Consider the following 54,843-nt stretch of genomic DNA (forward strand, 5'->3'; position numbering starts at 1 on the left):
TTCGTACTCGGTCTCGGGATGCTCGGGATGGTCGCGGCGGACGTCGTCGCTTACCCAAAGCGTGTCGTAGCCGGCCGCGGCAAACTGCCCCAGGGCGTAGTCGCGCAATGGCTTACTGTCGGTTCGCAGTGTGACGGTGGCGCCGGCTGAAAAGAGCGGGCGGTAGAGCATCAGATGGTCGACATGGACGAGTCGTTTTTTGGCGTACTTGGCCTTGGGCTGCGGCGTGGGAAAGTTGATGGTTATGGCGTCGAGCTCGCCTGCGGCAAACAGCTGCGGCAACGTTGCGGCGCCTCGGGGCAGGACGAGTGCGTTGGATAGCTCCTGCTCGCAGATTTTCTGTGCGGCATAGGCGATGCAGATGGGCTCCTGGTCCATACCGATAAAGAGGGTGTTTGGCTCGTGCGCCGCACGCTCTACAAGGTACGTTCCCTTGCCACAGCCAAGATCCAGGTGAAGGTGTTCGAAGGGCTTGCTGCCAACTGGCGCGCAAGCCTCGCGCCAATCTCCGGCATAGGCCTCGGGGTTCGTCTCGATTGCATCGGCGTAGCGCCCCAGGCGCTCTTCGAGCACAAAGTTCTTAGGCGTGCGAACGTGGACGGCTCCCATGAGGCTCCTTGGTCATACGTATGGAACACATTGCAGGCGCGTTCCGTCAATGGGTTGAAAAAGGGTGGGCATGGTTTGCCCGAAAGATGCGGTGCGGCTCAGCGACGAGTCGCTGACGCCTATAGACGCTTGAGAATCACGTAACGGTTGAGATCGCCGCTGCGACCGTCGGCATGGAAGCGCTCAAGCTCGCGCACGGGGACCTCGCCGCTCTTGTAGAACGTACGGACGCCGCGCACCAGGTCGGTGATCTGCTGATCGTCAAAGTGATGGCAATAGCGGTAGGCGTGGCGGTCGTTTTGCCAGCCAATGAGGTGGTCACCGGCTTCAAACTGCGCGGAATCGTAACCCTCAAACGGCGGGGTGAGCTCGGCGCGGGCCTCGGCACGAACGGCCTTGCGCGCCATGCGCCCGTCGTTCATAAACTCCCAAAAGCTGATGGCGATGATGCCGCCTGGGCGCGTCTGGCGCACCAGGGCGTCGAGCACGCGTACGCGGTACTCGCACGACGGCACGTGGTGCATAAATCCAAAGCAGACCGAGATGTCGGCGAGCGGGGCGTTGAAAAGCACGTCGGGTGTCTTGGCGGGGTTGAGCTTCATGAGGGCGTCGAGCACATCGAGTTCCTGGAAGTGCAGGTTGGGAATGCGCAGGGCGTGACCGTGCGCATCGATAGCCAAATCCTGACACGAGTCAACACCATAGAACTCAAACGGGCAACTGGCGTCTGCCGAGGGGTTTGTGCCGTCGACGCCCTTGGCGGCAAGTGCGCCGCCGGCGGCAAAGTTCTCGAATCGCATATTGCCGCAGGCGAGATCGAAGACGCGGACGGGATGCTCGATCGTGGCGACGTCGAGCTGCTCGAGCGCTATGTCCATGGTGCGTACCCAGCCGGGCCACGGTGCCTGGCGCGTATCGGAGAAGGAGGCGGAGTGCTCGCGATAGAACGTATTGTTGAGCTGAATGAGCGATGAGGCGAAATCGCGGTTCACGGCGCGGAACTCCCTCCGTTGGCGGTGCGGAATAAACAGTACGACCATACTACCGTTAACGCCGCAACGGGGACAACCGAGCTGCGGGTCATTGCTTTGTTTGGACACATTTCCGCAGCTCATATATGCCCGCAACCGCCGGTTGTCAAAAATCTCACTAGAATAGGTGGCATGCTTTTGACGGTGGCGGATAGATTTTTAACTGTGCAAGGCGCCTTAAGAACAAAAACGGTCCGGCGGCACGGCTGGCATCGCATAGGAGGAACCATGAATGTAGAAACTGCGCAGCGGCTCGCCGACCTTCGTCGCAGCAAGGGTTTTAGCCAAGAAGGGCTGGCGCGAAAGCTGGGGCTGTCGCGCCAGGCGGTCAGTAAATGGGAGCGTGCGGAGAGCTCGCCCGATACCGAGAACCTGATCTCGCTCGCAAAACTCTATGGCGTGAGTTTGGACGAGCTCCTCAATCCGAGCGATGAGATCGAGGACGATATCGAGTTTGAGAACGAGGACCGCGCCCGTCAGCGCGAGGCCGAGGCGGCAGAACGTGCCCGCACCCATGAGGCGGCGGCGCGCGCCACGGAGGCAGCTACGCAGGCGAGTGATGCTGCGGCCAAGGCGGCGCAAGCGGCAAGCTGGAGTGCGCAGGCCGCCAATGCCGCTACGGCGCAGGTGACGAGTGGCGGCGCAGCTGGCTCGACTCCGTTGAAAGGTCCGTTCCAGTCGTTTCCGTATTGGGCCGTGTGCTGGCTGCTGTTCTTTTTGCTGATGTTCCTGTTTGGTGGCTCCTTTGCCGCGCTGATCTTCTTTACAATCCCCATCTATCACTGGGTGGCGCGTGCGCTCGATGGCGATTGGGCACGCGGGGATATTCAGGTTGGTCCGGCGCCGGAGGCGGCTAAGGCTCAGGATGTTTCCGCTGCGGTTGATACTGACGTGGCTTCCTCGACCGCCGCTGAGCCGAGCGCCAAAGAAGGTGATGAATGATGAAGCTCTCGCATGAGTCCAAGGTCCGCCTGGGCGTCGGTATCGGAGCGTTCGTGCTCATCATCGGGCTTATCTTTGGCACTTCGCGGATATTGTTTCATTTTGATGGCCCGTGGGATCTCGGCGATATTGCATCCGGTTTGTTCGGTATGGACGATGTGGTTGACGGGGACGATTCTTTGGATGGCGGTAACTATTCCGCTCAGTCTCGGCAGCTTTCGAGCGAAACGTTTGATGCCGACTCATTCCAGTCCCTTGACCTGGATGTGACATCGGGTGAGGTTGAGATCAAGTGCGTTTCCGGCGGGCAGGTGCGTGTCATCGAGAGCGGTCGTGTTGCAAAGGGGGTAGCTACCTACGATGCTGCCACTCAGAATCTGGCCGAGGTCAAGGGTTCTACACTCACGATTAGCCAGTTCGACTGCGATGACGAGCGCGCTATCGATCGTTCGGTCACCATCGAGCTGCCGCGGGATGTTGCCGATAACATGGTGGGCATTACAGCGAATGTAGGATCGGGCGATCTAACGGTCACGGACATTGCGTGTCATGACCTCAACCTGACGTTGGACTCGGGAGACGTCGCGTTTACGGGCACCGTGACCGACACCCTGAATGCCGAGGTCGGTTCGGGCGATGCAACGTTCGAGCTCTACCAGGCGCCCGCGAAGTCGATGGACGTGAGCGTGGGCTCGGGCGACGTGGAGATGACGGTTCCGAACTCTACGGGCTTTAAGGCGAGCCTCGCCGTGGGCAGCGGTGACTTCGAGAGCGATTTCCTTCCGCTTGGCTACGATGGCGAGACCATATTAAATCTTGAATTCGACAACGGTGATAAGTCTGCCACGTATCGTTTTGAGGTTGGTTCGGGTGACGTGTCGTTTGATTCGGAGTGACGGGTGGTTTTCGGAGACCCGCAAACGTAGCCGCGCTGTTTGATGAAGGCGCCGAAGCCGAGATCGGCTCCGGCGCCTTTGCCTTTACAATGGGGTCATGGAACAGATTATTTTGAACATACTCGATGCCCTGCGTCGCGGTGAGACCGTGGACGACAAGGTACTCGTCAAATTGATACATGCCGAGGCGCGCCGTGAGGGTGCCGACAAGCGCGATTTGGCCAAGCGTCGCCTGCTGCCGTTTTACCAGCGGGTGAAACGCGAGGAGCCGGCTCGTTGGACGGCATGGAATGTCGACGCCGAGCTAGAGCGCCAACTGCTGCAGGTGCTGCGCATGAAGCCCCGCCGCACGGCTTCGGGCGTGGCGACCATTACCGTCATCACCAAGCCGTGGCCGTGCTCGGGAGATTGCCTGTTTTGCCCCAATGACCTGCGCATGCCCAAGAGCTATCTGCACGCCGAGCCGGCATGCGCCCGTGCGGAGCAAAACTGCTTCGACCCGTATCTGCAGGTGAGCGCTCGCCTGACCGCGCTTTCGCAGATGGGACATGCGACCGATAAGATTGAGCTCATCGTGCTCGGCGGTACCTGGAGCGACTATCCGCAAGGCTATCAGACGTGGTTTATGTCGGAGCTTTTCCGTGCGCTCAATGACGATGCCGTTGCCGGCGTGGCTGCTAACCCCATGTTGGCGCGTCCGGGCATCAGCCGTGCCGAGGCAGGGCGCCTGCTCGATGGCGCTCCCGCCGATACGCTGCCGCCGGTGGTGGCGGAGCGACGCGAACGCTATCGCGCTGCCGGTATTGCGACCGATGAGGCTGAGCTTGCGAGCGGTGTTGCCGGCGAACAGGAGCGCGTGGATGCTGCCGTGGGCGGCTATAACCGCGCGGTGCGTCGTCTGTACGGCCCCGGTACGCCGTGGGGCGAGGTCGCCGAGTGGCAGGCGGCAACGATGGAGGAGCTCGAGCTTCAGCAGCGCATCAACGAGACGGCGAAGCATCGCGTGGTGGGGCTCGTTATCGAGACGCGCCCCGATGCCGTAACGCCGCAGGCGCTCACGCTCATCCGCCGTCTGGGCTGCACCAAGATCCAGATGGGCATCCAGAGCCTCGACCAACACCTGCTCGATATCAACGAGCGTCGCATTTCGGTGGCACAGATCGAGCGGGCGTTTTCGCTCGCGCGCCTGTTTGGCTTTAAGATCCACGCGCATTTTATGCTCAACTTGCTGGGCGCTACGCCCGAGGGGGACAAGCGCGACTACGAGCGCTTTGTGACCGAGGGCGCCTTTATGCCCGACGAGGTCAAGGTCTACCCGTGCGCGCTCATCGAGGGCTCGCGCCTGGTGGGCTGCTACGAGCGCGGCGAGTGGCGCCCCTATACCGAGGAAGAACTGCTCGATGTGCTGGCCGATGACATCGTGGTGACGCCGGCATTCTGCCGCATCAGCCGCATGATTCGCGACTTTAGTTCCGATGACATCATGGTGGGCAACAAGAAGCCCAACCTGCGTCAGCTCGTCGAGAACCGCCTGGCTGCTCGGGGTGACGGTGCGACGGTGCGTGAGATTCGCTATCGCGAGATCAGCACGGCGGGTGCCGACTTGGATGAGCTATCTCTTGATGAGGAAGTAGCGTACGAGACGCCGGTGACTTACGAGCGCTTTTTGCAGTGGGTGACGCCGCGGGGCAAGATCGCGGGCTTTTTGCGGTTGTCGCTGCCCGATCGCGCTTTTGTTGCCGCACATGCGGACGAGCTGCCGACGATGCCGGACGAGGCGATGATTCGCGAGGTGCACGTGTATGGCATGGCGGCGCGCGTGGGGGATCAAGGCCAGGCGGCGCAGCATCACGGTTTGGGGCGTTTGCTCGTAGAGCATGCATGCGAGATTGCCCGGGATGCGGGTTATGCGCGCATCAACGTGATTAGCGCGATTGGCACACGCGAGTACTATCGCCATCTTGGATTTTATGACCATGGCCTTTATCTGCAAAAGGAGCTCTAGATGAACAAGCCGAGTGTTTCTGCCGGCGTCGTTGCCGGCGTTGCTCTGGGAGCCGCGGCGCTTGGTGCGGCCGCTGTCGCTGTTCGTGCTGCCTGTCTGCAGGTTGCGCGAACTCGCAATGGGTTGGCGCGCGTGAAGCGCATGCACGATGAGAGCGGTGACGAGGTCCGTGTGCTCGTGCAGGGCGGCGTCTACCAAAGCGCGAGCTACGTTGGCGAGCGTTGGGCAGAGCCCGTCTTTACGTACTATCGCGCGTTTGATGACGTGTTTGAGGCCGAGGGCGCAATGCGTGATGCTTACGGGCATGGTATCGACCGTATGCTCATGCTGGGCGGCGGCGGGTTTGCCTATCCCAAGTTTGCGCTGATGTCGCACGAGGGCTTGCGCATGGACGTTATTGAGTATGACGGAGAGATTACGCGCCTGGCGCGCCGCTGGTTCTACCTAGACGAGCTGGAGCGCGCGGTGGGTGACCGCTTGCGGGTGATTACCGCTGAGGCTCGCTCGTATCTGGGCGTGACGAGCGTGGGTCATCGTCGCTACGACGTGGTCGTGAGCGATTGCTTTGGCGGTGCCGAGCCCGTGCGCGAGCTGGCAACCGTTGAGGCGTTGCGTTTAGTGCGGGGTAGCTTGAACCCGGGCGGCATCTACGTGGCTAATATTGTGAGCGCGAACGAGGGGAGCGACGTGACGTTCCTGCGCGATTGCGCCGCCACGGCGCTCGAGGTGTTCGACCACGTTTGGGTGGTCCCATGTGGCGATACGGAGTTCGGCGGCGAGGAAAACCACCTGCTCATTGTCAGCGACGGCGACTACGCCTTTGCCGAAGCCGTGCCCTTCGACGCCGACTTTCTCGGCGCTACCCTCCATGACTAGCGCGTTTCCCTGCGACCAGTCTTTCTGGGACGGGGCTTTTTTAGCTACGGGCATGATTTTTCTGGGACGGGGATTAAAAAATCATTAGGTACAGAATGATTTTTTAATCCCCGTCCCAGAAAAATCATGCTGCCGGCGCCTGGCCAAGAAGTAGCTCAACAAGCCCCGTCCCAGAAAGACTGGTCTCAGGCGTGGTCGCGCCAGCTGCGGACACGCTGCTTCATGCCCTCTATGTCGAGCACGCCTTCGGCAAAGCCCTTGCGCACGAGCTCTTCGGGAACAAACTCGTCGTAGCGGTCAAAGTAAGGCACCTCGCCAGGATAGACGAGCTCGATGGGATCGAAGTCCTTTTCGGCCTCGGCGGCGAGCACCTCAAAGAACGTCTCCTCGTCGGCCTTCATCTTAAACTGCATAAAGTACGGGCGTGACGGGTCGAGTCCGCGAAGGCCCAGCTCAGCGGCGCATTTGATTTTAAGCATGCGCTCGAGTGCTAGGAAGGCGTAGCTGCCCAACCAGGGGAAGAGCACCCAGGTGTCGCCACCCAGATTGATGAGCGGCTTAGTTCCCGCGCCCGAAATCTCGGCGGTATGACGAGCCTGCGCCAAGCGAGCCCGTGCGTTACCCATAAGGTACGGATATGCTGCGTGCTCAGTGAGCGCTTGGCGCATACGCTCGAGCACATGCGTGTTAATGTCGCCGGGGCAGTCGCCAAAGTAGGCCGGCACCCGGCCCTTGACCTGCGTGGCAAAGACAGTGTGGCGCTTCCAGTCCACTTCCTCGACAATCCAGCAGTGTCCGGCGATGGCGATGCGCTCACCGGGCGGGGGCGGATTAACGATCGTGCCCAGCTCGGCCGATTCGCTCCGGACGGTAAACTCCTCGTTTTCCTGGAACACGGCGTAGAACTTAAAGTTGTTGATGATGCGCTCGCCCGCGAGACCCACGATGAGCCCGCCACCTTCGGTGACCTGGATATGGTCGATCTTAATGAGGTGACGTAGCAGCACACGGTAATCGTCTGCCGAGACACGGTGGAAATAGCTGAGCGTGAGCACGCGCTGGGCAAGTTCGGCCGGCGTGAGCTCGCCGGTGCTGGCGAGGGTCGACATAGTCTGGTGATAGAGCAGGCTGTAGGGGAGACGATCGAGCTCGGGTGGCTCGACCCACTTTTCCTCGCGATAGAGTTGTACGAGCGCGATACCCTGCAGGAGCTTCCAGGGAATGGTTTCGGGCATCATCGTGCGCGGCTCGGGCTCTTCCTCGCGCATGACAAACCACATCTCGGGCGGAAGATCGCGACGGCCTGTGCGCCCCATGCGCTGCAAAAAGGAGCTGACGGTAAACGGCGCGTCAATCTGGAAGGCGCGCTCCAGGCGGCCGATATCGATACCGAGCTCCAGCGTAGAGGTGGTGACGGTCGTCTGTGTCTGTTCCTCGTCGCGCATGAGCTCTTCTGCCGTCTCGCGCAGCGATGCCGAAAGATTGCCGTGGTGGATGAGAAAGCGGTCGGGCTCGTGCCGGCTCTCGCAGTAGCTACGCAGCATGGAGCATACGGCCTCTGCCTCCTCGCGCGAGTTGGCAAAGACCAGGCATTTGCGGCCGCGGGTGTGTTCGAAGATATAGCCCATGCCGGGGTCGGCGTTGTCGGGCGCCGTGTCGGTGGGGTTGAGAAGCGCCTGCTCGGTCGCTCGTGGGATGTCGACTTCGCCCTCGGGGGCCGAGGAAGTTTGGCGGTCCTTGGGAGCGGCCTTGCCCCGTGCCCGCTCACGACGTTGATGGCGCTCCTCTTGTGTGAGCTGTCCGCTGTGACGCATGTCTTGGGCGCCGGCGGGCAGCGCCGCGGATGCCGCTGCCTCGATGCGCTCGCACGCGAGTACTTCGGCCTCTTGAGGACCTGTGCCCATGAATCCCCGCTGCTGAGCCTGGGGGCCCGAGTTGTAGAAGTGCTCCATGGAGATGCGCCACACGCGGCGCGGTTCCTCAAAGCGGGGGATAACGCAGTCGCGCCCCGTTCCCTGCGAGAGAAAGGCGCCCGTGCGCTCGGGGTCGCCGATGGTGGCCGAAAGGCCAATGCGGCGGGGCTGCACGCCTGCCATGCGCGAGAGGCGCTCGATAAGACAGAGCGTCTGCCCGCCGCGGTCGCCGCGCATGAGCGAATGGACTTCGTCGATAACCACATAGCGCAGGTCGCAAAACATGCGCGGGATCGCCATGTGCTTATGGATCAGGAGTGCCTCGAGCGACTCGGGCGTAATCTGTAGGATGCCGCTCGGTTTTTTGATGAGTTTGGCCTTGTGTGATTGCGAGACATCGCCATGCCAGTGCCAGACGGGGATATCGGCTTCTTCGCACAGGTCGTTGAGGCGGAAGAATTGGTCGTTGATGAGCGCCTTGAGGGGGCCAATGTAGAGGGCGCCCACGCTTGCGGGCGGGTTCTCCCAAAACTCGGTCAGGATGGGAAAGAAGGCTGCCTCGGTTTTGCCGGAAGCCGTGGATGCCGTCAGGAGCACATTGTCCTGTGTGTTGAAGATGGCATCTGCCGCCGCAACCTGGATAGAGCGCAAGCTCTCCCAATCGTGGGAGTAGATGAAGTCTTGGATAAACGGGGCGTAGCGGTCAAAGGCGTTCACGGGGCCTCCTTTCAACAACGAATCTCTCAACGCGGCTGGCAACGGCTTGCTGCATTACTGCTTCAACGTTTGCCCAGATAAAACCTGCCAAAATAAACCTGTCCCTTTTTGGTGGGTTAGATGGTGAACTCGGCGAAGTTGCGGTCGCCGCCTGCGGTGCCGGTGTCGCCTGTTGCGGTTGCCGGCGCCAACGCGTCGCCGCCGACGCTTTGCAGCAGCTCGGCCACGTTGGCGTCGGGGTTTTGGCATAGGATGTCGAGCAGCTCGATAAAGTCACGAATGACTTCACGCGGCGTCAGATGCGTGTCGGCTCCCACGCGACCGAACTCGATCTTGAGGAAGTCCACCAAGTCGTTCTCGGTAAGCGTGGGCGTCCAGCCAAAGTAGCCGGCGTGAATTTGCATGAGTTTTTCGATCAGCACCAGCAGCTCCTCGTAGGTGAGTGGCTGCAGGCGGATGATGGGCGCGAGCATGTCCTTAAGGTCTTCGCGCGCAAAGCGGCCCTGAGCGAGTCGGCTGCGCAGGGCCTCGTAGGAGAACACGCCGCGGCGGCGGTCTTCGATGGAGGTTGGCGTGCCGCCCATGATCATGCCTAGGTACTGCGCCTTGCCCTGGAGCGTGTCGTTGTACATGGTCAGGATCTTCTCGTAGTTGTATTGGCGCGTGATGGCGTTGGGAATCTTATACAGATTCACGAGCTCGTCGATGAGCACCAGCATGCCCTTGTAGCCACTGCAGACCAAAAAACGCGCGATGAGTTTGACGTAGTCGTACCAGTCGTCATCGCTGATGATGGTTGAGGACCCCAGTTCGGCGCGAGCCTCGCTCTTGGTGCGGTATTCGCCGCGGATCCATTTGGTCACGCGGCTCATGGCCTCTTCGTCGCCCTCGGATACGGCCGTGCGATAGCGGCGAAGCATGCGGGTGAAGTCGAAGCCGTGGACCATCTCCTCGAGCGGGGTCAGTTGGGCATTGACGACCGACTCGTCGACGTTGGCACACGAGGCGACCCAGCGATCCAGAATAAGGTTGAGCGCACCGCCCTCGGGGCGCGTCTTGGTCGATATATTGCGGATGAGCTCGCGGTAGGTGGCAAGGCCCTGCCCCTGACCGCCCTGCAGGCGTCGCTCGGGCGACAAGTCGGCATCGGCGACGACGAATCCCTCGCCCATGGCGTGCGTGCGGATGGTCTGGAGCAAAAAGCTCTTACCGGCGCCGTAGCGACCGACTAAAAAGCGGAAGCTCGCGCCGCCATCGGCGATGAGACTTAAATCGGTGAGCAGGGCGCGGATCTCGACCTCGCGCCCTACGGTGATGTAAGGAAGGCCGATGCGCGGGACCACGCCGCCCTTGAGCGAGTTGAGAATGACGGCAGCGACGCGCTTGGGCACGCGGGGTGCTGCGGATGCGGTATCACTCATGGTCTAGGTATCCTCTCACGTCTGCTTCGTAGTCCTCGATAATCTGCGGCCCTGCCGCGCCGAATTCGATAACGGTGTCTCCCACCAGGTCAAAGAGCGCCTCGTTGATGGTATCGACAAGCATGTCCTCACTCTTGCCCGACTGCGCCACCGCCGATGCCGTCTGCGCTGCGTTTTGCTCGAGTAGTGCTCGAAGATAGGCGTCTGCGGCGGGATCGAGTGCGGACGCGGTGTCAGCGGACGTGGGTGCTGGTGCGAGGAGCGGGGCCACGACGCCAAACTGCTCGGTGGAGATGGTCGGCTCGCTAGCCTCGTCCTGCTGCATGGTCGTCGCGACTGGTTCGGCGATCGTGCCGGCCACGGGCTTGGCTTCCCGTCGTTCGGCAACTGTCACCTCGGCATCCGCAAGCGTGCCGTCCTCGCGTTCCTCGTCGATCAAAAGCGCTTCGCGCGTTTGTGCGGCAGCGCTCCGAATGTGCCCCAGCTGGCTCAAATCGATATCGATCTTGACGGGCTGGTGTGCGGCGTCCCACGAAAGCCATGCCACAATCTCGTCATCGATAATCTTGGCCAGATATTTGGGGACCTTTTCTTCCTTAAGGGGATGGGCGGGGTCCAGCGCCAGGCGCAGGCGTTGGTCGCAGGCGCGCATCATTTCACCGAGCTTGCTGCTCTTTTGCCTGCTACCGTGAATCCGCATGCATTCCCAAAAACCGTTTTGGCAACGGTAGATATGGATGGGGTCCAGACGGTATTCGCAGTCCTCGTGGCGCTCGGGCGCAAAGAATACGGCCGAGGCAAACATGGTGTAGGGCATGGCCGTCTCCTCCCCAAATAAACTTGCCACGATGCCGGTCTTTCGGTGCGTGTCATAGTAGCGCGCCATGCGGACATACACGGCGCACGCCACGTGGCGCAGATCACGGTGGTGGCTGCGGTCGAGCCGCGAGCTACTTAGGTTGTACGTGGAGAGGGCGTTGATGGCGGCCATGAGTCGCTCCTCGCGCACCTCATCGGGCGGAAGGGGGAGCGTGGGCTCGGAGGTTTTGCGACGCTTAGGGGTCTGGCCGGACGGTGCCGGTACAAGGTCTCGTGCCGCGCGCCGCAGTTCGATAAGGGCGTTATCGAACATGACGGTTTTAGAGTCGCGAAGCAGCTTGGGGTCGAGCCCGTGGAACACGGCGTAATCTTGCAGCCACACGCGCGCAAACCGGTCGATGCCGGGCTCGAAGGCGCGATAGACATCCCAAAAAGCCTTGATCTTGTTAAAACCATCGAGTGGATTATCTACGCCAATGCCGCAGATCAGCTCATAGAGATACAGAAAGGCAAAGGACGTAGACGTTTCCTCGACGGTTCCGCGGCGCACTTGGGCACGCCAGGTAAAGTAGCCGCGCAGTTGCCGGTCGCTCATGGCGTTGTAGGTGGGAAAGTACGACTTAAAGGTGCCGTTGTAGGGACAGTCGTCCTCAAAGTCGGCCATCAGCAGGCCCTGGCGGTAAAAAAGCTCGGCTTCCGAAAGCCAGCGGCCCGCACCGCCCTTGGGGTCATCCTGCCAGCGCGATATCTCGCGCATTTTACGGTACTGGTCGGGGAGGAAATTCTGCATCTGTCGGCCGGTTTTGAGAATCGGCTCGTCTGCGTAGGTTTCGTTTGAGAAGCGGGCGGACTGATGGGTCCGGGCCTCGGCCATAATGCGCTCGATGAGCATCTTGATGTCCTGGTCGGCCACCGCTCCTCCTCTCGAACGCAGCTACGGTGACCTCATATCATAGCACAGCATCAAACAGATGTTCGAGATACCGCTGCGTTGCTAGATTTAGAACAGGAGGGCGTATATGACGGCGATGACGACGGAGGGAAGCATATTGGCCGTGCGGAAGGTCTGAGGACGGATGAGGTTGACGCCGACGCAGAAGATGAGCATGGAGCCTACGAGCGAAAGGCTGTTGAGGGCTGCTGTGGTCATGATGGGGGAGAGCGCGCCGGCAAACAACGTGATCGTCCCCTGGAACACGGCGACGGGCAGGGCGGAGAAGATGCAGCCGCGGCCAAGCGAGGCCGTCATGGTGCAGACGATGATGCAGTCCAGTGCGCCCTTGAGGGCAAGCGTTGACCAGTCGCCGAGCAGGCCGTCCTGGATCGATCCCACAATGGCCATGGCGCCGATGCACACGGTGAGTGAAGTCGAGACAAAAGCGTTGGTGAACTCGTTATCGCCCTCACTGCCAGTCTTGCGCTTGAGCCATTCGCCAAGGTTCTCGATGGCGGCCTCCAAGTTGATGGCCTCGCCGATGAGCGAACCGAGCGCAAATGAGACGATGAGCATGGTGGTACCGGTGGTCGCTAGCGCCTTTCCATCGATGATGAGCATCTTTTGCATGGTGCCGCCCAGGCCGATAAACAGGACGCACAGCCCCGATGCTTTCATGAGCGTGTCTTGGATGCGCGGTGTAATGAAGCGGCCGCCCGCTAATCCCAAAAGACCGCCCGCAACTAAAAGCGCAACGTTGATGATTGTTCCCAAGCCCGGCATGAGCCCTCCTGTATTGATGCCAACGTGGCAATCGTAGCAGAACGAAATGCGAGGCACATCGCGACTCATCTAATACGTTATATAAGTGGTATTAGGAATGATGCGCAGCATTTAAGCCTCAGGTGGTTGTCGGGACATAGGGGTAGTAGTCAAAGCGCAGTGTCATAAGCCGCTGCGGGGATTCAATAGCCGCGGCGATGATATTGGCATCGCGGGCACGATCAAACCCTTCGAGTTCGATCTGATACGAGACGTCTTGCATAATGTCCAGACGTCGCCAGGCTAGAAGTGTGTCGCCATCGAATTCCAAGGTCTTGCCTCCGTCTGGGGCAACGGCGTATAGACGCAGTTTAGCGGTGGTTGCAGGGTCGACAACCGTGACCTTTTTAATTTCGTTTCGAGTATTCTTGGCGCCCAACAAGGTGAGCAGTGTTGGGGCCACGACCTCGCCCGATGGCAAAAAGACGACTTCGATGGATTCGGGAAATGCGATGATGGCCGACTTGCGGACGGGCTGATTGGCGGCGGCAACTTCGATGTTTGCAGCATCGATGACCTCTGTGTGGTCGAGGGCGGCAAGCACGCAGCAGTTACCTTCATCGATCTCCTGAGGATCAGCAAGTCCCAGACTGTCCGCGAGCTCGGGATCGTTTGGATCGGTAGCGGGCTCATTCGGTGCTTCGAAAGAAGCTGGGACGCTGTTTGTCGGCGACGGCGTGTCGCCCGCACCTGCTTCTTTGTCCGTGCTCTCTTCTTGTATGGTTGCGTTGATGGGTTCGTCGTTTGAGGGGAGCGTCTTGGCGTCAAGCGCGGAGGGGACAATCCCGATGGCTCCGGATCCGTTCCACTCCATCTCGAGAAGCGCCGGGTCGGCAAGAATGCGTTGCCTGCCTAGCGTGTGGGTATCGATCGCAATAGGGCCTGCCTCCGTCCCGCGCGTAAGGCTGAGCGATCCGGCCGGCTTCTCGAAATGAATGTCTGTGTCTTCGGTACTGGCGGCGTAGAACAGCAGGGATGCTTCTCCCGCCGCGATGGCATCGGTGCCCGCCTTGGTCAGCCGCAGCGATGCCGTGAATGAGAGGGTGGGCTGCACATCGTCTGCATTCGCGGCGGCGCAGCCCAGACATATACCGCCTCCTTTCTCGAAAAACGCACCGTCGAAGGCGACCTTCGCTCCGTTCGCCGAGTCATCGACCGAAGCGATATCGATGCGCAACCCCAAATCGCACGGATCGCCATCTGCATCGAGCACAATCGAGCGCCATGTGCAGACGGCGCACCCCGCCTGGGAGCCGTTTGCCTTGTTCGAACGATTGATATCCACGACTATCGAGCCGTCCGTATTACGACGAAGGCATCCCGAGGTTGAGATTGCGGCCTGTGCGAACGAAAAACGCTTGCACGCAATGGCGCTCGACGGATTTGGTGCGGAGCTTAGGGCTGCTGGTAAGGAGTCTGCCATGACGGGAGTCGCCCAAGCGGCGACAGGCGTTCCGGTTGCGAGCGCGCCGCAGAGTGCGACGACGGGCAAAAGGTTCTTCGATGCCATGGGGTCTCCTTAGCTAATTTAGTGCGGCCTGTCCGTGTTTCGTTTCTGGCTGCGTTTGATGTGCAGACCGAGGCCGGCGGTTCCCGCACCTGCTGCCGTGGCGCCTGCTGCCAAGAGCCATCGTCTGTCGTCTGTCTGTGCCAACGGTTCCTTGCAGTTGCCGCGGTCGAGCTCCGAGAGGTCGACCGTCACTTGCGTGGCGGCCTGCGCCTGTTCTTGCTGGGCAAAGGCCATGGCTGGCCCAAACGCTAGGATACTGACGGCGGCCAGGGCGACGGCCTTATGCCGTGTGCGCACCGGGCTCGACCGTCCAGGTGATCGTTGCAACCTGATCGCCTTCGCCGGTTACGCGGAAGATGTCGCGCGTGACGCGGGCGACGTTTCCGCTTGTCTTGAGCTTAATTTTGTCCGTGCCGCCGGCAATGCCCTGGTAGCCCATGTCGAAGGCTGCATTCTTGGAAAGATCGAGGCCCGTCTCCTGCATTGCGGCGCTGGCGTTCTGGAGTGCGCCGTCGGGGCCGACCTTAAAGTCGATGGAATTCTGCGCGGTTCCGGCCTTGGCGTCGGCGGCAATGGTCCAGGTGTTCATGGCGTCGATCTTCATGTTGGTGACATGGATGCCGTAGGCCGAATGATTGTCGATGGTGGTCGCGTCTTCTGAGGGGCCCTGAAGCGTGCCGTCGGCCTTGGCGACGAAGGGAATAACCGTCGGAACTTTGAACTCTACGTTGTCGATCTCGGTCCTGACCATTACTTTCGTGGTTCCAACGCGCCCGGCTGCCAGAGCTGGCGTCGGGGCGGCGCCCATTGCGAGCGCGAGCGCGAGCCCTGCGCCCACGACGAGCGCTCTGGCTCCGTTCATGTTCCTGGTGATGTCCATGGTCGTTCCTTTCTATTCGCCGCGGGCCGTCCCCGCGATGATTGGACGAATGCTGGTGAATTGCGTGCGGTGTCGCGTCGGCCGAAAAAGCTAGTTCTCGGCTTGCTCAACCCGTACCTTGACACGTGTCGGATTGCCGTGGCTGTCGAGGGTCTTGGCATCGAGTGCCTGGATCTCGATGTATGCCTCGCCTTCTTTGATGTCGCCGGCGGGGCACGTCTCGATTGTCTTGCCGGTCTCGACCACACCGGATTCGTACATGGTCTCGTCGTTTTGGATGACGCGGAATCGCTGGGGAAATTTATTGTCTTGGACGTTTTGCACGTTGACGCGCAGCTTGCCGTCCTCCTGTAGCTGAGCGACCGGCGCGACCGAAATCGTCATCATGTTGTCGCGGACGATGGCATCGAGCTCATCTTGGATTTCTTGTCGCGATTTACCCTCTGCCGTCGTGACTGAGGCGCCCGCTTCGGGCACGGGCTGCGACTGCCAGGCGTATAGCCCTACGGCGATGAGGGCGCAGGCGATAGCCAGGCAGACAACGACGAGTTTCTTGCGACGCCCCAGTCCTGCGAGGCGGGGCGGCTTCTTCGCACTCATGCGGCGTCCTTGGTGGTGTAGACACGTGCGAACGTGGACGGGTCCGCTCCAAAGAGCATGTGAAGCATCAGGCGGCGCGAGTAGATGAGCTCGTCAAAGTCGTGAGGGAGCTCGATGTCGTGGATACGCGCGATGTGGTGGGCGAGCGCCGAGAACGACTCGGGGTCGCAGATAACATCGGTGGTGACGTGGTAGACCGCCGTATCGGGGAACGCCTCTTCGTCGAAAGGCAGGAGATAGGGATCGTCGTCGACCTCGATGGCGACGCCGTACTGGGGCCAGTAATATGCCATGGGAACCTCCCTGCTTCTGGGACCAAAACTTCTATCGGTTTTGGCTGTCGACGCCGACCGTATCAGCCGCTACTTGACCAATTTCTGACCAAATGCTTGACGGATTGACATCTCCGCAGGTAAAAGGCAGTAAAAATTACTTCAACTTTTTTCGAGTGACATTTACGCGATCGGCGACGGCGGGGCGATATGTGTCAAAAGCATCGTCTGCCGAGGAAATCTTGCCGCTCGCCGAATTGCACGAACGTAAAAATCGCCAATTATGGAGACGGTCTCGAACACGTCGACGAAACGATGCGGTAACATCTCCCTGCAAACACTGTAGTTAGCTAAAGGGGGAGTTCGCGTGTCTGCAACCATCAAACCCTTCACCGACGAGTTCGAAGAGTATGGCCGCGATGAATCTCGCGCATCGGGCGAAGCATCGAGCATCTCGTTTCCGACAACGGAAGACGAGGTCCGTGCCATTTTGGAAACGCTCCATGCCGAGCGTGTCCCGGTAACGGTTCAGGGCGCCCGAACCGGCCTTGCCGCCGGTGCCGTGCCCCACGGTGGGCATATCCTCAATACTTCCCGTATGAATCGCTACTTGGGCCTTCGCCGCGATGAACAAGACCAATTTCTGCTGCGCGTGGAGCCGGGCGTTGTGCTCTCGGAGCTGCGTAAGCAGCTGAGCAAGAAGGTACTGCCGACCGCTGGTTGGGACCAGGCATCGCTTGAGGCCTACGAGGAGTTCCAAGAGTCCCCCGAGCAGTTCTTTCCCACCGATCCCACCGAGGCATCTGCCTGTCTGGGCGGCATGGCGGCATGCAACGCCTCCGGCGCCCGCAGCTACGCTTACGGTCCCATGCGCCCGCATATCACGGGACTCCACGTCGCGCTGGCTGATGGCGATTTGCTTGAGCTTCAGCGCGGCGAGGCTTTTGCCCAGGACCGCCACCTGTCGCTCGTGACGGCAGCGGGCCGTACGCTCGAACTCGATCTTCCCGGCTATACCATGCCCGAGACAAAAAATGCCTCAGGCTATTTCGTTGCGGACGATATGGACGCCATCGACCTCTTTATCGGCGCGTGCGGCACGCTCGGCGTTGTCACCGAGCTCGAGATCGCCCTGCAGGCGGCACCTTCGGTCGTATGGGGTGTGAGTTGCTTTTTCGATAGCGAGGACAAGGCGGTGTCCTTTACCGATTCCGTGCGCCCTGTCCTGTCCCATGCGGCTGCCATCGAGTACTTCGATGCTGGCGCCCTGGATATTCTACGTCGCCAGCGCGAGCAGTCGACGGCGTTTGCCTCGCTGCCGGCGCTCGACGACGAGGCAAAGGTCTGTGTCTACGTGGAGCTTGACTGCGACGACGAGGCGCAGGCGACCGAGGAGCTGTACCACCTGGGATGGGTTTTGGAGCTTGCGGGCGGCCGCGACGATGCGACATGGGTCGCGCGCACCGAAGTCGATCGCGAATGCCAGCGGTTTTTCCGCCACGCGGTCCCCGAGAGTGTCAACATGCTCGTTGACGAGCGTCGCCGCACCGACCCCACCATTACCAAGCTGGGATCGGATATGTCGGTGCCCAATGCACGCCTTGCCGATGTCGTGGTCCTCTATCGCCGCACGCTGGCCGAAAGCGGGCTTGAGTCTGCTGCCTGGGGACACATCGGGAACAACCATCTGCATGTGAACATCCTGCCGCGCGATGCGCAAGACTACCGTCGTGGTGGAGAACTCTTTGCCCAGTGGGCTTCCGAGGTCACGGCCATGGGCGGTGCCGTTTCTGCTGAGCACGGCGTCGGCAAGATCAAGGCGGGCTTCTTGGAGACGATGTACGGCCACGAGGCCATGGTCGAGTCGGCGCGTCTCAAACTCCAGCTTGATCCTGCCGGCCAGCTGGGTCGCGGCAACCTGTTTACGGAGAAGCTCTTGGATGAACTCGTCCAGAAAGGGGGCGCGTGAAGATGAGTGATTTCCATATGGTGGTGTGCGTCAAGGCGGTGCCCGGAAGCACCGAGGTCAAGATGGACCCCAAGACCAATACTATCGTGCGTGATGGCAAGCAGGCGGTCGTTAATCCCTTCGATGCAAGTGCCCTCGAATGTGCGCTAGCGCTGAAGGACGACTTTATCGGCTTTGGCATGGACGTGCGTGTGACGGTGGTGTCGATGGGCATCCCCGCGACCGAATCGCTGCTGCGCGACTGCATCGCCCGCGGTGCCGACGACGCGCTGCTGCTGACCGATCGCGCCTTTGCGGGCGCCGATACCCTAGCCACCACCTATACCCTCAAATGCGGCATCGAGGCACTCGATGAGGACTTTGACCTGCTCATCTGCGGCAAGATGGCAGTGGACGGCGATACGGCCCAGATCGGCCCCGAGCTGGCCGGCGCCTTTGGGGTCCCCTGCGTGACCGACGTGAGCTGTGTGCAGAGCGCGGGATTTACGACGTGTGGCTCGCTGGCGCTCGTTCACGGCTGCGATGCCGGCGAGGAGACGGTGTACCTGGAGATGCCGTGTGCGATGACGACTGCCAAGGAGATTGGCCAGTTGCGTATGCCGAGTATTGCCGGTATTCGCGCGGCAGAGGGGGCGGACGTGCGCGTGATCAGTGCCGCCGACGTGAACGCCGACCCCTCGCGTTGCGGCCTTGCCGGATCACCGACGCAGGTCGTGCGCTCGTTTGTGCCCGACCGTGACCAAACGTGCGAGGCCGTTGAGGGAACGGCGTCCGAGCAGGCGGTAAAACTTGCCAAGATTATTGAGGGGATGGCATAGATGAGCGGGCTGATTATCGATAGCGAAGCCTGTATCGGCTGCGGTCGCTGCGTTCGCGCCTGCGCCTCGGGCGGCATTGTGGTGGAGGGTGAGCGCCCCAATCGCTGTGCCCGCGTAACCGACGGCTGTATCCTGTGCGGTGGGTGCGTCGACGCCTGCCCCGTCAACGCCATCTCGATTGAGCGCGACGAGGCCGCCGGCGCGGCAGACCTTGACGCATATCGAGACATCTGGATCTTCGTGCAGACTGACGAGCACGATGCCGTTGCATCCGTGGCCTTCGAGCTCATGGGCAAGGGGCGCGAGCTTGCCGATGCCCGCGGCTGCCGTCTGGTGGCACTGGTCGGCATGAGCCCCGAGGGCTCACTCGGGGACCTGGAGCATCTGATTTGCGCCGGTGCGGACGAAGTTCTGGTCTGTCGTGACGAGCGCCTGCGTCAGAACGACGCGGAGGTCTACGCTCGCTTGATCTGCGATTTGGTAGCCGAGCGCAAGCCCGAGGCCATTCTGTACGGCGCGACCGCCTTTGGTCGCGAGCTGGCGCCCGGTGTGGCCGTGCGCTTGCAGACGGGTCTTACGGCCGATTGCACGGTGCTTTCTATGGATACGGAGACGGGTCTGCTGCAGCAGACGCGCCCGGCGTTTGGCGGCAACCTGATGGCCACCATTATCTGCCCCAACCACCGTCCTCAGATGGCAACGGTGCGCCCCGGCATCTTTAAGGCGCCCGAGTTTGACTATAGCCGCTCCGGCACGATTACCCAGGTAGTGCTTGCGGATGACGTTAAGGCCCGCGTCGAGATCTCGATTCCCGCCGAGGAGTGGGGACAGCAGGCCTCAATTGCCGATGCCGAGCGTCTGGTCGTGGTGGGCCGCGGCATCGGCTCCAAGAAGAATCTGCCCCTGATGCGAAAGCTCGCCGATGCCCTGGGTGCCGAGCTTGGTTGCACGCGTCCCATTGTGGAGGCAGGCTGGTTGGAGTATCGCCACCAAATTGGCCAGACGGGTGTATCGGTCTCGCCCAAGCTCCTCGTGAGCATCGGTGTCTCGGGCGCTATCCAGCATCTCGCCGGCATCGGTGGGGCGGAGTGCATTGTCGCCATCAATGAGGACCCGGATGCCCCCATCTTTGGTGCCGCCCAGTACAAGGTCGTCGGCGATGCCGTTGAGATCGTTGAGGAGCTGCTGGCTCAGCTTGAGCGCTAAGCGCGCGTCAGCCAGTCGCGCATCTCGTCCTTTAGGCGGCTCCAGGTTGCCTGCGTGGCGGGGTCGGTAAAGGGCCGCGTAATGCCAAAGGGCGCGTCGAGCAGGCGGTGGATATCGCCCTGTTTGCGCGCCAGCGCGCGGCTCGCTGGATAGACGAGCTCAAACATAAAGCAGATGAGTCCCACCAGGTAGTCTGCGGGCTCATCGCGCTCATCGCGTGCGACGCAGCGGTGCTCGTCAAAGGCGGTAAGCGCCGGTGTCGAGAAGTGGCTGGCGAGAAACGTGTCCTCATCCACCTTGAGGATGGTGTCGACGGTGCTGTCGGCGATGGTGCGCATAATGTCGATCTTGTCGCCATCGCGCACGATCTCGCAGAAGCTCCGTGTACGGGTGTCGAGTTCCGTGGGCAGGCGAAAATCACTGTGGTGGGCGATGCTCGCGCGGATCAGTTCGTCCTCTGCCGGGTCATCGATAAAGTCGCGGATGCTCGTTACGGCGGGTGCATCGGCGGGATTCTCGCCAAAGAGGATCTCGATGCCCAGCGCTGCATGGCTCATGCTCTCGGCGTCCTTAAAGGTGTCCCAGTGCCGCAACTGCTCAAAGCGGCCCATATCGTGTAGCAGGCCGCAAAGCCATGCCAGGTCAATATCTTCTGACGACCAGCCCTGCTCGCGCGCTACGGCATCGCATGCCTCGGCCACGTGGTACGTATGCTCGATTTTGAGCGCGATGCGTGGGCTGGTGGCGTCGTAGGCATCGGTGTAGCTTTTGAAGGCCGCGCGCGCCCGGTCTCGATCGATAGCTGTCATAATGACTTCCTAAAAAGTTGTGTCTTTCGATCCGGTGGCAATTGTAGGTGAACTCGGTTGCTGTCGGATGATGATTCTGCCGTGTCGCTACATGCGGCTCGGAGACCTTGTCAGGATGAGAAGCGTATGGTGCTCAAAATCGTTAGAACCGTCTGGCCAGTGATGCTTACCTATGTTGCAATAGGCGCGCCGTGCGGAATGATCATGGGGCAGACGGGAATGGAGCCCTGGATGGTCTTTGCTCTGAGCAGCACGTTTGTGACGGGCAGCGGCCAGTTTATGATCTGCAATCTTTGGCTGGCGGGCGTGCCTGCAGCATCGATCGTCGCGAGCGTTGCTGCCATCTCCTCGCGCTTTGCGCTTTACTCGGCATCGATCGCGCCGCATCTGACGGGTGCCTCGAAGCGTCAGACGCTGGCTGTTGCCGCGACACTTACCGAGGAGGCATATGGCATCTCGCTTGCCAAGTTGGTTGAAGGGGAGGATTGGGGCCCGCGCGAGTCCTTCGTGCTCAACGTGATTCTCATCGCAACATGGGGCGTTTCGTGTACGATGGGCGCCATCGTCGGCGCCGTTGTCGATGTTCCCACCGCCATTGCAGCCTTTGTCTGCACCTCGCTCTTTATCTGCCTGCTCTTTTCGCAGCGGCTGTCGCGCGGCAACGTTGTCGCGGCGGTTTCGGGCGCGGTGTCCGTCGCCGTATGCAAGTTCTTGGGCCTCACGAATATTGCCGTGCCGGCAAGCGTCGTGGCCGGCATTGCCATTGCGTTGGCGTGCGATGCTGTATTTGACGGAAGAGGTGCCCGCGATGCCCGTTAACGAGTTCTTGGTTCTGTGGCTGTCGTCGTGGGCTGCTATCGCGTTCTTTCGCATCGCGCCGGCGTTTGCCTTGCGCGGGAGAACGCTGTCGCCCCGCATTACCGAGGCCCTGGGTTATATCCCGCCCGCTGCCTTTGCCGCGCTGGTCGCCAACGACTTGGTGAGCCCCGGCGCGTTCGACGCGGGACCCTGGCCTGCCTTGGTTCCCTGGATTGCGGCTGCCGGCGTCGTGGCCGTGGCGGTCAAGACAAAATCGATGCTGTGGTGCTGTGTTTCGGGCATCGTGTTCTATATCGTTTTGAGCCTCATATAAGAGCGGGGCACGTTTAGCGCCCCTGTCCAACGAATCGAATTTCTCACCGAGCTGGTCTATTTCTTCTGGTACCATGGTCAAACTTTACTGTAGCAAAGCGTGACGTGGGCTTTTGTACCCCGTCAGCGGAAATGGGGGTTTCATGGCACAGGAAGCGACCGCCAACGAGCAAAAGAAATTCAAGGTCCCGCGCATCCCGGGCGACATCATGATCTATCCGATGATCGTCGGTCTTTTGCTCAACACCTTCTGCCCGCAGGTTTTTGAGATCGGCGGCTTCTTTACGGCTGCCTGCCGCGGTGGCTCCAATGCCATCGTCGCCGCGATCCTGCTGTTTGTGGGCGCCGGCATCAGCTTTAAGTCCACGCCGGGTGCCATCAAGACCGGTATCGTCGTGCTGATCCCCAAGCTGGTCGTCGCAGCGGCTCTCGGCCTGGGCGTGGCATATTTCTTTAACGACAACTTCCTAGGTCTGAGCTCCGTGTCTATCATCGGCAGCATCACGTTTTGCAACATGGCGCTCTATACGGGCATCATGGGCGAGTTCGGCGATGAGTCTGAGCAGGGCGCCGTCGGTATCCTGTTCTTTACGGCCGGCCCCGCCGTCACGATGATCATCCTCGGTGTTTCCGGCCTCGCCAACATTCCCATTGGCACCATTATCGGCTCCATCTTGCCACTCGTTATTGGCATGGTTCTGGGCAACCTGTTCCCGTTTATCAAGAACCTGCTGGTTCCCGGTGCCAATCCCGCGATTGCCGTCATCGGATTTCAGCTCGGTGCGTCCATGAGCCTGTCGAGCTTTATCACCGGCGGTATTTCCGGCATCTTGCTGGGCCTTGTCACGCTGTTTGTCGTCGGTCCCATCACCTTTGCGTTCGAGCGTCTGTGCGGCGGCAATGGCAAGGCCGCTGTGGCTTGCTCCACCATTGCCGGCACGGCTATGACCACACCGGTTGCCCTCGCCGAGGTCGCACCGCGCTACGCCGAGCTTGCGCCCATCGCGTACGCTCAGATCGCCACCGCCGTTATCATCACGGCGATCATGGCTCCGATTCTGACTGGCTGGGTCGACAAGAAGTTCTGCCAAGGCAAGGAGGATCTGTCGCCTGTCGGTGTCGAGGCCATAGAGGAGGCCGTCGCGACTGACATCGATGGCGAGTAGCAATCGATACCCATCAATGATGCCGGCGTGTGCAATTCGCGCCGTATGGGCGCCCGAACAGAAACTGTTTTGCAGTGATGTTCGGGCGCTCTGCTATTATCCCCTTTACCCCTGTGGAGTAAAGGGGTGTTTATTGCCCTGATTCGAATTGGGCGATTCTGACCACTTGGGTATTGAAGGGATGGCGCTAGTGGTTAAGGCACTCAAGATTGAGATATTCGTGCTATGCATGATTGTTCTTATCGGGCTTGCCGTGCGAAGTCGTCGCTCCTTGTTCTCGAGCACCCAGCAGCTATTGTTTAGCATGCTTGGCTACACCTCTGCCGCGTACATATTATTCGATATGATCTGGACGCTTTCGGACGGTGTGGACGGCACGTTGGGCATTGCTGCCAACTGGATTTCCAACGCGGTTTCGTTTTCGCTCTTTGCTATCGCGTGTCTCATTTGGTTTATCTATTCCGAGACGGTGCAGGGTTCTCGCCTTTTGACCTCGCGCTATAGGGTGGTGCTTGTAGCGTTGCCTACGGCTCTGGTGGTCGTGCTGGCGTTTACCAGTTACTGGACGCACGCCCTGTTCTATATCGATTCGCAGGGCGTGTATCGTCGCGGCTTTGCCTATATGATCCAGCCCATCGTCAGCTACTGTTACGTTATACATACGTCCCTGCATGCATTTGTGCAATCTCGCAGGGTCGAGAGCCTGCAGACGAAGGCCATCTATCGAACCTTGGCATTTTTCGCCATTCCGGCCCTGGTGGGCGGTACCTTTCAGGTCGTATACTCGGTGCCCGGCCTTTGTGTCGGCATAATGATTAGCATGTTGCTGCTCTACATCATCTACCAGGAGCAGCTCATCTCGACCGACCCGTTGACTGGACTTAACAATCGCAACCGTTTTGAGACCTATATGCTGTCGCTCTTCTCAAATGTGGATCAGGCCGAAGATGTATATCTGCTTATGATGGACGCCGACGGCTTTAAGCAGATTAACGATCGCTATGGGCATGTGGAGGGCGACCATGCTCTTCAGGTCATATCCGCTGCGCTCAAAGAAGTCTGCTCGGCGTCTGGCGGCTTTATCGCACGTTATGGTGGCGATGAGTTCGTGGTGCTCCAAAAGGCAGCGGCGGAACAGGATATCATGCATCTGTGCGCGACAATCAACGATGAGCTCGCGCGCGCCGAGGTTCCGTATCTGTTGCGGATGTCCATCGGCTACGCACGGGTCGGTGATGGCGTCGATACCTGGCAAGACTTGTTTCGTGCTGCCGACGCGGAGCTCTACCGCGTAAAGCGCGAGAAGAAGAAAGCCGGCGCCCAGATACGCTAGAAAAAGGGCGCACGCTGGCGGGCGTGGCGGCCCTCGGCTCTCCGATGTACTCCATTAAGCTAAAGTGTGCGAACATCCTCCCTAAAAAGGTGAGCTCGCTAGGCCTTTTTGGGCCTGTTGACGATGATGATGCCGCCGCAGACCAACAGCAGGGCAACAAGTACGGTAACAGGGCTCGTGCCAGCGCCCTCGCCGAGCAGCAGAGCGCTCAACAGTACGCCAAAGACTGGATTCATAAAGCCAAAGACCGACACACGGCTGACGGGGTTGACGGCAAGCAGACGCGACCATAGCGAGTACGCGACGGCGGAAATGAGTGCCATATAGATAATGAGTGCGATGGCGGGGATGATCGCGGTGGGGGAGAGCGCGCCGCCCATCAAAAACCCGATGGCGGTAAGGACCAAACCTCCGACTAAAAACTGCCAGCCGGCGAGCAAGACGCCGTCATGCTTGCGCGAGAAGATGCCGATCAGGCAGGTCGAAAGAGCACCCGCGACAGTGGAGGCTAGGATAAAGCCCTCGCCATCGAGCCTGAAGCCAAAGGTGCCATCTGCGCCCGAGAGGTTGACGAGCGCGACGCCGGCAAAGCCCAGCGCACAGCCAAGCACCTTGGCCGTATTGAGCTTCTCGGTGTGAAATGCCAGGGCGGCAAAGAGGATTGCGAGGAAGTTGGCGCTGGCCTCGATGATGGAACTCGACATGGCGCTGGCGCGCGAGAGTCCCAGGTAGAAAAAGAAGTACTGCCCGATGGTCTGGAAGAGCGACAAGATGCAGATGGGCTTGATATCGCGCACTTGCGGAACGAGCGGACGGCGCTGGGCCACGCTCATGCCAACAATGACCAGCATGCCGGCAAGGGTGAAGCGCAGACCCGCGAAGAGCAGCTGCGAGGCGCTGTCGTGTGCGGGAATGCCAAAGAGGCCGTAGCCGATCTTGATGCAGGGAAAAGCCGATCCCCAGAGCGCGCAGCAGACGAGGCAGCCCAGGATGAGTCCGGACAGGGTGGCGAGATACGGCTTGCGGCTTTCCATGATGTCCTTCCTGTATGCGCGAAGCAAAAAAGAACCCGCCACCGGATGTGTCGGTGGCGGGTGTTGTTACCCGAGGGAATTGTACCCGATGGGAAAGGTTTAAGCGAAGTAGGCTACGCCGCTCTCAAAGATCGGCATGAACTTGTCGCCGGGGACATGCTCGGGCACGTTGCGGTACAGGTTGTCGCCGCGACGCTCGGCATGGCCCATCTTGCCCAGGACGCGGCCGTCGGGGCTCGTGATGCCCTCGATGGCAAGTGCGGAGCCGTTGGGGTTGATGGAAAGGTCCATGCTCGGCTTGCCGTCCTCGCCCACGTACTGCGTGGCGACCTGGCCGTTGGCGATCAGCTGGGCGAGCACCTCGTCGTTGGCGACAAAGCGGCCCTCGCCGTGGCTGATGGCGACGGTGTAGGGGTCGTCGAGGCTGCACTGCGACAGCCACGGGGACAGGTTGGACGAGATGCGGGTGCGCACCAGGCGGCTCTGATGGCGACCGATGGTGTTGAACGTCAGCGTGGGCGCATCGGGCGTGGCGTCGACGATGTCGCCGTAGGGCACCAGGCCGAGCTTGACCAGAGCCTGGAAGCCGTTGCAGATGCCCAGCATCAGGCCGTCGCGGGCCTTGAGCAGGTCGCGGACTGCCTCGGTGACCTCGGGAGCGCGGAAGAACGCCGTGATGAACTTGGCGGAGCCATCGGGCTCGTCACCGCCCGAGAAGCCACCGGGGATCATGACGATCTGGCTTGCACGGATGCGGCGGGCGAGCTCGTGGGTGCTCTCGGCGACGGCCTCGGGCGTGAGGTTGTTGATCACGAAGGTGTCGGCCTCGGCACCGGCGGCACGGAAGGCGCGGGCGCTGTCGTACTCGCAGTTGTTGCCGGGGAACACGGGGATGATTACGCGCGGGCGGGCGATCTTGGCGCCGCCGTACACGTGGATATCCTTGGCGCGGAAGTCGATGGTCTCGACCTCGGCGGTCTCGCCGGTGCTGCGGTAGGCGAAGACGCCCTCGATGCCGCTCTCCCAGGCCTCCTGGAGCTCAGCGAGCTCGATGACTTCGGAGCCGGTGTCGATGACATAGCCCTCGACGGTGGTACCCAGGGGCTCGACGACAACGCCGTCGGCGACCTCGGGCAGCTCGGCGTCCTCGGCGAGCTCGACGATAAAGCTGCCGTAGAGCGGGGTGAAGAGGCTCTCCACGTCCACGTCCTCGGCAAGCTCGATGCCGATCTGGTTGCCGACGCACATCTTAAAGAGGCTCTCGACGCCGCAGCCGTAGCCGGGCGTGGAGACGGCCAGGGCGTCGCCGTTGGCGGTGAGCGCCTCGACGGCGTCAAACGCGGCGAGCAGCTGCTGAGCGTCGGGGCGGTAGTCCTCACCATAGGTGGCGGGGGCGATGCGCACGACGCGATGCGTCAGACCCTTGAACTCGGGCGAGACGGCACGGGCGGCCTTGCCCACGGCCACAGCGAAGCTGATCAGGGTCGGCGGAACGTTGAGCTCACCGGCCTCGTCCTCAAACGAGCCGCTCATAGAGTCCTTGCCGCCGATGGCACCGGCACCCAGATCGACTTGGGCCATAAGGGCGCCCAGGACGGCTGCCATGGGCTTGCCCCAGCGCTCGGCCTCGGTGCGCAGACGCTCGAAGTACTCCTGGAAGGAGAGATAGGCACGCTTGTGCTCAAAGCCGGCAGCCACGAGCTTGGCGATGGACTCAACCACGGACAGGTAGGCGCCCGCAAACTGGTCGGCCTCCATCAGGTAGGGGTTGAAGCCCCATGCCATAGCGCTCGCCGTGGTGGTCTCGCCGTCCACGGGGAACTTGGCAACCATGGCCGAGCTCGGGGTGAGCTGCGTCTTGCCGCCAAAGGGCATGAGCACGGTCGCGGCGCCGATGGTGGAGTCGAAGCGCTCGGAAAGGCCCTTGTTGGAAGCGACGTTGAGGTCGGTGACGAGCGAGGTCATGCGCTCGGCGAGCGTGGTACCGGCCCAGCTGGGCTGCCACACACTGCGGGCGCAGACGTGGGCGACCTGGTGCTTGGGCGCACCGTTGGAGTTGAGGAACTCGCGGGACAGATCGACGATGGCGACGCCGTTCCAGGCCATGCGCATGCGCGGCTCGGCGGTAACCTCGGCGATAACGGTCGCCTCCAGGTTCTCCTCGGCGGCGTAGCCCATGAACTCCTCGACGTCACCGTCGGCGACGGCGCAGGCCATGCGCTCCTGGGATTCAGAGATGGCGAGCTCGGTGCCGTCAAGACCGTCGTACTTCTTGGTCACGGTATCAAGGTCGACATACAGGCCGTCGGCAAGCTCGCCTACGGCGACCGAGACACCGCCGGCGCCAAAGTCGTTGCATCGCTTGATCAGACGGCAGGCATCGCCGCGGCGGAACAGGCGCTGCAGCTTGCGCTCGACCGGGGCGTTGCCCTTCTGGACCTCGGCGCCCGATGTCTCGATGGACTCGGTGTTCTGGGTCTTGGAGGAGCCGGTGGCACCGCCGATGCCGTCACGGCCGGTGCGGCCGCCCAACAGGATGATCTTGTCGGTGGGGGCGGGGCACTCGCGACGCACGTGGTTTGCCGGGGTGGCGCCCACGACGGCGCCGACCTCCATGCGCTTGGCGACGTAGCCGGGGTGATAGAGTTCGTTGACCTGACCGGTGGCAAGGCCGATCTGGTTGCCGTAGCTGGAGTAGCCGGCGGCAGCAGTGGTCACGAGCTTACGCTGCGGCAGCTTGCCCTCGAGCGTCTCGGACACGGGGACGGTGGGGTCACCGGCGCCGGTGACACGCATGGCCTGGTACACGTAGCTGCGGCCCGACAGCGGGTCGCGGATGGCACCGCCCACGCAGGTGGCGGCACCACCGAAGGGCTCGATCTCGGTCGGGTGGTTGTGGGTCTCGTTCTTAAAGAGGAACAGCCAGTCCTGGTCCTCGCCGTCGACATCGACCTTCACCTTGACGGTGCAGGCGTTGATCTCCTCGGACTCGTCGACATCGGTCATGACGCCGGTCTTCTTGAGGTACTTGGCGCCGATGGTGCCCATGTCCATGAGGCAGACGGGCTTGGTGTCGCGACCGAGTTCGTGGCGCATCTCCATGTAGCGGTCGAAGGCCTGCTGCACCACGGCGTCGTCGATCGTCACGTCGTCCAGGACGGTGCCGAAGGTGGTGTGGCGGCAGTGATCGGACCAGTAGGTGTCGATCACGCGGATCTCGGTGATGGTGGGGTCGCGATCCTCATCGCGGAAGTACTGCTGGCAGAAGGCGATGTCCGCCTCGTCCATGGCAAGGCCGCGCTCGGAAATAAAGGCGGCAAGGCCGGCTTCGTCGAGCTCGCGGAAACCGTCGAGCACCTCGACGGGCTGGGGCTCGGGGGTCTCCATGTACAGCGTCTCGGGCAGGTCGAGCGAGGCGATACGCGCCTCGACGGGGTTCACCACGTAGTGCTTGATGGCATCAATGGCGGCCTCGTCCAGAGCGCCCGAGATCATATAGACCTTGGCGGAGCGCACGGCGGGGCGCTCGCCCTGGCTGATGAGCTGCACGCACTCGCTGGCGGAGTCGGCGCGCTGGTCAAACTGGCCAGGCAGGAATTCGACGGCAAAGACGGCGTCATCGCTTGCGGGGAGCTCGTCGTAGGTCACATCGACCTGGGGCTCGCTAAAGACGGTCGGCACGCAGGACCGGAAAAGCTCCTTGTCGATGCCCTCGACGTCGTAGCGGTTGATAATCCTCAGGGCCTCGATGCCCTTGATGCCGAGGATTTCGGTCAGCTCGCCCTTGAGCTGCTGAGCCTCGACGTCGAACCCGGGTTTCTTCTCCACGTAGATACGAGAGACCATTGGTTCCTGCCTTCCTGATCGGTTGGGCGTACGGTACGGTATGCGGCAGCGGTCGGTTTGCGGGGTCTGCCCTGCGGTCGCCTTGAGCCACATGTTTGTAAACCTCACTATGATACGACAGCTCGCGGCGCGTTGAGGACGGCGAGGGTGCTACAGTGAAGCGCAAACAAGAGAAAGGCATCACATGGCATTCATTTCGCTCGCCATCATCGCACTCGTGGCCTTTGCGAGTCCTTTTATCGCCTCGGCGATTCCCGGAAAACCCGTTCCCGAGACGGTCTTTTTGCTCGTGCTCGGCGCGGTACTGGGACCCCATATGCTCGGCGTCATCCATGTAGATGCTGAGGTCTCGCTTGTGTCCGAGCTGGGCCTGGCCTTTTTGTTCCTGCTTGCCGGCTTTGAGATCGACCCCAAGAGCATCACGGGCGTCGAGGGGCGCTACGGCTTGGCGACGTGGGTCGTCACGTTTGGTATCGCCTGGCTTGCCGTGCGCTTTACCCAGTGGTTCTCAGTCAGTCATTTCGACGGTATCGCCGTGACGCTTGCCCTCACTTCGACGGCGCTCGGTACGCTTGTGCCCATCATGCGTGAGCGCTCGCTCACCGGCACGCGCGTGGGCGACTCGATTCTCGCGTATGGCACTTGGGGCGAGCTCGGTCCCGTGCTCGCCATGTCGGTGCTGTTGTCTGCCCGCACTGGCATCCAAACGCTCGTTATCCTTGGCTTGTTTGCGGTGGTTTGCGTGTTGCTGGCCGTGGTCCCGAGCCGCTCCAAGCGCGTCGGCAGCCGCTTCTTTGCATTTGTTGAGGAGCGCGCCGATACCACGTCGCAGACCTTCGTGCGCCTGACGGTGCTCATCCTGGTCACGCTCGTGGCATTCTCGGCTGTCTTTGATCTCGACATCGTGTTGGGTTCTTTTGCCGCTGGCTTTGTCCTGCGCTATATCATCCCCGAGGGCAACCATACGCTCGAGACCAAGCTCGACGGTCTGGCCTACGGTTTTTTGATTCCGGTGTTCTTTACCGTGTCGGGCGCAAAGATCGACCTGACGGCCGTGGCGTCGCGCCCGGGCTTGCTCGCGGGCTTTATCGTGGCGTTGTTGATTATTCGTGCCGTGCCCATTCTTATTTCCATGAGCATTTGTCCTGCGACGCGCGATGTGTCGGCGTATGGTCGCATTACCGTGGCCCTGTACTGCACCACGGCGCTGCCGATCATCGTTGCCGTTACGAGCGTTGCCGTCAACGCGGGCGCGCTGTCGCAAGATATTGCGTCGGTCATGGTTGCCGCCGGTGCCATCACGGTGTTCTTGATGCCATTGCTCGCGCAGCTCTTCTACCGCGTGGTGGATGCCGCACCGGTCGCCGCCGTGGCAGAGGTTGCCGAGCATCCATCCGATGCGCTCGACATCTTGCGCGCCCACCACGACCTAGCGAGCTTGCTCGCGCGCGAGCACGAGCTGCTGACCTCGCATGGCCATGGTCGCGTATTCGAGGGCCTGCCTACGCTCGATACGATTGCCGAGCGTCTTTCCGCCGAGGCAGCGAGCGGCCACATCGATGCCCGCATCGTGGACGCGGCGCACCTGCTTGCCGATAAGACCTATGGAGACGAGGTCGACCCGTCCGAGCTGACTCCGCGTGAGCGCCGCCGCCTGGAGCGTGCCAAGCTCGCTGTGCGCGAATACCGCCGTCGCATGCTGGAGCTCTATGCGCGCGAAGAAGCCGAAGACGACGACGGTAAGTAGTCGATACTTTCTCGGGGAAGCCGCGTCCCGCTTTGAAGGCTCGGAACGGGATGTGGTTTCCGAAACGGGGGCCGTTGGGAAGCTGTGTCCCGGAATGGGCGCTCAGAGTGGGATGCAGTTTCCGCAAGGAGGTCCTGGGGGAAACCGTGCCCCGTTCTGATCCGAAATACTGGGACATAGTTTCCCTTTCATAACAGGAGAAGGCGCGCTGTCTGCAGTTGATTCAGACGGCGCGCCTTTTTGGTTGAGCTATGTTGAAGCTTGAAGCCAAAGCTTGTGGCTCCTTAGGAGCGGGCGGCTCCGTCGACGGGGAGCACGGCGCCCGTGACATAGGAGGACATGTCGCTCGCCAGGAAAACAAAGGCGTTGGCGACATCCTCGGGCTCGCCCATGCGGCCCAGCGGAATGGTGGCGATGATGGGCTTGATGACTTCTTCGGGCAGGTTAGCGACCATGTCGGTCTTGGTCACGCCAGGTGCGACGGCATTGACGCGAATGCCCATGGGGGCGAGCTCGCGCGAGAGCGACTGGACCATGCCGTTGACGGCAAATTTGGACGTGGGGTAACCGACGCCGGAGGGCTGGCCGTACTTGGCGACCATCGAGCTCGTGGTGGTGATGGTGCCGCCGTGGCCGGCCTCGGTCATGATCTTGGCGGCAGCCTGGTGGCCATTAAAGACGGCGACGACATTGAGGTCCATGACCTTTGCAAACTCCTCGGCAGTGTAGTCCAAAAGGGGCGAGCGCTGGGAGATGCCGGCATTGTTGACGACCGTGTCCAGGCCGCCCATATCGGTGGCAGCTTGGGTAAAGGCCTCGGTTACGGCCTCGAGCGAGGTGAGGTCGCAGGAGCGGCCCCAGACCTTGGCCTCGGGATAGGCGGCCGCCAGCTTCTCAACGGCTGCGTCGGCAGTTTCCTGGCGCGAGCCAAATACGGTGACGGCAGCGCCTTCCTCGATAAAACGGCAGGCGATGGCATAGCCGATACCGCGCGTGCCTCCGGTGATGATTGCTTTCTTGCCCTCGAGCAACATGGTGCTTCCTCTCATCGCGGGCGGACATTCGCAGCACAGCGTAGCGGTAGCCGGAATCGGCCGCGTTTGCATATCGGTGAACGGTAGCCCGTGTTACCGATGAGCGGCTCGCGCAAATGTGCTCTGCCGTCGTGCTTAGGGCAGGAGACAAAAGGGCTCCCGTCCCACATCGGACGGGAGCCCTCAAGGCGCGTATTGCTGGGCGAGCGTTGGGTTAGTTCGCCATGACGTCTTCGGTCCAAGCCTCGACGTCCTCGATGCGCAGGACGTTGGCGACCTCGGCCACGCAGTCGACGCTGGCAAGTTCGGCGGCGGCAGCCTGGACGTCCTTCTCGAGTGCGCGGTGCGTCAGGAAGATGACCGAGCAGGCATCGCTGACGCCCGACTTGCCGTCCTCGACCTGGTTGATGAGCGAGATCGAGATGTTGTGCTTGGCAAAGATGTCGACCGTCTCGGACAGGGCGCCCACGCGGTCGGCGACCTTCAGGCGCACATAGTACTTGGTCTGGAGCTCGTCCATGGGCTTAAAGGCGAGGTTGTGGCCATAGGGCTCAATCTCGGGCAGCGGGGCCACGCCGCGGCTGATTTGCTCGGAGAGCGACAGAATATCGCCCACGACGGCGCTCGCGGTGGGGAAGGAGCCTGCGCCCGCGCCGTAGAACATGGTCTCGCCCACGGCGTCGCCTACCACGTAGACAGCGTTCATGGCACCGTTGACCTTGGCAAGCATGTGGTCGGCGGGGATCAGCGTGGGATGCACGCGGACGTCGACGCCGGCGTCGGTGTTGCGGGCGATGCCGAGCAGCTTAATGGTGTAGCCGAGCTCGCGGGCCTGGGCGATGTCCTCGGCGCCGATGGTACGGATACCCTGCTGGTACACATCATCGGTGGTAACGCGGGTGCCAAAGCCGATGGAGGCGAGGATGGCCGTCTTGCTGGCGGCATCGAAGCCGTCGACGTCGGCGGACGGGTCGGCCTCGGCATAGCCCTTGGCCTGCGCGTCGGCAAGCACGTCGGCGTAATCGGCGCCCTCGGCGTCCATGCGCGACAGGATGTAGTTGGTGGTACCGTTGAGAATGCCGGCGATGGTCAGGATCTTGTTGCCCACCAGGTCGTGCTCGAGCGTGCTGACGATGGGGATGCCGCCACCGCAGCTGGCCTCGCACTTAATCTGCACGCCGCACTCACGCGCCTTCTCGGCAAGCGTCTCGACATGGCGGCCCAGCAGAGCCTTGTTGGCGGAGACGACATGCTTGCCGTTCTCGAAGGCAGTGGTAAAGATCTCGGTTGCGGGATGCTCGCCTCCGATGAGCTCGACGACGATGTCGACGGCGGGGTCGGTGACGACGTCGTGCCAGTCACTCGTAAAGGCCTCGCGCTCAATGCCTGCCGCCTCGGCCTGCTCCCAAGCAAGCGCGCAGGCGCGGGTCAGCTTAAGGTCGATGCCGTAGGCTGCCAGGTACTCATCGTGGTGGCTCTTGATCAGACGGGCCACGCCGCCGCCGACGGTTCCCAGACCGATCAGACCGACGTTCACGGTGCGCAGGGATTCGCTCATAGATAGCTCCTTCGTGCATCTTATGGATGGATTAACCGCTTAAAGGTTGAGTGCATTCTAGCGTGAACCGGGGGCGCGTGCTCGCCAGGCAACAGGAGCCGCACAAAACGGCACCCCCGAAACGCTGCGGAAACATTGGAAACACGCTCGCTACAAACGGACTTCCGTAACAAACTGTCAACGTTTGCGCCATAAGGTTTGCCCTGTACCGCAAGACGGCCGCACCGCGGCCAGCGAAAAAGGGGACACCATGTTCAACATCAACAGCACGCTCAGCCGTAGGAACTTTCTCGCCGGCGCTGCGGCGCTCGGCAGCACCGCCGCACTCGCTGGTTGCTCGTCGGGTGGCTCGGACGGCGGCACCGCCGATGACGGCAAGACCTTCAAGATTGGCGTTATCGGCCCTCTGACCGGCGCCGCGGCAACCTATGGCGTTTCGGCCGAGAAGGGTGCCAAGCTTGCCGCCAAGGATTTCTCGACCAAGGACCTCAAACTCTCGCTTAAGTCCGAGGATGACGTCGCCGACGGCGAGAAGGCTATCAACGCCTTCAATACCCTGTGCGACTGGGGCATGCAGGCGCTCGTCGGCCCCGTCACGACTGGTGCCGCCGTCGCTGTCTCGGGCGAGATCGCCGACGATATGCTCATGGTCACGCCCTCTGCTTCGTCCCTCGACGTCACCAAGGACAAGACCACGGTTTTCCAGGTTTGCTTTACCGACCCCACCATGGGCGCGAGTGCTGCCAAGTTTTTGGCCGAGAAGTATGCAGACGCCAAGATCGCCCTGTTCTACAACTCCGGCGATACGTACAGCTCGGGTGTTGCCGATGCCTTTGCCGAGCAGGCCAAGGAGTCCAAACTTGATATCGTCGATGCCGAGACCTTTAAGGACGACTCCTCCACGAGCTTTACCAACCAGCTCACCAAGGCCAAGGAGGCCGGCGCCACGCTCATCTTTGCGCCGATCTACTACACGCCGGCGTCCGTTTTGCTCAAGAACGCCAAGGACATGGGATACGACATGACCCTCATGGGTACCGACGGCATGGACGGCCTGCTCTCCGTTGAGGGCTTCGACACCTCCCTTGCCGAGGGCGTGCTGCTCATGACCCCGTTCTCTGCCGACGATGAGAAGAACGCCGACTTCGTCAAGGCATATAAGGACGCCTACGACGAGACGCCCAACCAGTTTGCCGCCGATGCCTATGACTGCGTCCATGCGATTGTCGAGGCTATCGATAAGGCAGACATCGATATTACGGCCGACGGCGCCGACATTGCCGGCGACCTCGCCAAGGCCATGCGTAAAATCAAGATCGAGGGCCTGACGGGCGAGCTCACGTGGAACGACGAGGGCCAAGTCGAAAAGCCTGCTACGGCCTATGTGATTCAGGACGGCAAGTACATCGCTGCCTAAGTGTGCATAAAGCGCAACCGATGAGGCAGTTTTATTCAGGGCGGGGTCGCCTGTAACAGAATGGAAACATTACTTTTACACAATAAAGTGGCATTACTGCATAAAAAAATAGAAATACGCAGAAATATGGATAAATGAACAAATCCAAAGAAAAGTTGAAATAATCGCCACTTTTCCTAACTAAAGCGTCTACTATTTTGCGAACGCCGAACACGGCGAAGGATGGCCTGTCGGGCAACCAAAACCCGACGAGATTTGAGAGGAGAGCCGCATGTCGAGCCTCACCGGTAAGTCATTGAACCCTGTTATGAATCGCAGGAGCGTTATCGCGAGCGCAGCAGGTCTGGGGGCGATGTCCATTCTAGCGGGCTGCTCCTCCAACGGCGGCGACAGTGGTTCCGCTTCGGGCGACGCTTCGTTTAAGATCGGCACCATCGGCCCGCTGACCGGCGCCAACGCGTCCTACGGCAAGTCTGTTACCCAGGGCGTCGAGCTTGGCTGCAAGGACTTCTCCACCAAGGAGCTGCCGCTTGCCAGCAAGGCCGAGGATGACCAGGCCGATGGCGAGAAGGCCGTCAACGCCTTCAACACCCTGCTCGACTGGGGCATGCAGGCCCTCGTCGGCCCGACCACCACGGGCGCGTCGGTTGCCGTTGCCGCCGAGTGTGGTAACGACCCCAAGACGTTCATGATCACCCCGTCCGCGTCCTCCGAGGACGTCACCGACGGCAAGGATTGCGTCTTCCAGGTTTGCTTCACCGACCCCAACCAGGGCGTCAACGCTGCCAAGTTCCTGGCGCAGAAGTATGCGGACGAGAAGTTCGTGCTGTTCTATAACTCCGGCGACGCCTATTCTTCGGGTGTCGCGGATGCCTTTAAGGTTCAGGCTGCTGAGTCCAAGCTCGAGATTGTCGACGAGGAGACCTTTAAGGACGACTCCGCCACGAGCTTTACCAACCAGCTGACCAAGGCCAAGCAGGCCGGCGCCACCATGATCTTTGCGCCGATCTACTACACCCCGGCCTCCGTCCTGCTCAAGAACGCCAAGGACATGGGCTACGACGTCAAGATGATGGGCTGCGACGGCATGGACGGCATCCTGGGCGTTGAGGGCTTCGACACCTCTCTTGCCGAGGGTCTGCTGCTCATGACCCCGTTCTCTGCCGACGACGAGAAGAACGCCGACTTCGTCAACGCTTACAAGGATAAGTACGGCGATACCCCCGACCAGTTTGCCGCTGACGCCTACGACGGTGTGCACGCGGTGGCCGAGGCCCTCAAGGAGGCCGGTCTTGGTGTCGACGCCGACCCGACCGAGGTCGCCGAGAAGCTGTCCAAGGCTATGCTCAAGATTACCGTTGACGGTCTGACCGGCAAGCTCACCTGGAACGATAAGGGTCAGGTCCAGAAGGAGCCCACGGCGTACGTCATCACCGACGGCAAGTACGTACAGGCCTAATAGGCCGCCTTACATAGAGCGGTTTTGATCCCAAGCAGGGGAGGTTTTGGCCTTCCCTGCTTGCTTGGTATCTAGGGACGATGTAACGTCCCTGTTTCATACATCAACTGGAAACCTATTCGAAAGGGGGATGTGGAACATGACAGTCTTTATCCAATACCTGGTCAACGGCCTGTCCATGGGCAGCGTCTACGCCATCATCGCGTTGGGCTACACCATGGTCTACGGTATCGCCAAGATGCTGAACTTCGCTCACGGCGACGTCATCATGGTCGGTGCCTATGTCTCGTTCTGCGCCACGTCGTATCTCGGCCTCCCGGGCTGGGCATCTGTAATTCTCTCTTGTGTGGTCTGCACGGTTCTCGGTGTTCTCATCGAGGGTCTGGCATACAAGCCGCTGCGCCAAGCAGGCCCTCTGGCCGTTCTGATCACGGCCATCGGCGTGTCTTACTTCCTGCAGAACGCCGCGCAGCTTCTGTGGGGCGCCACGCCCAAGAACTTCACTTCGCTCGTCACCTTCCAGGTGCCGGAGTTCTTGGCCAAGTTCAACGTAAGCGCCGTCTCGCTCGTCACCATCGTCGCCTGCCTGGTTATCATGGCCGGCCTGATGTTCTTTACAGGCAAGACCAAGATGGGCAAAGCCATGCGCGCCGTGTCCGAGGACAAGGCCGCCGCTCAGCTCATGGGCATCAACGTCAACCGCACCATCTCGATGACGTTCGCCATCGGCTCCGCCCTTGCCGCCATCGCCGGCGTGCTGCTGTGCTCCTACTCGCCGGTGCTGCAGCCCACGACGGGTGCCATGCCTGGCATCAAGGCCTTCGATGCCGCTGTCTTCGGTGGCATCGGCTCCATCCCCGGTGCCTTTGTCGGTGGCATTCTCATCGGTATCATCGAGGCGATGGCACAGGCTTATATTTCCACGAGCCTTGCCAACTCCATCGTCTTTGGTGTTTTGATCATCGTCCTGCTCGTCAAGCCTGCCGGCCTCTTGGGCAAGTACGTCCCCGAGAAGGTGTAGGTGAGCGTTATGAAGTTTCTTAAAGACAAGCAGACGCGTCACGACTTTGTTACGTACGCCATGTGCCTTGTGGCGTTCGCCATCGTGTTCTTTATGCAGTCTAACCACATGATTCCGCGCATGATCGCCGGTCAGCTGGTTCCCATCACGGCCTATATCGTCATGGCTATCTCCCTTAACCTCGTCGTCGGCATCGCGGGCGACTTGTCGCTGGGCCACGCGGGCTTTATGAGCGTCGGCGCCTATACAGGCATCGTTACCGCGGTCGCCCTCGAGAGCGCCGTTCCCTCCGATCCGATACGTCTTGTCATCAGCATCGTGGTCGGCGCCATCGCTGCCGCCATCCTGGGCTTCTTGATCGGCATCCCGGTCCTTCGCCTGAGCGGCGATTACCTGGCTATCGTGACGCTGGCCTTTGGCGAGATTATCAAAGAGATCGTCACCTGCCTTATCGTGGGCGTCGACTCCCACGGCCTGCATGTGATCTTTAACATCACGGGCAACTCCACGATCGACGACCTGCACCTGCTCGAGGACGGCACCGCCATCATCAAGGGCGCCCAGGGCGCCTCGGGCGTGTCGACGTACTCGACCTTCCTTGCCGGTGCCATCTTGGTCATGGTCGCACTCGTGATCGTGCTCAACCTGGTGCGCAGCCGTACCGGCCGTGCCATCATGGCCGTGCGCGATAACAAGATTGCAGCCGAGTCCGTGGGCATCTCCGTCACCGAGTACCGCATGATCGCCTTCGTGGTTTCCGCCGCTCTCGCCGGCGCTGCCGGAGCCCTCTTCGGCGGCAACTTCTCGCAGCTCTCCGCCACTAAGTTCGACTTCAACACGTCGATTCTGATTCTGGTGTTCGTGGTCTTGGGCGGTCTGGGCAATATGCGCGGCTCCGTCATCGCAGCGGCGTTGCTCACGGTACTTCCCGAGCTGCTCCGTCAGTTCTCGGACTACCGCATGCTCATCTATGCCATCGTGCTGATCCTGGTCATGATCTTTACCAACAACCCGCAGCTTAAAGCGTTCTTCGGTCGCGTCAAGGACCGTTTTGCTTCCAAGAAGGAGGTGGCAGCCGATGCCCAGTAAATTTGAGTTCAACAAGGGCAAGATGGTCCCGTATCCTTCTGGCGCCATCGTTCCCGATCGCGATCTGGGCCAGCGCCCGGCGCTCGAGTGCATCCACCTGGGCATTGAGTTCGGTGGCCTTAAGGCAGTCGACGACTTTAGCCTGACTATCGGCAAGACCGAGATCGCCGGCCTGATTGGCCCCAATGGTGCCGGTAAGACCACGGTCTTCAACCTGCTCACCAAGGTGTACCAGCCCACGCACGGCACCATCCTGCTCGACGGTGAGGACACCTCGGGCAAGTCGGTCTATCAGGTCAACCGCATGGGCATCGCCCGTACGTTCCAAAACATCCGCCTGTTCAACACCATGACGGTGGAGGACAACGTCAAGGTCGGTCTGCACAACCAGGAGCGCTATTCCGGTTTTGAGGGCGTGCTGCGCCTGCCGACGTACTGGAAGCACGAGAAGGCCGCCCATGAGCGTGCCATGGAGCTGCTGTCCATCTTTGATATGGAGCATCTGGCAAGCGAACAGGCCGGCTCGCTGCCTTACGGCGCTCAGCGCCGCCTGGAGATCGTCCGCGCGCTTGCCACCAACCCCAAGCTGCTGCTGCTCGACGAGCCTGCCGCCGGCATGAACCCGTCCGAGACCGCCGAGCTCATGGAGAACATCGTCAAGATTCGCGACACCTTTGGCATTGCCATCATGCTTATCGAGCATGATATGTCGCTCGTCATGAACATCTGCGAGGGCATCTGCGTGCTCAACTTTGGTAAGGTTATCGCCAAGGGCACGGCCGAGGAAATCCAGAACAACGATGCCGTTATCGAGGCATATCTGGGCAAGCAGGATAAGGGGGAGAACTAAATGGCAGAGCCGATGCTTTCCGTCTACAACATCAACGTCTGGTACGGCGCCATCCACGCCATCAAGGACATCTCCTTTAACGTCAACGAGGGCGAGATCGTGGCCCTGATCGGTGCGAACGGTGCCGGCAAGTCCACAACGCTCAAGACGGTCTCGGGCCTGCTGCGCTCTAAGACCGGCTCCATCAAGTTTATGGGCGAGGACATTACCCATACGCCCGCTGATAAGCTGGTTGGTAAGGGCCTGGCTCAGGTTCCCGAGGGACGTCGCGCCTTTTTGCAGATGACGGTCGAGGAGAACCTGGAGATGGGTGCCTATACGCAGCCCAAGTCCACGGTGGCTCCGGGCCTGGAGCGCGTCTACGAGCAGTTCCCGCGCCTGAAGGAACGTCGTCGCCAGGTCGCCGGCACCCTTTCAGGCGGCGAGCAGCAGATGCTCGTTATGGGGCGCGCCCTTATGAGTAACCCCAAACTGCTCATGCTTGACGAGCCTTCCATGGGCCTGGCGCCGATTCTGATTGAGCAGATCTTCCAGATTGTCGAGGACCTGCACAAGGCCGGCACCACGGTGCTTCTGGTCGAGCAGAACGCGCAGATGGCGCTCTCGATCGCCACGCGTGGCTACGTGCTCGAGACCGGCAAGATCACCATGACCGGCACCGGCCAAGAGCTCCTGCACGACGATAACGTGCGTAAAGCCTACCTGGGCGGTTAACTAGTTACGCGGTTTTACCAAACCGCGTAACGGCTCGACGCTGCAAGCCCGCCAGAGCGGCAATCTGCCTTTCAACTTCGGCGGCATGACCAGAAGGTCAATGCCGCCTCGTTTCAAGGCACCTTGCTCGCTCTGGCGGGTTTTCGCTGTCGTTGCCAAAACATCGACGTTGTGGCAGATGCCAACGACTATTCCCTTTAAGTTGCGGTGGAATAGGGACTAAATGGGAGCCTCAGAGGTCAAAAGAGTCCTTATTCCACCGCAACTTCATGGGGGTGTGTGACAATGCCCGTCGGAAAACATCTGCTGTCTTTGGGGGTCTATCTATGCTGTACGAGTTTTGTGCCGAGAACTTTGAGCGTGTGCCGGCGGCTATCGATGCCGGTGCTAAGCGCATCGAGTTGTGCGACAACCTTGCCGTTGGTGGCACTACGCCCTCGGCCGGCGTTATCAGCACTACGGTCAGCTATGCTCACGAGCATGACGCGCGAGTGATGTGCATGATTCGCCCGCGTGGCGGTGACTTTCACTACAATCAGGACGAGCTGCGCATGATGGAGATGGACTTGGGTCTTGCCGTGAGCGCCGGCGTTGACGGCCTGGTCTTTGGCTGCTGCAAGCCCTGTGCCGGCGGCTGGGCGCTCGACGAGCTCACCCTCGGCGCCCTCGTGATGGCTACGGGCTGCGCGACCGAGGAGTGCAAGCGCGGGGTCATCGATATCACCTTCCACATGGCCTTTGACCAGCTCTCGCTCGAGGCTCAGCTCGATGCCATTGACACACTCGCCGACTGCGGCATCACGCGCATCCTGACGCATGGTGGTGCTGCCGGAACGCCGATCGAGGACAACCTGGAGCACCTGTCGCGTCTTGTCGAGTATGCGGGCGACCGCCTGACCATTCTTCCCGGTGGCGGCATTTCCACGGCCAATCGCGATACCGTGGCGGCGGCACTGGGCGTCTCCGAACTCCATGGCACCAAGATCGTGCCGCTGGAGGTATAACCCGTGGCGCTGGTATTTGACGTCCAGCAGGCGAGCGGTAAGCCCGACGATAATCGTCGCCCTGGCACCGCGTGCCCCTTTTGTGACACGGAGGGGCTCGCCAACATCATCCAGCGCGATGGTGACTGCATCTGGCTCGAGAATAGGTTCAAGACCTTGCGCGCCACCCGTCAAACCGTGTTGATTGAATCGGCAGATCACGATGCCGACTTGGTGACCTATGAGCCGGATGAACTCCACCATGTGATGCGGTTTGCTCTGGGCTGTTGGCAGCAGATGATCGATTCCCAGCAGTACCGCAGTGTACTCATGTATAAGAACAAAGGTCCGCTTTCGGGCGGCAGCCTCGTCCATCCACACATGCAGATTGTGGGCTTGGAACAGGAGGACGGCTATGCGGCGCTGACCTTAGCCAACTTTGAAGGCATCGCTGTCTGGCAGCAGGGGAGAATCTCGGTCAACATCTCAACCGAACCGATTATGGGATTCTTTGAGGTCAACGTCTCGGCTCCACAGGGAATCGCCGCCAGCGACGACGCCCGCGACCAAGCCGAAGCGGACCTGTTTGCCGATGCGATTCAGGTGGCCCTGCGCTATATCCTGCACGAGCACCACGGCGGCCGCGCGGAGTCGTACAACTTGTTCTTCTACCACATGGACGGCCGGACCATTGCCAAGGCGCTTCCGCGTTGGGTGGTTTCGCCCTACTTTGTCGGCTATCGTTTGGCCCAGGTTAATGCCGAGACCACGCTCGATATCGATGCTGATCGCCTGCGTGCGCATCTGGAAACGCTCGTATAGCAAGACTAACACCCGCGTAACGCGGACGGTCTAGCGTCCCATGGCGTCGCGGCCGGCCTCGACGCGCTTGCGTTGGGCGGCGCGCTCCTCGCCGGTCAGTCGCTCAAAGAGATGTCCGATAACCGAGGCGAGCACCTGCTGAAACAGCGTTCCGCACATGACGGGAAACACGACTTCGCCTGGAAAGTACTGCGTGGCGATGACGGCGCCCGAAGAGATGTTACGCATGCCGCAGGTAAAGCACATGGTGGTCGTCTCGCTATACGGCAGGTGCAACGCACGGGCGACCAGAAAACCGACGACAAAGCCGCTGATGGCGAAGACCAAAATAAAGAGGGCGACTTCCAAGCGCTCAACATTCATGTGCAACACGTACTCGCTCATGGCGGTGGAGTTGGACGCGATGACCCCCATCATCATGAACTTGCAGGCGGGCGAAAGCGCGGGGGAGAGTTTCTCATGTCCCCATCCGCGCGTGAGCTCGTTGATCACGATGCCGAACACGGCAGGGATGGCGATCATAAAGGCCGTGTTCTGCATCATGCCCGGAACATCGATTGCGACGGTGGCACCCAGCAGGAGCTTCAGCGTGAGCGGAATCGTCACGGGCGAGATGACCGAGGACGTCAGGATGATGGTGAGCGCGAGCGGGCCGTTGCCGCCGAACATGCTAATCCACATAAAGGCGGTGACTGCCACGGGTACGCTGTACTCGAGCGCGATGCCGCAGACAAGGTTTGGGTTGGAACCAAAGAACAGTGAGCTCATGGCATACGCCGCGATGGGGATGAGCACGGCCGAGACAAATAACGCCAAAATCAAATGTAGGGGACGGCGGAACACCTCGGCCACCTGGTGAAAGGTGTTGCTGAGCGCACCTTGGAACGTCATAAAGGCAAACAGGGCGGGAACGATGGGCTTGAGCACGCCGATCTGCCGGGGAAAGAGCACGCCGAGCGTCACGCAAATCGGAACGATGACCTGCATGTGCCCCGCAAGAAACTTGCCCAGTCCAACCCATTGCTTCATATGCTCTTGTGACTCCCTTTGCTCGTGAATCCGTTTTGAATGGATATGCTAGACGCTCGCATGCGTCCGTGCGTCAGAAACGCTCGATTATTTCGAGGGTATTACCGCCCTCGTTTATCGAAACCGCGGCGTGCTGGACGTTGTGCGTCCGCGCTGCACGGTATAATAAATCCGTTCAACAGATCTGCCTGCCGAAGCGGGTATACACAGAGGACTCATCGCTATGAACCGTGAGAGGTATCGCGGCGACCTGCCCCTATCGGGGGTGGGCGCCTATGTCATCGCTTAAGACGACGCATCGCTGGGCAGTCGCTCGGCAAAACCCCGAGCTCGAAAAGGAGCTTTCGGCTGGCCTGGGCATACCCGGGCTGGTGGCGCGCATTATGGTTGCGCACGGCATAACATCCATCGAGGAAGGCCAGCTGTTTTTGACGCCTTCGCTCGATCGCGACTGGGCCGACCCACTCATTATTCCGGGCATGGCGGTCGTTGCCGACCGCGTCGAGCGCGCTATTCGCAACCACGAGCACATCGCGGTCTTTGGCGATTTTGACGTCGACGGCATTACGTCGACTTGTCTGTTGACCGAGGCGCTACGTTCGTTTGGCGCCAACGTCACGCCGTTTATTCCGCATCGCTTTGACGAGGGCTACGGCCTGTCGCGTGCGGCGCTCGACCGCGTCAACGAGCTCGCCCAACCCAACCTGATCGTGACCGTCGATAACGGCATTGCCGCCAAGGAGGAGGTCTCCTATCTGGAGAGCCTGGGGATCGATTTGGTGGTCACGGACCATCACGAGCCGTCCGACCAGGTGCCGCAGGGCGTGCCCCTGACCGACCCCAAGCTCGAGGACGAGGGTCCCTCGCGCGAGCTTGCCGGTGCCGGTGTGGCGCTCAAGCTGGTGCAGGTCCTGGGCGAGCGTTTGGGCAAGCCGTCGTATTGGCGTTCGCTGATCGAGGTCGCGGCGCTGGGCACCGTGTCCGACATGATGCCGCTCACGCCCGAGAATCGCGCACTGGTCGCCGAGGGCATCCAACAGATGCGCGTGACGGCCCGTCCCGGCTATATCGCGCTTGCCGCACTTGCCAAGGCCGACCTTTCTACCATTACGGCCGACGGCCTGTCGTTTTCGCTCATCCCTCGTCTGAATGCTGCCGGCCGCATGGCTGATCCCAAGCTGGCGCTCGACCTGCTGCTTGCCCGCGATCCTATCGAGGCAAGTGCACTGGCAGCCGAGCTCGAGGAAATCAACCGTCAGCGCCGCGAGATCGAGGCGGAGCTCACACGCGACGCCATGGCAAAGGTCGAGGAGACCTATGACGGCGGTCGCGCAATCGTCGTGGGTGGCGAGGGCTGGCACGAGGGCGTCAAGGGTATCGTAGCGAGCCGCCTGACCAACCGTTATCACGTGCCGGCGCTGCTCTTCTCGATTGAGGACGGCGTTGCGCGCGGATCGGGTCGCTCGGTGGGCAAGGTCAACCTGTTCGACGCCGTCGAGCGTTGTTCCGACCTGCTGATTCGTCGCGGCGGACATGCCGGTGCGGTGGGTGTGACCATCGAGGCATCCAAGCTCGATGAGTTCCGCCGCCGCCTTTCCGCCGTGCTATCGGAGCTTCCCGCCGAGGACTTTGAAGACACCGACGAGGTCGCCGCCACCGTCGACCTTTCCGAGCTGAATATCGAGACCATCGAGCAGATCTCCCGTCTTGAGCCGTTTGGCCAGGGCAACAAGGTGCCGCTGCTGGCTGCCGAGGGCGTGACGATGTGCGACCGCGCCGTGGTGGGCAAAACCGGCGAGCACATGCGCTTTGTGGCGACCGATGGCGCCGCGAGTGTGCCGGCCATTATGTTCCGCGTGCCGCAAATCGATAAGCTCATCAACTGCGATAGCGCTGTCGACTTGGTGTTCGAGGCCGTTGCCGAGCATTGGCAGGGGCGTGTGAAGCCCAAGCTCATGATCAAGGATGTTCTGGTCCGCGATACCACGCTGCCCAGCGTCGACGATCCGGCATGCGAGCTTCGTCGTGGCGTGCAGCCGGCGGATTCCGGCCTGCGCCTGGAGTCGCGTAAGCGCGAGACGCTCGCCCAGCTTTCCTATACCGAGCTCACGCGCTCGCTTATCCATAGCTTTATCGGATCGAACCAGCCGCACCGCGCGCAGGTTGAGGCGCTCGATGCCTTGGCCGACCACCAGAGCGTCTTGGCCGTTATGGGAACGGGCCGCGGCAAGTCTCTCATCTTCCATGTACATGCTGCGCGCGAGGCTGTCCTTCGCGGACGTGCGAGCATCTTTGTCTATCCGCTGCGTGCGCTTGTTGCCGACCAGGCCTATCACCTCTCGTCGACGATGGCAGCGCTTGGCATTGGCGTTGGCGTGCTGACCGGCGAGACCGTGGAGGCCGCACGCGATGATGTGTTCGCCGGCCTAGCTTCGGGCCGCACCGGTATCGTGCTCACGACGCCCGAGTTCCTATCTATCCACCGTGACCGCTTCGCGCGTTCGGGCCGCATCGGCTTTGTCGTTATCGATGAGGCGCACCACGCCGGCCTTGCCAAGGGCGGCGACCGCAGCGCCTATCTCGACATGCCCGATATCCTCAAAGCCCTGGGCGACCCGGTTGTTATGGCTGCGACGGCCACCGCGACGGCTCCGGTCGTGGCCGAGCTTGCCCGCATGCTGCCGATTACTCGCACGGTGGTCGACGAGACGGTGCGCGAGAACCTGCAGCTCGAGGACGACCGCGACCTTGCGAGCCGCGAGAATCGTTTGGTGTCGATCGTGGCGACGGGGGAGAAGACCGTCATTTACGTCAATTCGCGCGACCAGTCCGTGGCGCTCGCCAAGACGTTGCGCAAACGCGTGCCAGACTGTGCGACCCATATCGCGTTCTATAACGCCGGGCTCGCGCGTTCCGATCGCCGCCGCGTAGAGGAAGCGTTTCGTGACGGAAACCTCAGTTGCATCGTTTCGACCTCTGCCTTTGGTGAGGGCGTGAACTTGCCCGATATCCGCCATGTCGTGCTCTACCACATGCCCTTTGGCGCCATCGAGTTCAACCAGATGAGCGGACGCGCCGGTCGCGACGGCCAACCTGCCGTGATTCACCTGCTCTATTCGTCGCGTGACGCTCGCATTAACGAGCGCCTACTCGACTGTTACGCGCCCGAGCGCGATGAGCTTGTCACGCTCTATCGAGCGCTGCAGACCATGTGGCGCTCCAACCGTGGCAAGACGGGGGACGATTCATTCTGCGCAAGCGATATCGACATTGCGCAGATGTGCCTTGCCATCGATGCTCGCACGCCGGTCGACGAGCGCTCGGTGGAAAGCGGCCTGGGAATCTTCGAAGAGCTCGGTTTCTGTCGCGTTTCGGGGTTTGACGATACGCGTCGCATCGCGATGGCCGAAAACCCTGGCCGCGTGCAATTGAGCAGGTCAATTCGCTATTTGGAGGGCTTGCGCTCGCGCATGGAGTTCTCGGCTTTCCGGAGCTGGGCGCTCGATTCGTGCGCTTCTGATATGCTAGCCAAAGTTAACCGCCCGATCGTACCGCGGGCCTAGGGGAAGGGGACCTCGATGGATGCCGCAGCCCGTACCGCCCATGATTCCACCCTCCAGCCGTTTTCGGAGATGGAGCACTATAAGCATGCCGATGAGCTGCCGCCCGAGATTATGGCGGACAGCTACGACAAGCTAGAGCGCCTGTGCCTCAAATATATGAATGAGGACGACTTCTCTAAGGTGGAGCAGGCCTATTGCTTTGCTGCCGAGAAGCACTGCAACCAAAAGCGCCGCTCGGGTGAGATGTACATCAACCATCCCGTCGAGGTGGCCATCATTTTGGCCGATCTCAAGATGGACTGCGATGTGGTGTGCGCCGCGCTGTTGCACGATACCGTCGAGGATACCGAGACCTCGCTTGCCGATGTTTCCGGCCTGTTTGGCGATACGGTGGCCGAGCTCGTCGATGGCGTGACCAAGCTCACCAACATCGAAGTCGACAGCATGGACGAGAAGCAGGCCCTCACGCTGCGCAAGATGTTCCTTGCCATGTCCAAGGACATCCGCGTCATTATCGTCAAGCTTGCCGACCGCCTGCATAACATGCGTACGCTGGCGGCCCTTCGCGAGGACCGTCGCCTGTTTAAGGCCCGCGAGACCATGGACGTATACGCGCCCTTGGCCGACCGTCTGGGCATGAGCTCTATCAAGTGGGAACTCGAGGACCTGTCCTTCTTTTACCTGGAGCCCGATGCCTACCAGCGCATCTCGCGCATGGTAGCCGAGTCGCGCGAGGTTCGCGAGCGCTATCTGGCCGAGACTATCAAGACGCTCACCGATGAGCTCAACCGCATTGGCCTGGAGGGCTTTCAGATCAACGGCCGTTCCAAGCACTATTGGTCTATCTATCAAAAGATGAAGCGCAAGGGCAAGGAGTTCTCCGAGATTTACGACCTGGTGGCGCTGCGCGTCATCACCCATTCGGTGCGCGATTGCTATTCCACGCTCGGTGCGGTGCATACGCTGTGGCACCCCATGCCCGGTCGCTTTAAAGACTATATCGCCATGCCCAAGGTCAATAACTACCAATCGCTTCACACGACGGTTATCGGACCCACGGCTCGTCCGCTCGAGATTCAGATTCGAACCTACGAGATGCATGAGCAGGCCGAGTACGGCATTGCCGCCCACTGGCTGTATAAGAAATCGGGCGGATCGTCTGCGTCTAAGACCAATGATGCCCAGCGTCTGGATGACCAGATTAACTGGCTCAAACATTCGCTCGATTGGGCTGCGTCTGATGAGATCACCGACGCCAAGGAATACCTGCATTCGCTGAAGGTCGACCTCTTCGATCAGGAGATTTTCGTCTTTACGCCCAAGGGCGAGGTCATGGCGCTTCGTGCCGGCTCCACGCCGCTCGACTTTGCCTACGCCGTTCACACCGAGGTGGGAAACCACTGCGTCGGCGCTAAGATCAACGGTGCGGTGGCCCCGCTCACGCACGAGATCAAGACGGGCGACCGTGTCGAGATTCTGACCAACAAGAGTTCCAAGCCGTCGCGTGATTGGCTCAAGATCGTTAAGACACCTTCCGCCAAGTCAAAGATCCGCCGTTACTTCGCCGCCGCGACCAAGGACGACGACGCTGCCGCCGGCCGCGATATACTGGCTAAGGACCTGCGCAAGCGCGGATATGGCATCTCTACGCCACGATCCACGCGTGCGCTCAACGCCGTGGCGGAGCAGTTTAACTATAAGCAGCTCGAGGACCTGTTTGCCGCCGTTGGTGCGGGCAAAGTCGCCCCACGTGCCGTTGGCAATAAGGTCGAGCAAATCTTGGACCCCAAACCCGAGGAACAGCTCACCAAGGCCGAGGCTATCGCCGAGGTCGTCAAGCAGCCTGCCCGCGGCTCCAACCGCAAGCCGCAAAAGCGCGGCAAGAGCGCCAGCAACGGCATTATCGTCAAGGGCGAGAGCAACAGCGGCCTGCTGGTCCGTCTGGCCCATTGCTGCAACCCCGTGACGGGCGACGACATCGTCGGCTTCATCACGCGCGGTCGTGGCGTTTCGGTGCATCGCGCCAACTGCCCCAACGTCAAGGGTCTTATGGAGCATCCCGAGCGCATGATCGATGTGGAATGGGACGGCGCTGCCGACACCCTCTTCCAGGTCGAGATCGTGGTCGAGTGCCTGGACCGCATGGGCCTGCTCAAGGATGTCACCATTGCCATTGGCGATGCGGGTGGCAATATCCTTTCTGCCGCCACGTCGACCAACCGCGAGGGTATTGCAACCCTGCGCTTTATGGTCGAGATCTCGGACGCGAGTGGTCTGGATCCGCTGCTGGCCTCTATCAGCAGCGTTGACTCGGTCTACGACGCGCGTCGCTTGATGCCCGGCGAGGGTGGAGCCCAGCTTAAGCGCCGCGTTTAGTCGCGACGAACGTGCCATATTATCGATATTCGCCACACTCGAGGCATCGTTTGATGCCTCGAGTTCTATAGAGAGGAGAGGGACATGAGTGCTGTGTCCTTGGATTTAACTCCCAAGGGATCGGTCGAGATCGAGACGCTCGTAAACGGTCCCATTCAGACCAATAGCTATGCTGTCATTTCGGACAATGAGTGCGTGATTATCGACCCCGCATGGGAAGGCGAGCGCTTGGTGGAGCATATTCGAGCCGAACACCCCGATGTGCAGGTGCTCGGCGCCGTTTGCACGCACGGTCACGCCGACCATGTTGGCGGTGTCGCTGGAGTTCGGGCCGCCGTTGGCGCCGACGTCCTGTACGAGCTGTGTGGCAAGGACGCAGCAGTGCCGCATGCGAATATCGAGGAGCAGCGAGCGATGTGGGGCATCGAGACGCCCGATCCAGGTGAGCCGACGCGGCTGCTTGCCGAGGGCGACACCATTGAGCTGGGCGACATTTGCCTGCAGGTAATTGAGGTGCCCGGGCACACACCGGGCGGCATCGTTCTGTTCGCCGCCACTGAGCAGGGGAACATTGCCTTTGTGGGCGACACGCTATTCCCGGGTGGGCATGGCCGCACCGATCTTTCTGGAGGAGACGAGGCGGCGATCCTGCGCTCGCTCTCCAAGCTCGCCCAGCTTCTCCCGCCCGATACCGTTTGCCTAACCGGCCATGGCGATTCGACCACCATGGCACGCGAGCTCATGCAGAGCCCTTTCATGCAGATGTAGCTTAATAGTCGGCTTTTGAAGCACGAGAAGCGTCCAAACGTCAAGCTATTTTTCCCCAACGGGTCGATTTCGTAGGGCAAACGGTCAAAAAAGTCTGTTTGGACGATATTCGTGAACAAACGAACGTTTATGCTCGGGTGCGCCGTGGTAAAATCTCAGGCGTTATCGGAGCAACCTTACAGGAGGTTTCTTTTATGCTCGTCAACGCAGCAGACATGCTCAAGAAGGCCGAGGCCGGCAAGTACGGTCTTGGTGCCTTCAACACCAACAACCTCGAGTGGACCCTGGCTATTCTCCAGGCCGCCGAGGAGGCCAAGTCTCCGCTGATCCTTCAGTGCACCGCTGGTGCCGCTAAGTGGATGGGCGGTTTCAAGGTCTGCGCCGACATGGTCAAGGCTGCCGTCGAGGCCACGGGCGTTACCGTTCCCGTCGCCCTTCACCTCGATCACGGTTCTTACGAAGACTGCTTCAAGTGCATCGAGGCCGGCTTCACGTCCATCATGTATGACGGCTCTCACGAGGAGACCTTCCAGCTTAACCTCGACCGCACCAAGGAGCTCGTTGAGCTTGCCCACTCCAAGGGCATGTCCATCGAGGCCGAGGTCGGTGGCATCGGCGGCACCGAGGACGGCGTGACCTCCAGCGGCGAGCTCGCTGATCCTGCTGAGTGCAAGCAGATCGCTGACCTGGGCGTCGACTTCCTCGCCTGCGGCATCGGCAACATCCACGGCGTGTACCCCGCCGACTGGGCTGGTCTTTCCTTCGAGCGTCTGGGCGAGATTAAGGCCCAGACCGGTGACCTGCCCCTCGTTCTGCACGGTGGCACCGGCATCCCCGAGGATCAGATCAAGAAGGCCATCTCCCTGGGCATCTCCAAGATCAACGTCAACACTGACCTGCAGCTCGTCTTCGCCAAGGGCGTCCGCGAGTACATCGAGGCTGGCAAGGATCAGCAGGGCAAGGGCTTTGACCCCCGCAAGCTCCTCAAGCCTGGTCGCGACAACATCGTTGCCCGCACCAAGGAGCTCATGGAGGAGTTTGGCTCCGTCAACAAGGCGTAAGTAGCGGTTTAACTTCCCGCCGGAGGCCCCGTTTCCCCTACGCTGTTTCCCTCGCGCTCACCTGGCTTTGCCAGAAGTCGCGCGACGGAATCAGCTCCGGGGAAACGGGGCCTCCTTTGTTAACTCGCTACAGGGTTACTGGGCTGAATTAAAATGGCTACTGGCTTCGCCAGAAGTCGCGCCAAGGAAACGGTTCCGGGGGACGGGGCTTCCTTCGTTTAACGCCGCAGGCTTACAAGTCTGAATTCATTTTTAGAGGTACCGTTTATCGGTGTTGAGAGCTCCTTTATTGGGGCTTTCTTTTTTATCTCGCTACAATGTGCTTCAAGAGTTCTAATGACTTGGAGTTTGGTATGGCTGTTATTGATGTACTGCCTTCGGATGAGAAGGTTATTGACGAGGGCCCTGTTGGTTGCTCTGTCGATGTTTGCTGTGATGATTTTCGCCATCTCGATATTGGGCTAACGCCTGAGATTCTTCGTCTTAAGGATGCCGGATATTTGACGCAGGCTGTTGCTGCCTGCGATCGCCTTTTGGAGCAGAACCCTGAGCCTTCGCTGGCTGCTTGTGTTCGTGCAGAGCGGTATCGCATGCTCGAGACGCCGCTTCATTTTTCGGTGTCGCGTGATCGGGCCATTGCGATGATTCGCGAGGAGTGGCCTGAGTTTACCGAAGAGCAGTTCGATGACCTGATTAATCGTAAGCGTATTGACTGGCGCTTTATCGATGGCGAGCTGTTTGTTCTCGATAACTTCCTCGATTCACTTCGCGTGTACCCCAAGGAGGTCCCGGGTCTGCGTCCCGATTCTACGGATGGAATTGCGCTGCGCAACCAGATGCTCGAGGAGATGGAGTCGCGGGGCGGGCTGTCTCGCGCCATCACGCTTAAGGCATGCGTGTCTGTCCCCGGTGCTTTGGAGGGAGAGACTGTTCGCGCGTGGCTTCCCGTTGCCGCCGCCTGCCGCCAGCAATCTCAGGTCGAGATGCTTGATATGACGCCGGAGGGGGCCGTTGCTCCTGCGAGCGCCTCGGCGCGTACTGCCTCGTGGGTCTCCTTGACTGATCGCTCGTTCTCAGTGACCTATCGCTATCAAATCGATGCCGCTTATCGCGATATCTATGGGGGTGCGCTTCCGGCGCATCCGTGTATGGACGCGCCGCTGCCCGAGGACACCTCCGAGGACCGTCCGCACATTGAGTTCACGCCATATTTACAACAACTGACCGAACATGTCGTTGACGGGCTCGAGGATCCGCTCGATCGCGCCCGTGCTATCTATGATTACCTGACACAGCATATCGACTATCGCTATCAGCCACCGTACCTGCTTTTGGGATCTATTGCCGACGACTGCGCACACTCGCTCCGCGGCGATTGCGGCGTTATGGCGCTCACGTTTATCACCATGTGCCGCATCGCGGGCGTTCCTGCCCGTTGGCAGAGCGGCCTGTATGTTGCGCCCGATTCGGTGGGACCGCACGACTGGGCCGAGTTCTATACACCCCAGACCGGTTGGCTTAACGCCGACGTATCGTTTGGTTCCTCCGCACGCAGGATGGGGGAGGAGTGGCGTCGTCGTCACTACTTTGGCAATCTCGACCCGTGGCGTATGGTGGCCAACGATCGATTCCAGGCTGAGTTTGTGCCTGCTTTCGACGGCATGCGCGAGGATCCCTACGACAACCAGATGGGCGAAGCCTCGGTTAACGGACGCGGGTGCCGCCAGCGTGAGATGCTCCGTTCGGTCGAACTCATCGAAATGCTCGAAGTTCCATTTTCGGACTAATCAACAGAAAGCTGTGATAAACTAACTCACGCATTACGTGCCCGAGTGGCGGAATTGGCAGACGCAGTGGACTCAAAATCCACCGTTGGCAACAACGTGCGAGTTCGAGTCTCGCCTCGGGCACCATACATGCACCTGCGCTTCAAGGGGGTTGCGGCCCCCTTTTTCGTGTACGTAATGTGATAACGCGCGGTACGTGTTATTATTCGCAAGGCGTTGTTCCCGCAATGCCCTAAAGAGGAACCTGAGGGTTCCCACCTTTTGGCGCCAATGAGCAGCTGACTGGTCATACAACTTAGATTCCCTTCCTCATACCGAGGATGTCTATGTGTACGACCTGGTTGCAAAGAAGCGCCGGGTTATTTTTTTATGAATGGAGGTAGGGAAAATAGCTAAGTCTGATGACACCCGCATCAACGACGAGATCACTGCATCTTCGTGCCGTTTGATTGGCGTCGATGGCTCTCAGCTCGGCCTGTTCGCCATCCGCGATGCCCAGCGCGTCGCCGACGATCAGGGTCTCGACCTGGTCGAGATCGCTCCCAACGCGGAGCCGCCGGTCTGCAAGGTCATGGACTACGGTAAGTTCAAGTACCAGCAGGCCATGAAGGCCAAGGCCGCTCGTAAGAACCAGTCCAAGGTCGAGGTCAAGGAAATGAAGTTCCGACCCAAGATCGACGTTGGCGACTACGAGACCAAGAAGGGCCACGTTCTGCGTTTCCTCAAGAAGGGCGCACGCGTTAAGATCACCATCATGTTCCGCGGCCGTGAGATGGCTCACCCGGAGCGGGGTCTTAACGTTCTCGAGCGTCTCGCCGAGGATCTCAAGCCTTACGCTACGGTCGAGTCCAAGCCTAAGATGGAAGGCCGTAACATGCTTATGCTGCTCGCCCCGATTAAGGGCGCCTTCGATGAGGATAAAGCGGCAAGCGATACCAAGTAACTAGTGTTCTGTAACCGATTAAGGAGTATTTCATGCCTAAGATGAAGTCCCACAGCGGCACCAAGAAGCGTTTCCGCAAGACTGGTACCGGCAAGCTTATGCGCGCCAAGGCTTTCAAGAGCCACATCCTGAGCAAGAAGTCCACCAAGCGTAAGCGTGGCTTCCGTCAGGAGACCGAGATTGCCGCTGCCGACCGCAAGGTCATCAAGTCGCGTCTCGCCTAAGTTCGCGTTCCCATTTTTCGTTTTACCGTCTAGGAGTTGATAGAACATGGCACGTATTAAGCGCGCTGTTGCCGCCAAGAAGAAGCGCCGTACCGTTATGCACCGTGCGAAGGGTTACTACGGTGCCGCTTCGCGTACTTACAAGCATGCTAAAGAGCAGGTCCAGCACTCCCTGCAGTATCAGTATCGTGATCGCCGCAACAAGAAGCGCGAGATCCGCTCTCTCTGGATCACCCGTATCAACGCTGCTGCTCGCCTGAACGACATCTCTTACTCTCAGTTCATGCACGGCCTGAAGGTTGCCGGCATCGAGCTCGACCGCAAGGTCCTGGCTCAAATGGCTTACGAGGACATCGAGTCCTTCAACGAGCTGGCTACCATCGCCAAGAAGGCTCTCGAGGCCTAATTGATTCTCTTGAATCGCTAGGGGAGTGTCGCGCTGTGCGCGGCGCTCCCTCTTTTTATCTAAAGCGCTGGTTTATTTAGCAAAAGCGCGGGTAGATAGACAGTTACAGGTGACCGATCTTTATATATCTCTAAACCGAAGGGTCATCATCTGATACGTGCAGTATTTCTGCACCAGCCTTTCTATTTCTTATATAGGAAGCGATACATTGTGTAGGACTTGTGAAGAGTGGAATTGACGTCCCACATCGCTTCGCGGTCTGGCAATATATCTCCTTGCCGCGCGGCCCGGTCGGACCGGATCAGCCGCCAGGCGTGCACCTTGAGAACCGGATACTGCGAGGATGGACACTTACGAGTGTCGCATCCGGGCAGACATCGAACCATTTGAAATGGTCTAACTTGGATTTGTTTTTCGCAAGGCCGCCGAGAGG

At 60.6% G+C, this 54,843-nt stretch carries 45 protein-coding genes and 1 tRNA gene (1 of these 46 cut by a window edge); 29 read left to right on the forward strand and 17 right to left on the reverse strand.

Annotated elements, in window-relative coordinates; all coding sequences use genetic code 11:
• Together DXC99_RS06230 and DXC99_RS06235 are read right to left on the reverse strand one after the other, a co-directional pair.
• Nucleotides 1-609, reverse strand: partial view of a tRNA (guanosine(46)-N(7))-methyltransferase TrmB gene (locus tag DXC99_RS06230; protein ID WP_117629638.1) — the 5' portion only. Its footprint begins 231 nt before the window's first position; the window shows 609 of its 840 coding nt (coding positions 1-609); it begins with the start codon at nt 607-609; its stop codon lies off the left edge, out of view.
• A 119-nt stretch (nt 610-728) separates the two neighbouring features.
• Nucleotides 729-1,601 carry a hypothetical protein gene (locus tag DXC99_RS06235; protein WP_117629639.1) on the reverse strand — a complete coding sequence of 291 codons (873 nt, stop codon included), beginning with the start codon at nt 1,599-1,601 and terminating at the stop codon, nt 729-731.
• 267 nt (nt 1,602-1,868) lie between these two features.
• Here DXC99_RS06235 and DXC99_RS06240 point away from each other — a divergent pair, with 267 nt between their 5' ends.
• The 4 genes from DXC99_RS06240 (at nt 1,869) to DXC99_RS06255 (ending at nt 6,359) form a co-directional block, all read left to right on the forward strand.
• Nucleotides 1,869-2,582, forward strand: a complete 714-nt coding sequence (locus DXC99_RS06240; protein ID WP_117629640.1) for a helix-turn-helix domain-containing protein — start codon at nt 1,869-1,871, stop codon at nt 2,580-2,582.
• On the forward strand, nt 2,579-3,478 hold the full coding sequence (locus tag DXC99_RS06245) for a DUF4097 family beta strand repeat-containing protein (RefSeq protein ID WP_117629641.1): 900 nt from the start codon (nt 2,579-2,581) through the stop codon (nt 3,476-3,478). Before DXC99_RS06240 ends, DXC99_RS06245 begins: the two co-directional genes overlap by 4 nt.
• 97 nt (nt 3,479-3,575) lie before the next feature.
• Complete coding sequence (locus DXC99_RS06250; RefSeq protein ID WP_117629642.1) at nt 3,576-5,483, forward strand: elongator complex protein 3; 1,908 nt, start codon at nt 3,576-3,578, stop codon at nt 5,481-5,483.
• Nucleotides 5,484-6,359, forward strand: coding sequence for a spermidine synthase (locus DXC99_RS06255; protein WP_117629643.1), 876 nt, complete (start codon nt 5,484-5,486; stop codon nt 6,357-6,359). It abuts the gene before it with no gap.
• Between the two features lie 185 nt (nt 6,360-6,544).
• Here the strand turns inward: DXC99_RS06255 and DXC99_RS06260 are convergent, their stop codons facing one another.
• The 9 genes from DXC99_RS06260 to DXC99_RS06300 all read right to left on the reverse strand — a co-directional run bounded on the left by DXC99_RS06260 (nt 6,545) and on the right by DXC99_RS06300 (nt 16,268).
• Nucleotides 6,545-8,989 carry a DEAD/DEAH box helicase gene (locus tag DXC99_RS06260; RefSeq protein WP_117629644.1) on the reverse strand — a complete coding sequence of 815 codons (2,445 nt, stop codon included), beginning with the start codon at nt 8,987-8,989 and terminating at the stop codon, nt 6,545-6,547.
• Between the two features lie 116 nt (nt 8,990-9,105).
• Nucleotides 9,106-10,410: an ATP-binding protein gene (locus DXC99_RS06265; protein ID WP_117629645.1), complete on the reverse strand. Its 1,305-nt coding sequence runs from the start codon at nt 10,408-10,410 to the stop codon at nt 9,106-9,108.
• Entirely contained in the window at nt 10,403-12,142 is a 1,740-nt protein-coding gene (locus tag DXC99_RS06270; RefSeq protein ID WP_233505685.1) for a TerB N-terminal domain-containing protein, read from the reverse strand. The genes DXC99_RS06265 and DXC99_RS06270 overlap by 8 nt, the downstream gene beginning before the upstream one ends.
• A gap of 87 nt (nt 12,143-12,229) precedes the next feature.
• Nucleotides 12,230-12,946, reverse strand: a complete 717-nt coding sequence (locus DXC99_RS06275) for a DUF554 domain-containing protein (RefSeq protein ID WP_172622415.1) — start codon at nt 12,944-12,946, stop codon at nt 12,230-12,232.
• A 118-nt stretch (nt 12,947-13,064) separates the two neighbouring features.
• On the reverse strand, nt 13,065-14,495 hold the full coding sequence (locus DXC99_RS06280; protein WP_117629646.1) for a hypothetical protein: 1,431 nt from the start codon (nt 14,493-14,495) through the stop codon (nt 13,065-13,067).
• A gap of 18 nt (nt 14,496-14,513) precedes the next feature.
• A complete protein-coding gene (locus DXC99_RS06285) occupies nt 14,514-14,792 on the reverse strand; it encodes a hypothetical protein (protein WP_117629647.1) in 279 nt (92 codons plus the stop codon).
• Nucleotides 14,776-15,375: a hypothetical protein gene (locus tag DXC99_RS06290; protein ID WP_089573324.1), complete on the reverse strand. Its 600-nt coding sequence runs from the start codon at nt 15,373-15,375 to the stop codon at nt 14,776-14,778. Before DXC99_RS06290 ends, DXC99_RS06285 begins: the two co-directional genes overlap by 17 nt.
• Nucleotides 15,376-15,465: 90 nt before the next feature.
• Nucleotides 15,466-15,975, reverse strand: coding sequence for a hypothetical protein (locus DXC99_RS06295; protein WP_117629648.1), 510 nt, complete (start codon nt 15,973-15,975; stop codon nt 15,466-15,468).
• Nucleotides 15,972-16,268 (reverse strand): hypothetical protein, encoded by a 297-nt coding sequence (locus DXC99_RS06300; protein ID WP_089573322.1) that lies wholly within the window; start codon nt 16,266-16,268, stop codon nt 15,972-15,974. Before DXC99_RS06300 ends, DXC99_RS06295 begins: the two co-directional genes overlap by 4 nt.
• Before the next feature lie 346 nt (nt 16,269-16,614).
• On the opposite strand from DXC99_RS06300, the gene DXC99_RS06305 reads away from it, so the two are divergent.
• From DXC99_RS06305 to DXC99_RS06315, 3 genes are read left to right on the forward strand one after another with little or no spacing between them, the layout of a single operon-like run.
• Nucleotides 16,615-18,216, forward strand: a complete 1,602-nt coding sequence (locus tag DXC99_RS06305; RefSeq protein ID WP_117629649.1) for an FAD-binding oxidoreductase — start codon at nt 16,615-16,617, stop codon at nt 18,214-18,216.
• Nucleotides 18,217-18,218: 2 nt separating this feature from the next.
• A complete protein-coding gene (locus tag DXC99_RS06310; protein WP_117629650.1) occupies nt 18,219-19,034 on the forward strand; it encodes an electron transfer flavoprotein subunit beta/FixA family protein in 816 nt (271 codons plus the stop codon).
• Nucleotides 19,035-20,240: an electron transfer flavoprotein subunit alpha gene (locus DXC99_RS06315; RefSeq protein WP_117629651.1), complete on the forward strand. Its 1,206-nt coding sequence runs from the start codon at nt 19,035-19,037 to the stop codon at nt 20,238-20,240.
• Here the strand turns inward: DXC99_RS06315 and DXC99_RS06320 are convergent.
• Nucleotides 20,237-21,049, reverse strand: a complete 813-nt coding sequence (locus DXC99_RS06320; RefSeq protein WP_117629652.1) for an HD domain-containing protein — start codon at nt 21,047-21,049, stop codon at nt 20,237-20,239. The two genes, DXC99_RS06315 and DXC99_RS06320, sit on opposite strands and share 4 nt — an antisense overlap.
• 162 nt (nt 21,050-21,211) lie before the next feature.
• Here DXC99_RS06320 and DXC99_RS06325 point away from each other — a divergent pair, with 162 nt between their 5' ends.
• From DXC99_RS06325 to DXC99_RS06340, 4 genes are all read left to right on the forward strand, one after another.
• A complete protein-coding gene (locus tag DXC99_RS06325) occupies nt 21,212-21,868 on the forward strand; it encodes an AzlC family ABC transporter permease (protein WP_158549069.1) in 657 nt (218 codons plus the stop codon).
• Nucleotides 21,858-22,181: an AzlD domain-containing protein gene (locus tag DXC99_RS06330; RefSeq protein WP_117629654.1), complete on the forward strand. Its 324-nt coding sequence runs from the start codon at nt 21,858-21,860 to the stop codon at nt 22,179-22,181. The genes DXC99_RS06325 and DXC99_RS06330 overlap by 11 nt, the downstream gene beginning before the upstream one ends.
• Before the next feature lie 142 nt (nt 22,182-22,323).
• Nucleotides 22,324-23,346 carry a 2-keto-3-deoxygluconate permease gene (locus DXC99_RS06335; protein ID WP_117629655.1) on the forward strand — a complete coding sequence of 341 codons (1,023 nt, stop codon included), beginning with the start codon at nt 22,324-22,326 and terminating at the stop codon, nt 23,344-23,346.
• A 190-nt stretch (nt 23,347-23,536) separates the two neighbouring features.
• Nucleotides 23,537-24,679: a diguanylate cyclase gene (locus DXC99_RS06340; protein WP_158551668.1), complete on the forward strand. Its 1,143-nt coding sequence runs from the start codon at nt 23,537-23,539 to the stop codon at nt 24,677-24,679.
• A 98-nt stretch (nt 24,680-24,777) separates the two neighbouring features.
• On the opposite strand, the gene DXC99_RS06345 is transcribed toward DXC99_RS06340, so the two are convergent.
• Together DXC99_RS06345 and DXC99_RS06350 are read right to left on the reverse strand one after the other, a co-directional pair.
• On the reverse strand, nt 24,778-25,713 hold the full coding sequence (locus DXC99_RS06345) for a DMT family transporter (RefSeq protein WP_117629657.1): 936 nt from the start codon (nt 25,711-25,713) through the stop codon (nt 24,778-24,780).
• A 99-nt stretch (nt 25,714-25,812) separates the two neighbouring features.
• Nucleotides 25,813-29,559, reverse strand: a complete 3,747-nt coding sequence (locus DXC99_RS06350) for a phosphoribosylformylglycinamidine synthase (protein WP_117629658.1) — start codon at nt 29,557-29,559, stop codon at nt 25,813-25,815.
• 184 nt (nt 29,560-29,743) lie between these two features.
• On the opposite strand from DXC99_RS06350, the gene DXC99_RS06355 reads away from it, so the two are divergent.
• Entirely contained in the window at nt 29,744-31,306 is a 1,563-nt protein-coding gene (locus DXC99_RS06355) for a cation:proton antiporter (RefSeq protein WP_117629659.1), read from the forward strand.
• A 284-nt stretch (nt 31,307-31,590) separates the two neighbouring features.
• Here DXC99_RS06355 and DXC99_RS06360 read toward each other — a convergent pair whose 3' ends face one another.
• The gene (locus DXC99_RS06360) at nt 31,591-32,340 is read right to left on the reverse strand and encodes an SDR family NAD(P)-dependent oxidoreductase (RefSeq protein ID WP_117629660.1); all 750 of its coding nucleotides are present in this window, start codon (nt 32,338-32,340) and stop codon (nt 31,591-31,593) included.
• Between the two features lie 214 nt (nt 32,341-32,554).
• The gene (locus DXC99_RS06365; RefSeq protein WP_117582909.1) at nt 32,555-33,898 is read right to left on the reverse strand and encodes a homoserine dehydrogenase; all 1,344 of its coding nucleotides are present in this window, start codon (nt 33,896-33,898) and stop codon (nt 32,555-32,557) included.
• A gap of 250 nt (nt 33,899-34,148) precedes the next feature.
• Here DXC99_RS06365 and DXC99_RS06370 point away from each other — a divergent pair, with 250 nt between their 5' ends.
• The 8 genes from DXC99_RS06370 to DXC99_RS06405 all read left to right on the forward strand — a co-directional run bounded on the left by DXC99_RS06370 (nt 34,149) and on the right by DXC99_RS06405 (nt 42,253).
• Entirely contained in the window at nt 34,149-35,315 is a 1,167-nt protein-coding gene (locus DXC99_RS06370) for an ABC transporter substrate-binding protein (protein WP_117582910.1), read from the forward strand.
• A 271-nt stretch (nt 35,316-35,586) separates the two neighbouring features.
• Nucleotides 35,587-36,774 (forward strand): ABC transporter substrate-binding protein, encoded by a 1,188-nt coding sequence (locus DXC99_RS06375; RefSeq protein WP_117582911.1) that lies wholly within the window; start codon nt 35,587-35,589, stop codon nt 36,772-36,774.
• Between the two features lie 139 nt (nt 36,775-36,913).
• Complete coding sequence (locus tag DXC99_RS06380; protein ID WP_117582912.1) at nt 36,914-37,795, forward strand: branched-chain amino acid ABC transporter permease; 882 nt, start codon at nt 36,914-36,916, stop codon at nt 37,793-37,795.
• 9 nt (nt 37,796-37,804) lie between these two features.
• Nucleotides 37,805-38,884 (forward strand): branched-chain amino acid ABC transporter permease, encoded by a 1,080-nt coding sequence (locus DXC99_RS06385; protein ID WP_117582913.1) that lies wholly within the window; start codon nt 37,805-37,807, stop codon nt 38,882-38,884.
• On the forward strand, nt 38,874-39,734 hold the full coding sequence (locus DXC99_RS06390) for an ABC transporter ATP-binding protein (RefSeq protein ID WP_117582914.1): 861 nt from the start codon (nt 38,874-38,876) through the stop codon (nt 39,732-39,734). The genes DXC99_RS06385 and DXC99_RS06390 overlap by 11 nt, the downstream gene beginning before the upstream one ends.
• Nucleotides 39,735-39,746: 12 nt before the next feature.
• Nucleotides 39,747-40,448: an ABC transporter ATP-binding protein gene (locus tag DXC99_RS06395; RefSeq protein ID WP_035137222.1), complete on the forward strand. Its 702-nt coding sequence runs from the start codon at nt 39,747-39,749 to the stop codon at nt 40,446-40,448.
• Between the two features lie 326 nt (nt 40,449-40,774).
• Nucleotides 40,775-41,452, forward strand: coding sequence for a copper homeostasis protein CutC (locus tag DXC99_RS06400; protein WP_117582915.1), 678 nt, complete (start codon nt 40,775-40,777; stop codon nt 41,450-41,452).
• Nucleotides 41,453-41,455: 3 nt separating this feature from the next.
• Entirely contained in the window at nt 41,456-42,253 is a 798-nt protein-coding gene (locus tag DXC99_RS06405) for a DUF4931 domain-containing protein (protein ID WP_117582916.1), read from the forward strand.
• 30 nt (nt 42,254-42,283) lie between these two features.
• On the opposite strand, the gene DXC99_RS06410 is transcribed toward DXC99_RS06405, so the two are convergent.
• Complete coding sequence (locus DXC99_RS06410) at nt 42,284-43,282, reverse strand: bile acid:sodium symporter family protein (protein WP_117582917.1); 999 nt, start codon at nt 43,280-43,282, stop codon at nt 42,284-42,286.
• Between the two features lie 275 nt (nt 43,283-43,557).
• On the opposite strand from DXC99_RS06410, the gene recJ reads away from it, so the two are divergent.
• The 9 genes from recJ (at nt 43,558) to rplT (ending at nt 54,410) form a co-directional block, all read left to right on the forward strand.
• The gene (gene recJ, locus DXC99_RS06415; protein WP_117582918.1) at nt 43,558-46,845 is read left to right on the forward strand and encodes a single-stranded-DNA-specific exonuclease RecJ; all 3,288 of its coding nucleotides are present in this window, start codon (nt 43,558-43,560) and stop codon (nt 46,843-46,845) included.
• A 15-nt stretch (nt 46,846-46,860) separates the two neighbouring features.
• Entirely contained in the window at nt 46,861-49,221 is a 2,361-nt protein-coding gene (locus DXC99_RS06420) for a bifunctional (p)ppGpp synthetase/guanosine-3',5'-bis(diphosphate) 3'-pyrophosphohydrolase (protein ID WP_117582919.1), read from the forward strand.
• An 84-nt stretch (nt 49,222-49,305) separates the two neighbouring features.
• The gene (locus tag DXC99_RS06425; protein ID WP_117629661.1) at nt 49,306-49,989 is read left to right on the forward strand and encodes an MBL fold metallo-hydrolase; all 684 of its coding nucleotides are present in this window, start codon (nt 49,306-49,308) and stop codon (nt 49,987-49,989) included.
• A gap of 194 nt (nt 49,990-50,183) precedes the next feature.
• Entirely contained in the window at nt 50,184-51,050 is an 867-nt protein-coding gene (gene fba / locus DXC99_RS06430; RefSeq protein WP_035137086.1) for a class II fructose-1,6-bisphosphate aldolase, read from the forward strand.
• 353 nt (nt 51,051-51,403) lie between these two features.
• Nucleotides 51,404-52,837, forward strand: coding sequence for a transglutaminase-like domain-containing protein (locus DXC99_RS06435; protein WP_117582921.1), 1,434 nt, complete (start codon nt 51,404-51,406; stop codon nt 52,835-52,837).
• A 39-nt stretch (nt 52,838-52,876) separates the two neighbouring features.
• Nucleotides 52,877-52,963 (forward strand) — tRNA-Leu (locus DXC99_RS06440).
• A gap of 247 nt (nt 52,964-53,210) precedes the next feature.
• A complete protein-coding gene (gene infC, locus DXC99_RS06445; protein WP_117629662.1) occupies nt 53,211-53,780 on the forward strand; it encodes a translation initiation factor IF-3 in 570 nt (189 codons plus the stop codon).
• Nucleotides 53,781-53,812: 32 nt separating this feature from the next.
• Nucleotides 53,813-54,004, forward strand: a complete 192-nt coding sequence (gene rpmI / locus DXC99_RS06450; RefSeq protein WP_006234422.1) for a 50S ribosomal protein L35 — start codon at nt 53,813-53,815, stop codon at nt 54,002-54,004.
• Between the two features lie 46 nt (nt 54,005-54,050).
• Nucleotides 54,051-54,410 (forward strand): 50S ribosomal protein L20, encoded by a 360-nt coding sequence (gene rplT, locus DXC99_RS06455; protein WP_006234421.1) that lies wholly within the window; start codon nt 54,051-54,053, stop codon nt 54,408-54,410.
• The last annotated feature ends 433 nt before the right edge of the window (nt 54,411-54,843 follow it).

Source organism: Collinsella sp. TF10-11AT (assembly GCF_003437565.1).
Lineage (GTDB): Bacteria > Actinomycetota > Coriobacteriia > Coriobacteriales > Coriobacteriaceae > Collinsella.

Excerpts from the sequence above, each read along its gene's own strand:
- DXC99_RS06380 (WP_117582912.1), top strand. The coding sequence starts at position 36,914 with ATGACAGTCTTTATCCAATACCTGGTCAACGGCCTGTCCATGGGCAGC.
- DXC99_RS06385 (WP_117582913.1), top strand. The coding sequence starts at position 37,805 with ATGAAGTTTCTTAAAGACAAGCAGACGCGTCACGACTTTGTTACGTAC.
- DXC99_RS06325 (WP_158549069.1), top strand. The coding sequence starts at position 21,212 with ATGCTTACCTATGTTGCAATAGGCGCGCCGTGCGGAATGATCATGGGG.
- DXC99_RS06370 (WP_117582910.1), top strand. The coding sequence starts at position 34,149 with ATGTTCAACATCAACAGCACGCTCAGCCGTAGGAACTTTCTCGCCGGC.
- DXC99_RS06350 (WP_117629658.1), bottom strand. The coding sequence starts at position 29,559 with ATGGTCTCTCGTATCTACGTGGAGAAGAAACCCGGGTTCGACGTCGAG.
- DXC99_RS06320 (WP_117629652.1), bottom strand. The coding sequence starts at position 21,049 with ATGACAGCTATCGATCGAGACCGGGCGCGCGCGGCCTTCAAAAGCTAC.
- DXC99_RS06345 (WP_117629657.1), bottom strand. The coding sequence starts at position 25,713 with ATGGAAAGCCGCAAGCCGTATCTCGCCACCCTGTCCGGACTCATCCTG.
- DXC99_RS06390 (WP_117582914.1), top strand. The coding sequence starts at position 38,874 with ATGCCCAGTAAATTTGAGTTCAACAAGGGCAAGATGGTCCCGTATCCT.
- DXC99_RS06315 (WP_117629651.1), top strand. The coding sequence starts at position 19,035 with ATGAGCGGGCTGATTATCGATAGCGAAGCCTGTATCGGCTGCGGTCGC.
- DXC99_RS06435 (WP_117582921.1), top strand. The coding sequence starts at position 51,404 with ATGGCTGTTATTGATGTACTGCCTTCGGATGAGAAGGTTATTGACGAG.
- DXC99_RS06420 (WP_117582919.1), top strand. The coding sequence starts at position 46,861 with ATGGATGCCGCAGCCCGTACCGCCCATGATTCCACCCTCCAGCCGTTT.
- DXC99_RS06245 (WP_117629641.1), top strand. The coding sequence starts at position 2,579 with ATGATGAAGCTCTCGCATGAGTCCAAGGTCCGCCTGGGCGTCGGTATC.
- fba (WP_035137086.1), top strand. The coding sequence starts at position 50,184 with ATGCTCGTCAACGCAGCAGACATGCTCAAGAAGGCCGAGGCCGGCAAG.
- DXC99_RS06310 (WP_117629650.1), top strand. The coding sequence starts at position 18,219 with ATGAGTGATTTCCATATGGTGGTGTGCGTCAAGGCGGTGCCCGGAAGC.
- DXC99_RS06255 (WP_117629643.1), top strand. The coding sequence starts at position 5,484 with ATGAACAAGCCGAGTGTTTCTGCCGGCGTCGTTGCCGGCGTTGCTCTG.
- infC (WP_117629662.1), top strand. The coding sequence starts at position 53,211 with ATGGAGGTAGGGAAAATAGCTAAGTCTGATGACACCCGCATCAACGAC.
- DXC99_RS06275 (WP_172622415.1), bottom strand. The coding sequence starts at position 12,946 with ATGCCGGGCTTGGGAACAATCATCAACGTTGCGCTTTTAGTTGCGGGC.
- DXC99_RS06410 (WP_117582917.1), bottom strand. The coding sequence starts at position 43,282 with ATGAAGCAATGGGTTGGACTGGGCAAGTTTCTTGCGGGGCACATGCAG.
- DXC99_RS06295 (WP_117629648.1), bottom strand. The coding sequence starts at position 15,975 with ATGAGTGCGAAGAAGCCGCCCCGCCTCGCAGGACTGGGGCGTCGCAAG.
- DXC99_RS06355 (WP_117629659.1), top strand. The coding sequence starts at position 29,744 with ATGGCATTCATTTCGCTCGCCATCATCGCACTCGTGGCCTTTGCGAGT.
- DXC99_RS06360 (WP_117629660.1), bottom strand. The coding sequence starts at position 32,340 with ATGTTGCTCGAGGGCAAGAAAGCAATCATCACCGGAGGCACGCGCGGT.
- DXC99_RS06395 (WP_035137222.1), top strand. The coding sequence starts at position 39,747 with ATGCTTTCCGTCTACAACATCAACGTCTGGTACGGCGCCATCCACGCC.
- rplT (WP_006234421.1), top strand. The coding sequence starts at position 54,051 with ATGGCACGTATTAAGCGCGCTGTTGCCGCCAAGAAGAAGCGCCGTACC.
- DXC99_RS06265 (WP_117629645.1), bottom strand. The coding sequence starts at position 10,410 with ATGAGTGATACCGCATCCGCAGCACCCCGCGTGCCCAAGCGCGTCGCT.
- DXC99_RS06300 (WP_089573322.1), bottom strand. The coding sequence starts at position 16,268 with ATGGCATATTACTGGCCCCAGTACGGCGTCGCCATCGAGGTCGACGAC.
- DXC99_RS06330 (WP_117629654.1), top strand. The coding sequence starts at position 21,858 with ATGCCCGTTAACGAGTTCTTGGTTCTGTGGCTGTCGTCGTGGGCTGCT.
- DXC99_RS06280 (WP_117629646.1), bottom strand. The coding sequence starts at position 14,495 with ATGGCATCGAAGAACCTTTTGCCCGTCGTCGCACTCTGCGGCGCGCTC.
- recJ (WP_117582918.1), top strand. The coding sequence starts at position 43,558 with ATGTCATCGCTTAAGACGACGCATCGCTGGGCAGTCGCTCGGCAAAAC.
- DXC99_RS06365 (WP_117582909.1), bottom strand. The coding sequence starts at position 33,898 with ATGAGCGAATCCCTGCGCACCGTGAACGTCGGTCTGATCGGTCTGGGA.
- DXC99_RS06400 (WP_117582915.1), top strand. The coding sequence starts at position 40,775 with ATGCTGTACGAGTTTTGTGCCGAGAACTTTGAGCGTGTGCCGGCGGCT.
- DXC99_RS06250 (WP_117629642.1), top strand. The coding sequence starts at position 3,576 with ATGGAACAGATTATTTTGAACATACTCGATGCCCTGCGTCGCGGTGAG.
- DXC99_RS06335 (WP_117629655.1), top strand. The coding sequence starts at position 22,324 with ATGGCACAGGAAGCGACCGCCAACGAGCAAAAGAAATTCAAGGTCCCG.
- DXC99_RS06290 (WP_089573324.1), bottom strand. The coding sequence starts at position 15,375 with ATGGACATCACCAGGAACATGAACGGAGCCAGAGCGCTCGTCGTGGGC.
- DXC99_RS06425 (WP_117629661.1), top strand. The coding sequence starts at position 49,306 with ATGAGTGCTGTGTCCTTGGATTTAACTCCCAAGGGATCGGTCGAGATC.
- rpmI (WP_006234422.1), top strand. The coding sequence starts at position 53,813 with ATGCCTAAGATGAAGTCCCACAGCGGCACCAAGAAGCGTTTCCGCAAG.
- DXC99_RS06375 (WP_117582911.1), top strand. The coding sequence starts at position 35,587 with ATGTCGAGCCTCACCGGTAAGTCATTGAACCCTGTTATGAATCGCAGG.
- DXC99_RS06240 (WP_117629640.1), top strand. The coding sequence starts at position 1,869 with ATGAATGTAGAAACTGCGCAGCGGCTCGCCGACCTTCGTCGCAGCAAG.